Here is a 49,189-nt window from a genome sequence, read left to right as displayed (position 1 = left end):
CTAATTGTGTTTAATTAAAGTATTTGGCAATGTAATCTATCATTTCGGTGGTTATCTTAGCATTGGTGGCTAACACCTCTCTTGTATTAATAACTTCCGGCCCACCTGTGAAGTTTACGACATGGCCTCCGGCCTGTTTTACAATGACAATGCCGGCTGCTATATCCCAGGCGTTTAAATTATATTCGTAAAACCCTTCAAACCGTCCGCAAGCGGTATAAGCAAGATCAACAGCTGCAGAGCCAATCCTGCGAATGCCGTGGCAATTACGCATCAGCTCTGCAAACATTTTCAAGTAGGCTTCCTGCTTGCTAAAATCGTAATAAGGGAAGCCTGTAGCCAATAAGCTTTTATCAACCGTAGGGATGTTGCTCACACGGATAGTTTTACCATTAAGGTAAGCCGCATCATCTTTATGCGCATAAAAGCATTCATCCTGGTTAACTTCATATACTACCCCTAAAATCAATTCATCATACTCTTGCAAGCCAATACTTACCGAGAACGTAGGCAGGCCGTGAATGAAATTGGTGGTACCATCCAACGGATCAATAATCCAATTGTATCGTTCGCCAACCCTGTTGTTTGTTTTTTCTTCCGTGATGAACCCGGCTTCGGGCAGGATCAATTCAAGGCCTTTTACGATTTGCTGTTCGGCGGTTTTGTCTACATAAGATACCAGGTCGTTAAGCCCTTTGTATTCGATGTTATCCGGGTCAAAGGTTTTTCGCTCCTGGCGGATAAACTGACCTGCTTCTTTAGAAACTTCCGTTACCTGAGTGATTATCTGGTTTAATTGAATCATGGTGTTGTGTTAATGATAAGCTGAACGAAAAAACTTTGTGAATAAAGTAGCTGGCCACAAATAAGCTGAGCGCCGTAAAAATCCGGGCAGCCGGCGGGTAAACTCCTAATTGCTGGATCATAAATTTAAGTACCAGCAGATTAGTGCAAAAGCCGATAGCAGGTACCGATATAAAACCTGATGATGTGGCTTTTAGTTATTTTGTACCATAGCTTTTTAGCCATGTGCTACTGGTGCTTTTTTAAAGCGGCTTTGACCGGTCACCACCAACGCAATACCACCCAGTACCATGATAAGCGAAATTAGTTCGGCCTGGGTAAACGATATGCCAGCCACGTTATATCGGGTATTTACACGTATCAATTCGATAAAGAAACGTTCGACGCCGTTAAGAATCATATAAATACCGAAGAGCACACCCGGCGCTTTAATCTGCTTACGGATGCTCCACAAAAAAGCAAACAGCAATAAACATACAACTGATTCATAGAATGATGTAGGATATACCGGAAGCTTTAATTCGTTACAAAATTTACCAACACAATCTGCAATGCGGTTACCGGCGTCCGCTTCGTTTACGTTGTGCGGGAAACGGAATGACCACATCCAATCTGGTGCCCAACTCAACCAACCTGGTTTTGGCGCAAGATTAGGAATGCCCCAGTCACCATCGCCAGACATTTGGCAGCCAACCCGGCCAAGGGCGTAAGCAAGCATCATGCCGGTAGCGCCGATATCCAGCATATCCAACGGTTTAATACCATGCTTGTAGGCGATATATAAAACTGCCGCCCCGCCGCAGATCAGGCCTCCGTAAAAAGTTAAACCGCTAAAGCCTACCAGCATGCCAACCGGGTCGCGCATAAATTCGTCCCAATTCTCTAATCCGTTAAAAAGTTTAGCTCCTGCAAAACCCCAAACGGCAGCCCAAAGCAAAATGCTGCTCATTAATTCGTGAGGATGCGCCATTACTCTGCGGGTTTCGGGCTTGGGTAGCTCTTGTTTTTTTGCTTCGTAGTACGCCCAATAAGCAAACAACGCTGCAAATAAAATTCCACCTATCCAGTTTCCTCGCAACGATAGTAAAAATGATTGCGGGTCATTTATCAGATCTGAATAATGCATTGCGGCATCTACCACCTTATAACCCAATATGAAACCGAATATTCCATTGCCAGCCAGATCACCGGCAGATGCAGGCGCACCAACTACAATTGTTTTTTCGAATGAATGAATGTACCCTAATTGCTCTTTCCTTTTAAATTCCTGTGTAAATGCCCAGTAAGCCGCTATGAAGGCAAAAGCCACAAAAAAGCCGAACGTTTGTATAGGCAACGGTATATTTACACCGGTAAGATAATCTATCAGCGAGGAAAGAGTTGGGAACATAAGCAGATATTTGTGGCGAATATAGCAGTTAATGCACTAATATTTCTTCGCTTTCTGTTATTTCAACATCACCATCAGGTGAAATTGCGGTTAAACGCACGCTGCGCACTTCATTTACTAAAACCGGATCATACTTAGTTTTTACCTTAACATAGTTGCGGGTAAAGCCGTGCATAAATCCATCTTTAATGTCGCCTTCAAACAATACTTCATCGGTATGGCCCAATTGAGTATCATAGAAAGCGCGGCGTTTTTTTTCAGATAAAATGTGCAGCATTTTGCTCCTGTCGGCACGGGCAGATCCGGGAACAATCCCCTTCATTTCGGCAGCGGGGGTGTTCTCACGTTCGGAGTAAGTAAACACGTGGAGGTAAGATACGTCCAGCGAATTAAGGAAATTATAGGTCTCTACAAAATCTTCCCGTGTTTCACCTGGAAACCCAACAATTACATCAACACCGATGCAGCAATCAGGCATAACCTGCTTTATCCGGGCTACACGGCTGGCGTAAAGTTCGCGTTTATAACGTCGGCGCATCAGGCCTAGAATTTTATCAGACCCTGACTGCAGCGGGATGTGGAAATGCGGCACAAATCTTTTAGAGGTGGCAACAAACTCAATTATCTCGTCGCTAAGCAGGTTAGGCTCAATAGACGATATACGGATTCGGTCGATTCCTTCTACCTCGTCAAGCGCCTTAACCAGATCAAAAAAGCGATCCTCCCGTTTGCCGTCACGAATACCAAAATCGCCGAGGTTAACCCCTGTCAAAACGATTTCTTTAACGCCAGATGCCGCTATTTCCATAGCCTGTACAATAACGTTATCGATGGTGTCGCTTCTGCTGTTGCCACGTGCAAGCGGGATGGTACAAAACGTACATGAATAGTCGCAACCGTCCTGCACTTTCAGGAAAGTACGTGTCCGGTCACCAAATGAATAAGAAGGTACAAATGTATTTGCTTCAGAAACCGGCTGATTGTAAACTTCAGCCTTTGGCCTTTTTGTTAAATCTGCAATATGATCCACCAGTTGGAATTTTTCTGCAGCGCCCAAAACCATATCCACGCCGGGTATTTCGGCTATCTCTTTAGGCTTTAGCTGCGCATAGCAACCAACAATGGTGATAAACGCTTGCGGAGAAATTTTAAGCGCCTCTTTAACGATCTTTTTACACTTTTTATCGGCGTTTTCTGTTACCGAACAAGTGTTTATCACATACACATCAGGCGTATCGGTAAAGTTGACGGTGTCAAAACCGGCTTGTGTAAACATACGCCCGATAGATGACTTCTCCGAGTAATTGAGCTTACAGCCAAGCGTATAAAAAGCGACTTTCTTATTCATTTTGAAGCCGCAAAGATAGGGTTTTTAGATATTAGTTGTTGGTGATGAAAGGTTGGTTGTTAACGGAAATGTAAAAATGAGCAAGGCGATTGAAAATTCGCATTATGGATTGTAGCTTTTGCAATAGCATATTTGAATTTAATAATTGGTTATTAAACAAATATTTTAAATTCCTTCCCACCGATAACTTTCATTTTCCAATCCTATTAGGTCAATCACCCGGTTTACAACCGTCATGGCCAATTCCTCAATCGTTTGGGGTTTGCTATAGTAAGATGGTATTGCCGGGCAAATGATACCGCCGGCCTCTGTAACTGTTTTCATATTGTTGATATGGATAAGGCTGAGGGGCGTATCGCGCGCTACCAGGATCAGCCTGCGGCGTTCTTTAAGTATCACGTCTGCAGCTCGGGTAATTAAGTCGTCTGACACGCCGGACGCAATTCTGCCTAATGTACCCATTGAACATGGTACTATAACCATCGTGTCGAACCTTGCCGAACCCGATGCAAAAGGCGCCATAAAATCATTTTTTGCATAGGTGGTAAAAGGGTAGTTGCCGTGCGTCGCATCGCCGAGTTCAAACTCCCAAACCTGTTTGGCATTATCGCTCATTACAACGGCCACTTCGGTTAATTGATTTTGCAATTGCTGCAGTTTGTCTAATAAAAGCCGGGCGTAAATAGATCCGCTTGCACCGGTAACAGCTACAACAATTTTTTTCTTCATCATATGTAGCAACAAAGAAACGTAATAAAAGTTAGAGGCACAAAAAAGGGTCGAATACACGTACCCGACCCTACATCTACCTATGAAAAACATGCCCTTTGAGTGGGCAGTACAAATATAATAAGTGTTTTAAACTACTACAACAATTTGTTAAAATAAATTTAACCTGCGTTTTCGAAATTTTTCTCTATAAGTGTCTGAATGATACCATCAACCATACCAACTGTTGGCACATATATGCTTTTTATGCCTGCACATTTTAGGACGGTCAAATAAATTTCGCAAGCCGGGATAATCACGTCTGCCCTATCTTGATTTAAGCCTAAAACATTGATACGGTCTTTAAGCGAAAAAGAGTTTAGGTAGTTATAAAGTGATTTTAGTTTGATGTATGTTAACGGCTCGTCCTGGTTTTTTTCGCCAGATAAGCGGAACAATTTGTTAATATTGCCGCCAGTACCTATCCCGAAAATATTTCTGTGCGCTCGGGTGTGTTCCCGGATAAAGTTTTTCATTTCTGTCCAGGTTTCTTCCTTATCCTGATTGTCGAGGATGCGGATAGTACCCAAATTGAATGACTGTGACGCCAGCATTTTTTCGCCGCAAAATAATGATAGCTCGGTACTGCCACCACCTACATCAATATACAGGTAATTCTTACTTTTATCAATATTCACTTCGGCGTGGCTGGCGTAGATGATCTTGGCCTCATTCTGGCCATGCACAATCTCCAGGTCGATATCCGCCTCTTTTTTGATCCGCGCAGCTACCTCCTGCCCATTCGCGGCTTCGCGCATGGCAGATGTTGCGCAGGCCATATAATCTGTAACCTTAAAAACATCCATCAGATTACGAAAAGCCTGCATGGATTTCACCAGGTCGTTAGCTTTTTTATCCGAGATATGTTTATTTAAAAAGGCATCATCGCCCAGCCTTACGGGCACACGTAACAACGTGTTTTTTTTAAACGAAATGGACCCGTTATTCTCTATTATTTCTGCAATCAGCAGCCTTACAGCGTTAGATCCTACATCAATGGCGGCGTATCTCAATTTATGGTATTTTTATTTTTAAGGTAGGTGTATGTATCGATCTGGGCACGAGTTAAAACACCGGCCTTAGTTTTATGATATTTATTAGTGTGGTTGATAGTAATGTCTCGCGATTTAGTGTTATCAGCCAGTTGGATATCAATGATATCCCTAACTTCTTTACGCAGATCTTCATCAAATATCGGGAAACCAACCTCTACACGGTTATCAATATTTCGGGTCATGAAATCGGCCGAGGTGAGGTAGATCAATTCCTTGCCGCCGTTGCCGTAAATGTGCACACGGGCATGCTCCAGGTATTTGTCAACAATGCTTACCACCTCAATATTTTCGCTGAAGCCCTTCACTCCAGGTATCAGGCAGCACATCCCGCGTACGATCATTTTTATTTTTACGCCCGCTGTACTTGCCTGATATAGCTTAGCAATCAGTTGCTCATCGGCAACACTATTCATTTTAAAGATCATGTATGCTTCCTTGCCGGCTTTGGCAAATTTCATCTCATTATCTATCAACCTGTAGATAGCCGGCCGCGAATCTATTGGTGACACGATAAGGCTTTTTAATCCCTTTGGCAGCAAATTGCGGTTAAGGGCGCGGAAAATGTAAACCAGATCTGTCGTGATGGCTTTATTCGCCGTTAACAAGGTATGATCAGCATACATCGTAGCTGTTTTTTCGTTAAAATTACCGGTACTTAAACAAGCATAGTGGCAGGGCTTGCCTTTTTCCATACGGGTTACCAGGCAAATTTTAGAATGCACTTTGTAACCATCCATGCCATACAATACATTAACGCCTTCTTCTTCCAGCCGGTTACTCCAAAATATGTTATTCGATTCATCAAACCGGGCACGCAGCTCAACCAGGCAGTTTACTTTTTTACCATTTTTGGCAGCGTTGATCAAGGCATGAACGATCTTTGAATTTTCGGCCAGGCGATAAACCGTTATGCTGATCTCTTTAACTTTCGGATCGATAGCAGCTTCGCGCAAAAAGTGGATGATATAGTCGAACGATTGGTAAGGTGTGCTGATCAAAAAATCTTTTTTAGCGATCATGCTCATCAGGCTCTTGCCGAAAGACAGGCCTTTAACCGCCAGCGGTGTAGTTTTATTGTATTGCAGATCGGCCCGCCCAACGTTAGGAAAGCTAATGAAATTTTTAAAATTATGGTACCTGTTACCCGGTATCAGGCTTTCTGTGGGTACTTTCATCTTCCTGACCAGGTAACTCAGCATGTCTGCAGGCATGTCCTGGTCATAAAGCAAACGCATTGGTTTACCCTTGCGGCGTTTTAGCAGACTTTTGGCTAACGAATCGATGAATTTTTCGCTTACCTCCTTATCAAGGTCAAGCTCGGCATCGCGGGTAAGCTGTAAAGAAAAGGCTTCGATGTTATCGTGCTCAAATATAAAGAAGATGTCCTCCAAACTATAGCGGATGATATCATCAAGCAGGATGATAAACTTAAGGTTATTAGTATCCGGCAGCACCAAAAACCGTGATAAATTGTCCGGAAATTCGATGAGTGCAAAACGTGTTTTTTTGCCTTTGGTTAACCGTACAAAAAAGTAGATGGCCCGGTCGCGCAGTTCAGGTAGCGGCAGGTTGTCATCCAGCATAATAGGTACCAATGTGGACAGTAACCGCTCCCGAAAGAAATCTTTAACAAAGGTACCGCGCGTAACGTTTAGCTGTTTATCGTTCAACAAGAAAATCTTTTCTTCGGCCAGTTCCTTTACAATAATGTTCTCGTAAAGATTGTTGAATTTACGCTCCTGTTTTACAACAATGGTTTTGATTTGGCTTAGTACTTTTTTAGGGTTATAGCCTAAAATCTCTTTTGCCTTTTCGTTAAGGTTAGCTAAGCGGGTAAGTGTGGCTACGCGTACCCGGTAAAACTCATCCAGGTTAGATGAAAATATGGCTAAAAATTTTATCCTTTCGATAAGGGGGACCCCGGGGTCGGCAGCTTCCTGTAAAACGCGATCGTTAAAATACAGCCAGCTGATCTCCCTGTTAATTAAAGGAATATTTTTTAAATCCATAGTATTGCTGTTATACAGCTAAAGTGACAAAACTGCTTATTTATTTGTTAAGATAATATTAAGTAATCGTATTTAATAGGTTTTGTTTTGGTTTAATTACGGCTGATAAATTTCTTACATTAGCTTTGCAAATTCATTAATACCAACAATATGCCTTCATTCGATATAGTAAGCAAAATAGACGGACAAACCCTTGATAACGCTATAAACGTTGCCAAGAAAGAAATACTGAACCGTTATGATTTTAACGGCAGCAAAAGCACCATAGACCTTGATAAAAAAACAAACGAGATAACCGTTGTTACTGAAGACGATATGCGCCTAAAAGCCATTACCGACAGCATTATCAGCCGGATGATGAAACAAGGACTTGATGCTAAAGCGCTTGATTTTGGCAAGGAGCAATACGCATCGGGTAACATGATCCGTAAAGAGATCAAGGTTAAAGAAGGCATTGATAAAGAAGCTGCTAAAAAAGTGGTTAAAAAGATAAAAGACAGCAAACTAAAGGTAGAAGCCTCTATCATGAACGATCAGGTACGTGTTACCGCCAAAAAAATTGATGACCTGCAGGCTGTAATCAGTCTTTGCCGAAACGAAGACTTTGGCCAGCCGCTGCAATACATCAATATGCGCAGCTAATTATTTAAGCTTAAAGGTATCCGCAAGCTTATCAAACTGCGGCATGTAAGTAGCCGACTGGCTTAACAGGCATGAAGCGGTAAGCACGAAGGCGAAACCATCTTTAGGGACTACATACGTTTTAATGGAAATTTCCCTGCCTTCTATCTGGTAAGAATAGGTTAGATATTTACCGTGCACGCCGTTGATTGACATATCGCCGGCCCGCTGGTCTTTTAAATTCATGGTAGCCATTTTCTCCAGGTTGGTGCGGATATAGCCATCAAGAGATTTGCCGTTCATGTTATCACGCAATACATTCAAGTTTGGGCTATAATTGTCGGCACGCGGCGCCACCAGCATTACCAGGTTATAAGCTCCGCTTACTCGATCTTTCCTTACCCATCCTTGCGGGATAGCAATTTCATAATCTGCAGTTGTTACTATGTTGCTTGCCATAGCCGATGACGCAGGAGGCGTATTTACAACCAATGGCGTATCGGGCGGTGTGTTGCCCTGTTTGGCTTCCGGCCCTTTGCATGCTGCAGCTAATAATAACAAGATAAATACTTGTAATGAATAGGCTTGTTTCATGATGTGGCTTTTTAGCTACAACAACGTTTCGGCGGTTTGTGTTGACTTACATAAAAAATAAAGGCCGCCCCTTTTGCAGAGCGGCCTTCCTCTTAACTAAACCCAATTATGAAAACTTTACCTTAATTATTTTACAGCTATCTCTCTTGATTGAAATTTAGCTTCTTCTCTTTTTGCTACAGTTAACTTTAATACACCGTCAACATAATCTGCTTCAATCTTAGTGTGGTCCGCAGAATCAGGCAGGGTGAATGAACGGGTGAACGAGTTGTAACTGTACTCACGTTTGCTGAATTTTTTACCTTCAACATTATCTTCAGTTTTTTTCTCTGCAGATACACTCAATACATTTTTATCCAGGTTGATCTTAAAGTCTTCTTTCTTTAAGCCCGGTGTTGCCAGTTCTATCTGGAAATCATTTTCAGTTTCGGCAATGTTAACGGCCGGCGTACGGTTTGTCAATTTATCACTGATGAAACGGTCGTTCAAAATTGAATCGAATACATCATTAAAAAATGGGTTACTGTTTGTTTTTAATCCGTTGTTAAATTTTACAAGTGTCATGGTTATATATCTCCTTTAAGTTTTGAATTTTATTAACTTCGTAAGTGTATAATCAACTGTTATACCAAGCGGTTTAAAGGATAATTAGGAGGACAAAATGTCTTTTAATATTATTTGTTAACGACAAAATGTCTTATCATGGCTGAAAAACTTACAGATTATAAGTACAAAACTGATATCGCGATACGCTTTGCGGATATTGATGCGCGAGGCCATGTGAATAATGCCGTTTATCTGACCTATTTTGAAGTGGCGCGGTTTAACTACTGGCGGGATGTTGCGAACTGGGATTTAAAGGAAATTGGAATTGTGGTAGGCCGGTCAGAGATTCATTATCTGAAGCCGGTTATTATTGATGACACCCTAATGTGCTACGTAAGGGTTGTGCGGATTGGCAACAGTAGTTTCGACGTGATGCATGTGCTCACTAAACATACCGAAAAGGGCGAAGAAATTTGCACTACCTGTAAAACGGTTTGCATTAGTTACGATTATGCAGCCAATAAATCGATCCCTATTGATAAGCAGGGTCGTAAGAATATGATAGATTATGATGAGCCGAGGCTAATCTTGAATACAAATTAATAATTCAATTATTTGTTTGATAATACTTTATGCTTTACTACTTAATGCAACACAAATATGAGGTGTATTTAGCAGTTTTAATACCCATCATAAGTTTTTATTTAAAACGTTATACATCACGCTCATTCCTTAAAGTATTACTGATACTCTCAGTCATTCTGTTTATACCAATCGTTTTCGGTTACACTTATATTCTCGGATACTTAAATATCGTCATTTTCTATATTATAATATTATCCATTTGGACTTTGGCATTCAAGTCTAAAAATAATACCATTAAAGGGTTGATAATTAATACAGGAATCTCTATAGCCATTTGGTTATTCATCGTTTTTGAATTTAATATATTTGGTTCGATTCAAATCAAAAATATTTGGGTTACAGAGTTCTATAAAGTTGAACAGGTGGAAGAAAGAGGATTTTCCGGTGGCCCGTTGAAGGTGTACAATTTATACGAATTTAATCCGATTTTTGTAAGAAGTGTAGATCAAAAGGAGTACAATGACAGCACAAATAATTGTATTATTAAATTCAACTATAAAAAGTTCAAATTTGACAAATGTAAAGCGAGTGCAAGTTCAATAAACTATTTTAAAATTAATTATTAACCTATGCTGGTTAAATCGTCCGGAATTCTGCACATCTGAAATTTGCACATCTAAAATACCTTCCCCGGATTCAATATCCCGTTTGGATCAAACACCGCTTTAATCCCCTTCCATATCGCAAAGTGCATTGGCGTATATTTTAACGGCATATAATCTTTTTGCACCAGGCCTATTCCATGCTCGCCGGACAAAGTACCCCCAAGGCTTACGGTCAGTTCGAAGATCTCGGTAATGCCGGCTTTCAGGTTGTTGTTCCACTCATCATTGCTCATGCCTGCTTTAATGATATTTACGTGCAGGTTACCATCTCCAGCGTGGCCGTAGCAAACCGATTCGAAACCATACCTGCTCCCAATAGCCTTGATCCCGTTGATTAGTTTTGGTAACGCTGCGCGGGGAACTACGGTATCCTCCTCCTTATAAACCGAGTTTGACTTTACTGATACCGCCATGGTACGCCTGATGCGCCACAATTCTTCCTTTTGAGCAGATGAATCGGCAAAGAGCACGTCCTGACAATTAAATTGCTCCAGCACCTCATTGATCTTTTCACAATCACCAAATATCACATCCTGGTTATTGCCATCCGCTTCGATAAGCAGGAAAGCCTCGATGCCATTTTTCAATTCAAAATTAATTCCATCATGTTCTATCACCCATTCCATCCCCCGGCGCTCCATAAACTCCAGCGCAGATGGTACCACCCCTGCCCTGAAAATAGCGGATACCGACGCGCAAGCATCTTCATTTGAGTTGAAAGACGCCAGCATTAAGGCGTCCTGTGTCGGTTTCGGAATCAACTTTGTTACGATCTTAGTGACTATACCTAAAGTCCCCTCCGATCCTATCAGCAGCTGCGTCAAATTATAACCCGATGCATATTTGAGTGTATTAGCACCTGTCCAGATAACTTCGCCCGTAGGCAGCACCACTTCCATATTTAGTACATACTCGCGTATGGTGCCGTATTTAACCACTCTGGGGCCGCCGCTGCAATTGGCCACATTGCCACCTATAAAACAGCTGCCTTTGCTAGCCGGATCCACCGGGTACAACAATCCTTTTTCGGCCACGGCATCAATGAAAATTTCGGTGATCACCCCCGGCTCTACGGTTGCCTGCAAATTCTGTTCGTCTATTTCAATGATGTTGTTAAAGCGCTCCATCGATATCATCAGTCCGCCATTAACGGCTAATGCCCCTCCCGCAAGGCCTGTACCGGCTCCGCGGGGAGTTACCGGTATAAGCAAGTCATTACAAAGCTTCATAAGGGCCGCAACTTCATAAATCGTCTTAGGTTTTGCCACCACTTCAGGATAATAAACAAGATCTTCTGTTTCGTCGTGACTGTAAGCTGCAATAGCGGGTTGAGTGCTAAGAATAGCATCTGCGCCTGCAATAGCAATCAACTTATTGAGGATATCTTGAGTAATTTTAGTAAAGGTCATGATGTTAAGCTTTATTATAGCTAATGGTTACGGCCGAGTTTTTTACCGGGCCGCTTAATGCCGGGTTCATCTTTTTTAAAGTGACATCTGCATTGGTAATAAAGGGGAACTTTGCAACAATTTTATCCAGAATGGCTTTCACAACTGTTTCTATCAGTTTACGTGGATTTGCCATCTCTTCTTTTATGATCTGGTAAAGCACCTCATAGTCAACGGTGTTGCCAATCTGGTCATGTTTTAAATCGCCTTGATTAGGAAACTGTACCGTCACATCGGTAAAAAAACGGGTACCAAGTATCTGCTCCTCCGGGTAAAAACCATGATATGCAAAAAATTCAACGCCCTCTAAAACCACTTTAATCATATTCAAAAGTAAAGGAATATTTGATATTTTTTATTTGGATGAACCAGTGGACCTGCAGTTTATTATCACATTCAGCCACGTATACTATTCTAAACCGACTCGGGAAAATAAATTCAATAAACGATGTTCAAATGGTTTAAACGTCCATTTTGCCCAAAATGGGCGTGTGCTATACCAAAACAAAGTCTAGTATCCTGCAACTAGGTGCCGAAATGGATATATTTGACCAACCAATTACTTACTTCCATGGCTATAACCGACTTGTACGAAGCACCCGATTATTACCTTTTAGATGAACTTTTATCTGAAGAGCATAAGCTGATCCGCCAGAGCGTGCGTGATTGGGTGAAGAAAGAAGTAAGCCCGATTATCGAAGATTATGCACAGCGGGCTGAATTCCCCTCGCAGCTTATCAAAGGCCTGGCAGATGTAGGCGCCTTTGGGCCAACTATCCCTGCGCAGTACGGTGGTGCCGGCCTGGATTACATGGCTTATGGTATTATTATGCAGGAATTGGAGCGCGGTGACTCGGGCATCCGGTCTACTGCTTCTGTACAGGGGTCGCTGGTAATGTATCCAATCAATGCTTATGGCAGCGAAGCGCAAAAAGTAAAATACCTGCCTAAGCTGGCATCGGGCGAGATGATGGGATGCTTCGGTCTTACCGAACCCGATCACGGCTCCAACCCCAGTGGTATGACAACCACTATCAAAGATCAGGGCGACCATTATCTGTTGAATGGTGCAAAGATGTGGATCTCTAACGCTCCTTTTGCGGATATTGCAATTGTTTGGGCGCGTGACGATGAGGGTAAAATTAGAGGATTAATTGCCGAGCGTGGAATGGACGGTTTCAGCACCTCTACTACGCACAACAAATGGTCGCTGCGGGCATCTGCCACCGGCGAGTTGGTTTTTGATAATGTTAAAATTCCGAAAGAAAATATACTACCCAATATATCAGGGTTAAAAGGCCCGTTGGGTTGCCTTAATCAGGCACGCTACGGCATTGCCTGGGGCGCGCTTGGCGCAGCGATGGATTGTTATGATACTGCCCTGCGCTATTCAAAAGAACGGGTGCAGTTTGGCAAACCTATCGCCGGTTTCCAACTGCAGCAAAAAAAACTCGCAGAAATGATCACCGAGATCACTAAGGGGCAGTTGCTCGTTTGGCGACTCGCTACATTAAAAAACGAAGGACGGGCAACTGCAGCCCAAATATCCATGGCTAAACGCAACAGTGTAGAGGTAGCTATAAACATTGCCCGCGAAGCAAGGCAAATGCTGGGCGGCATGGGAATTACCGGCGAATATCCAATAATGCGACATATGATGAACCTTGAGTCGGTAATTACGTATGAAGGTACACACGATATCCACTTGCTGATCACCGGCATGGATATTACGGGCGAAGATGCTTTTAAATAGTTAAATAAGCGTTTCAAAATTTATAGCTACAGGTAGTAAGTATCGCCCACGAATATTATATTTGTTGTTTACCCGCTAACTATTGTACCATTGATTTGTGACGTAGCCCATTTTGCCAAATTTGTTGCCCGATACCTTTGGCTTTATGCTTTTTTGTTGATGCTTGCTTCATGTGGCGACAAAAGCAAGCCGGCGACAACGGTGGGGTACACCCCGGGGTTTGAAAATGCTGTTAAAACGGTTGATAAGTATTGGGCTAAAGGCCAGATCAAAGAAGGGTTGCTTTATCTCGATTCGGCATTTAAAAAACTGAACTCTCCATCGGTAAATGACAAATTCCGGTTTTATTCACTCCATTACGTTTACTATCAAAAAACTGTAAGCCACTTTGATACCGCTTCCGTTTATGCCGATAGCATGCTGATAGAAGCTGCTAAAAGTAAAAACACTAAACTATATGCAATGAATGTTGCAGAAGCCAGCTTCTGCAAAGGCGATGCGTTGTTTGAGATGCGGCAATTTACCGACGCTTATCAATCGTACTACCAGGGATATCTCATTGGTAAAAATTATGTCAACATAGCCGCCTTGGGCGATTATACCTATCGCATGGGTATGATCATGTATAAAAAGGCCCATTATCAGCTTGCAGCTAAGTACTTTAAGGTTAGCTATATCCAAAACCTGGAAGACGCCAAGGAAGTAGAACGGGGCTTTGTTGGGTTCTATCGCAGGCAAGAACTGTTGGATAATATCGGTTTGAGTTATCGTCACAATAATCAAAATGATAGTGCCATCGTTTATTTTGATAAGGCCCTATTTGAAATAGAAAAGAATTTGCCGGTATATAAAAGCCGAAGGCAGCATCTTGATATGGCGCGTGGCGTGGTTTACGGCAACAAGGCCGAGGTTTATATTCAAACAGGCGAATACGACAAAGCGGCCGAATTGCTCAAGAAAAGCATCGCCATTAATTTAAGTAATGGTTACGATAACCGGGATGCCGAACTTTCTGAGATAAAGCTTGGCCGGGTTTACGAACGCCAGCACAAAAGTGATTCATTAATAAACCTACTTACCAATCTGCGCCGCCAGCTGGATACTGTTAAGAATGAAGAGGCTGAAGCCGACTATAACCGGCTATTAAGCGGTTACTATGCGCAGCAAGGCAAATTGAAGGAAGCACTCAACTACCTGCAAATTTACACTACGCAAAAAGATTCGCTTAATAAAATGGCAACGTCGCTAATGGAAACTAACGTTGACCAGCAAACGGGCAATTACGAAAAGCAGCACGAGATAGATAAACTCAGTACGGATAATAAGCTACAGGTGATCTATCTGTACGTAACCGTTTTCTTCGGAGTTATGGCTTTGTTTATTATTTTCCTTATCTTCCGTAATTACAAACGTTCTAAAAAAGATGTCAAAACGGTTAATCTGCTTAATAAACAGATTAACGAGCAGAACGTAATACTGGAGAATGCCCTTAACGAGCTTAACAATAGCAGCCAGGAAAAAGACCGGATATTACGCACGGTAGCACATGATTTGCGAAACCCGATTGGAGGCATTGCATCGCTTACGGCAATGATGGCCGATGATGAGTATACCGAAGAGCAAAAAGAGTTGATCAACCTGGTGAAAGAAACTTCATTCAACTCGCTAGAACTGATCAATGAAATTCTGGAAGCAACGAACATATCATCGATAAGGCTTAACCTAGAGCAGGTGGAAATTAATTCATTGGTGAGCAACAGTGTAGAACTGCTACGCTTTAAGGCCGCTGAAAAAGGTCAGCAAATTATGCTGCAAACTTTAGGCAAACAGCAGGAACTCTACATTAGCAGGGAAAAGATTTGGCGCGTGATCAGTAACTTAGTGAGTAATGCCATAAAATTCAGCCCAACCGGCGCTGCTATCCAGGTATCGGTAATAGAAGAGAAAGAACAAGTGTTAATAGCGGTTGAAGATAACGGCATCGGTATCCCCGATAAGTTAAAAGACCAGGTGTTTAATATGTTCACGAGCGCCCAAAGGCCCGGTACCGCCGGCGAAAAATCGTTCGGCCTTGGGTTGTCCATTTGCAGGCAGATCATCGAAAAGCACAACGGAAAGATCTGGTTTGAGGGCAAGGCCACACCTGGCACAATCTTTTACATTAGCCTGCCGCTGTCCGGCAATGGTATAGATGTAGGCCTACCGCAAAAAGTTAGCGTACCAGTGTCCTGATCCTTTGATAATACGCTGCTGGGTTTCAAAATCGATATAGATCAATCCAAACCTTGGGTGGTATCCCTCAGCCCATTCAAAATTATCGGTAAGTGTCCATACAAAGTAGCCGCTTACTTTTAACCCTTCTTGTTTTGCCTTCAAAATTTGCTGCAGGTTTGCCTGGATATAGTCGCTACGTTTTTTATCATGCACAGCATCGCCGGTTACTTCATCAGGAAAAGACGCGCCATTCTCGGTAATGATGATCTTCCTGATCTGCGGGTAAGCATTATACTTTTTAAGGATCTCATAGATCGACTGTGGGTAAACCTCCCACTTCATGGTGGTTATTTCTACACCTCTGTTTTCAGCCTTTACCAGGCTGGCGCCCAGGTAGGGCGTAAAGAATGAGTATTTTATAATTTCGCGGGTGTAATTTTGTAGTCCTATGAAATCAAAGTCAAAGCTTAAATTATCCTCATCGCCCGGCTCAAAATATTTGTAAATACCTTTTAATGCTTTTAACTCATCTGTTGGGTAACCCAAACCTAATACTGGCTCAATAAATAAACGGTTTATCAGTGCATCGGCACGTTTTGCAGCCGCAATATGGCGCGGCTTATCGGCATACGGCTCAATGTGGGAGCATGAAAAGGTTGTACCGATATGCGCATCAGGCAATAGCTGGCGAAGCACCTTTGCCCCCGCCACAATGCTGAGCACGGCATGGTGTACCGCAGGTAAAAAATTGCGTAAGCCTTTGCGGCCGGGCGCATGGATGCCTAAAAAATAGCCTGCGCCGGTAAATACGGCGGGCTCATTCATCACCATCCAGTTAGTTACCCTATCGCCAAAGCTATTTGCGCAAATAGTGGCAAACTCTTTGAAGTGGCCAACAACATCGCGGTTTGTCCAGCCGCCTTTGTCTTCCAGCGCCTGTGGCAAATCCCAGTGATAAATGGTTAGCCAAGGTTCTATCCCCTGCTGAAAACAATAATCAATAACCCTGTTGTAATGATCTATCCCGGCCTGATTAACCTGCCCTTCGCCCTTAGGCAAGATGCGGCTCCACGAAATAGAAAAACGGAAATTTGGGATGTTAAGCTGTTTTACCAGGTCAATATCGCGTTGGTAATTGTCGTAAAACTGGCAGGCGATATCGGGTTTATGACCGTTTAGTACCTTGCCTGTTCGTTGGGTAAAGGTATCCCATATAGATGCGCCCTTACCGTCAGCATCGCATGAACCTTCAGTTTGCAAGGCGGCTGTAGATACCCCCCAGGCAAAGTCGTCGCCAAAAAGATCTTTAGAAAGTTGCGGATGGTTAGTAGTGTCGGAAGCCATGTAATTGAGCTGATGCAAAGCCCAAAATGTACATTATTATTGTATAAAGAAAGTTTTGTAATAAAAAAACTTAGTGCTTAAACGACGAACGGATATTTTTTAAAAACAGCCATTCTCTGAAATCGTTGATCAGGCTTGCAAAAACATTGATGATCTTCATATCGGTATGTTTTAAATATTAGTCTAATTTATAGTTGTAATGTGTAGTTACCGTAGTATTTATGTTATGTAATTATTACGATATTTTATTTAAGCAGGCTGAGTTTTTACTTTCGCTATGCTTACTTTTACGGCAATGAAACAGTACTTTATCCGCATGTTTAATTACAGCCTTTTTGCGACCGGGCGGATGCATGCGTTGCTTTTATCAAGGCCAAATGCCAATGCTGTTAAATTAATGAGCCACCAGTTAAGCGCCGAACAGATTTGGCTGAAGCGTTGTAACCAACAAACCACAGTTGGGATTACCGTTTGGCCCGACTGGCCATTAGACAGCCTTGCGGCGATCATAGAAACCAACCACAACGAATGGATTGCCTATTTGGATCAGGTAACTGAAGATGAATTAACGCAAACGCTGCACTATCAAAACTCAACAGGGGCGCATTTTGATTCGGTTGTGAGCGATATGATAACGCAGGTTATCAACCACGGTACACATACCCGTGCGCAGATCGGCATGCTGCTTAAGCAGAACGAAGCAGATAAATTACCGTTAACCGACTATATTTTTTATGCCAGGGAAACCCCAGCACTAAATCAGTGATCAGATGAAAAAAACTATTACAGCAGTTTTAATATGCTTCGCAATGCTAAGCTGTACCGATACCAAAAAGCAAGAAAAGGACCTGCTTGACCAGGTAATAAAGACACATGATAAAGTAATGAGTAAGGACGAGCTGATCATGATCAATAAAATGCAGCTGGATACCCTGGTTAAAACCATTAAAGACCCGGCTATAAAAACTGAAGCTACGGTACTGCAATCGCAGTTAGAGGCGGCGGATGTAAAGATGGAGAACTGGATGCACAATTTTGACGCGGAGAATAAAAACAAATCACATGATCAGATCATGGCTTACCTGGCCGACCAGAAGAAACAGATTGAAGGCATTGACAAACAACTGAGCACTGCTGTTGAATCGTCGGGTAAATTCATCAAGCAAAACAAAACCAAATGAAGTACTGCAAAATAATACTCTTCATAAGCCTTGCGGCCTTTACCGCCTGCAAGTTTAACGCTTCTGAAACGGCTAAACTACCTATATACGGCAACCGCGATACAGTTAGTAAAATGGTAAACGGTAAATTAGTTGTTGATTCGGTTTACACCACCATTCCCGATTTTAAATTTGTGAACCAGTACGGGGATAGCGTCACCGGTAAAAGCCTTGACGGGTATGTTTACGTGGCCGATTTCTTTTTCACCACCTGCCCGTCTATCTGCCCTATCATGCATCGCAATATGCTAAAGGTTTATAACGACTTTAAGAGCGTAAGCGACTTTAAGATCATTTCGCACACGATCGATCCAAAGCATGACAGCGTTGCGGTACTTAAAAAATATGCTGATAAAATGGGCATTAGCGGCGGTAGCTGGTGGCTGCTGCAAGGTAAAAAGGAAGATACCTACCAATTGGGCGAAAAAAGTTATCTGGTTGCTGTTAAAGAAGACAGCGGCACCCCCGGCGGTTACGTACACCAGGGTTGGTTTGTGCTGATTGATAAGCAAAAACGCATTCGGGGTTATTACGACGGCACTGACGAAAAGCAAGTGGATAAGCTGCGTGCCGACATCAAAACGCTATTGGCCGAAACGAATACAACCATTGCCCAATGAAGTTGAAGGTGATTGGTGGCATTGGGGTTATCCTGGCGGCGATGGTTGCCTCCTGCCAGAGTGATGACCAGTTGGAATTTCAGCGCTATTACAACGGCGGCAAGATCCTCTACGAGCAAAAATGCCAGAACTGCCACAGCGCTAAAGGCGAAGGTTTGTCTAACCTGATCCCACCTTTAACCGACGGCGCATACCTGCAAAAGAACAAATCTAAGCTGGCCTGTATTGTAAAGTACGGCATTAATGAAACCATTATAACAGTTAACGGGAAAAGTTATGAAGGCAATATGTCGGCAGCCGACCTTGCCCCTGTGGATGTGGCCAAAGTGCTTACCTATGTTACTAATTCATTTGGTAATAAAATGGGTATTATAAGGTCTGATCAGATAGATGCTGATCTGTTAAAGTGTAAATAAACCGACCTCAAAAAATGTAACAACTGTTAACAAAGGTTTACACTTTTTTTAAATATTTATGGTATTGTATTGATTATCAATTATTTGCAAAAAAGATGGGTTAACATGGTTTTCATGTTTTTGGCGCCCTTATCACATCGTATTTATAGCCCGGTTACTTCATAGCTAAACCCTATCTTTGTAACTGCAAAACGTTCTATCGCTTCGCAGCAATGCGGGGAGGAAAGTCCGGGCAACATAGAGCATCCTGCTTCCTAACGGGAAGGCGCCCGCAGCGGGCGACAGCAAGTGCCACAGAGAATATACCGCCCCGATTAATCGGGGTAAGGGTGAAAACGTGAGGTAAGAGCTCACGGCTTTTCCGGGCGACCGGGATCGCGGTAAACCTCAGGAGTTGAAAAACCAAATAGGTTCTGAAAGCGGGGCTGCTCGCTCCCGTGTCACGATTTATCGGGGCCGTCAGAATGGGTAGGTTGATAAAGCCTGTTAGCAATAACAGGACAAGATTAATGATAGAAACCCTGCAAAGGGTACAGAACCCGGCTTACAGATTTGCTGCTGTTTACAACCCCCTCTTTCGAGGGGGTTTGTTATTTACCGATGGATGATGTATGGGTGCTTTTCCGACACTATTGATCTAACCACCCGCCCTATTACATTCATACCCGGCTTAAAAAAACTGTTTAATATTCTATACAATTTATATATTAGCCGCTCAAACATTCTACCTGCATTTCAGTTTAAAGCAAATGGCGAAAATTTTAATTATTGATGACGAACGGTCAATCCGAAGCACCCTCCGTGAAATTTTGGAATATGAAGATTACACGGTTGAAGATATAGACAATGGTGTTGATGGATTAGAACTTATCCGCAAGAACGACTACGACCTGGTACTGTGCGATATCAAAATGAACCGAATGGACGGTATGGAAGTCCTGACGGAAGGGTTATCCATAAAGCCTGATCTTCCTTTCATCATGATCTCGGGCCACGGTACGGTTGAAACGGCGGTTGAGGCCAGCAAAAAAGGCGCGTTCGATTTTATCTCTAAACCACCTGATCTTAACCGTTTACTGATCACCGTACGTAATGCCCTTGACAGGGGGAGCCTGGTTGTCGAGGCAAAGGTTTTAAAGCGTAAAGTATCCAAAGTTCGCCCTATCCTTGGCGAGTCGCAGGCAATTGTAAAGATAAAAGAAACCATTGAGCGTGTTGGCCCTACCGATGCCCGTGTATTAGTTACCGGTGCTAACGGTAGCGGTAAAGAACTGGTTGCACGTTGGTTGCATGAAAAATCTAACCGTAGCAACGGCCCTATCATTGAGGTTAACTGTGCAGCTATTCCATCAGAATTAATAGAGAGTGAACTTTTCGGTCATGAAAAGGGTTCATTTACCTCGGCCATTAAACAACGCATTGGTAAGTTCGAATCGGCTAATGGCGGTACCCTTTTTTTAGATGAGATTGGCGATATGAGCCAGTCGGCACAAGCAAAAGTATTACGTGCTTTGCAGGAAAGTAAAATAACCCGCGTAGGCGGCGAAAAAGAAATAGATGTTGATGTGAGGGTGGTAGCGGCTACTAACAAAGACCTTTTAAAGGAAATTGAAGCCGGTAATTTCCGTATGGACTTATACCACCGCCTGAGTGTGATCCTGATCCATGTACCGCCGCTTACCGAGCGACGTGATGATATTGGCTTGCTCACCCAGGCTTTTTTAGAGGAGATATGCAATGAGTATGGTATGCCAACTAAAAAGATCTCTGAAGCAGCATTAGATGCCCTTAAGGCCTTACCGTGGACTGGTAACATTCGCGAGCTGCGTAACATGGTAGAGCGTTTGATCATCCTGAGCGACAAGATCATTACCGATACCGATGTAAAAGCCTTTGCCAATCCATCGGCGCCCGTGGCAGCAGCAACCGCCGCAGCCGCTGCACCGCAAACAGATTTTGATCAGTTTACCAATTTTCAGGAGTATAAAGATTTTGCCGAGCGCGAATACATTAAATTCAAACTGGAAAAAAACAATTGGAACGTGTCAAAAACTGCTGATGATATTGATATTCAGCGCAGCCACCTTTACAGTAAGATCGAGAAATTCGGTCTTAAACGGGGTGAATAAAGCTGTTACTACCAATAGTTAACACACTCAAATAACGCCCGGCCTAAACAATCGGGCGTTATTTATTTTGGCTGGTTAGTTTAATATTATTGTGCTATGATACCTTATGAAGAACAAGCCTTAACAGAGATGAATGCCTGGCAGCAAAAGATGCTGAAAGCGCCGTCGTTAGCTAACCGGTTGGCTAAATCGCTGCAGGGAAAGATCAATAATTTGATACCTGAAAAAGTACATCAGGTAATAACACTAACCATCGAAAAAATGGTTAAGGCAACGCTCTTCGGCATTAAATATACTACATCAGTTAAGTTACCGCCGGATGCTTTCCTCCTGCTGCGCGAAAGCTATGCTAAACGCGAAATTGATATCTATAAAAAAACAGCTTCGGTTGAGGGTGCCATAACTGGCGCGGGAGGCATTTTAATAGGCTTTGCTGAGTTTCCCGTTCTTATCGGCATAAAAATGAAATTGCTTTTCAACATGGCATCATTATACGGTTATGATTTTAAAGATTACCGGGAGCGGCTTTTCTTGCTCTACATTTTTCAGCTTACCTATTCCAGCCAGCAGCGCCGTAACGAGATCTTTATGCTGTTGCAAAACTGGGATAATTACTTGCTCACTTTGCCGGCAAACGCCGATGAATTTGACTGGCGCATCTTTCAGCAGGAATACCGTGATTACATCGACCTTGCTAAAATGGCCCAGCTCATTCCATTGATCGGTGCCCCGGTTGGCGCTATTGCCAACTACCAGTTAATAGCCCAACTGGGTAACACGGCTATTAATTGTTTCCGGATGCGGTTTTTTAGTCAAAAGCAACTGGCCGGCTAACCCGACTTTTTTACTCCCCGCTAAATTTGATTACCTTCCCGCATGTTATCTGCACCCCGTAAAATAGGCGGCAACAGCGTACAAGTAAGCATCTATGCAGCTGTAGTCGTTTTCCTGGCTTATACCATGATCTTCGGTTTCCGAAAATCATTTACTGTGGCCACATTTGACGGGCTTACCGTGGGCGGCTATAGCTACAAAACGTTACTGGTAGTCAGTCAGGTGTTGGGCTATATGCTGGCCAAATTCTATGGCGTTAAATACATTGCCGAATTAAAACGCACCGGCCGCGCATCGGTGATATTTTTGTTAACGGGTGTAGCGTGGTTTAGCTGGCTGGGCTTCGCATTGGTTCCCGTGCCTTACAACATTATTTTTCTATTTATAAATGGCTTTCCGTTAGGGATGTTGTGGGGCGTTGTATTTTCATATATCGAAGGCCGCAGGGGAACGGATTTTATTGGTGCCACGCTGGCGGTAAGCTTTATTTTTGCCTCCGGGTTTGTGCGGTCGGCCGGCGGGTGGTTAATGCTTCGTTTTGGAGTTACTGAATTTTGGGTGCCGTTTTTTACCGGACTGCTATTTGCAGGTCCGCTGCTGCTGTTCGTGTACCTGATGGAAAAGATCCCTGCGCCAGACGTAGCTGATATAAAAGACCGGATGGAACGTACCCCGATGGCTAAAGACCAGCGGCGCACATTTGTACGCGCTTTTTTACCGGGTTTGGCAACTTGTGTACTCATCTATACTTTTGCGACAATCTTTAGGGACATCCGCGATAATTTCGGAGCCGAGATGTGGAAGGAAATGGGCTTTTTTAATCAGCCTGCTATTTTTTCAAAAACCGAAACCCCTATTACGCTGATCATTCTCGTTTTCATTGGCAGTATGGTCATGATCCGCAATAGTTATAGGGCGTTGATGACAGCGCATGCTTTTATATTCATTGGCTTTTTGCTTGCCGGCACATCCACTTTATTATTTAGTGCAGGGAATTTAGCGCCGGTTTGGTGGATGACCATCGTTGGCCTCGGCTTATACATGGTTTATATCCCTTTTAACGCCGTGTTTTTTGAACGCCTGATAGCAACTTTTAAATATGCCGGTAACGTTGGCTTTTTGATCTACCTGGCAGATTCTTTCGGGTATGTGGGCAGCGTAAGCGTCTTGTTCGCTAAAGAAGTATTTAAAGTACAGCTTAACTGGGTCGAATTCTTTTCAAAAAGCGTTATCGGCCTGTCTGCTATCGGCGTTGTGCTTACCGTTTTTTCAGCTGTTTACTTCGCCCGCAAGTATTCGGCGCTTGCAAACGCTGAGCGTTAGTATCACTTTAACGATCAAATCATCATTTAAACGTCACGACTGGATTGCCAGAAAACATATTTACAGGTTTGGAGTTAAGATTTGTTAATTAGATCACAAACTTAAAACGCCCACCACTGAAAAATCATCTAACATACCGTTCAACGATCAGTTTTGTCAAGGCCGGATTGACCATCTCCTTTCTAGCGTTAGTTACTGTTGCAAACGCCCAGGTGCAAGTACCTTCCGATACATTAAAAGCAGATAACCCGCAGATTGAAGCCAAAAAGGCACCAAGATCTGTAAACAGGCAGTATGATGTTGCCGACTTGTTTCGTGACATTTTCCATCCGGGCAAACAGCCTGATACGCTTAAAAAGCCATCAGGTATAACTATCATCCCAAACATTGCGTCGAACCCCAGCATCGGGTCGCAAATTGGTATTAAGGCGGTTGCAGGCCGTAAGTTAGGTAACGATCCAAACACGCTGTTATCTGTAGCGGCAACGTCGGTCTCTATCACTACTAAAAATATCATTTATTTTTATGTTAACCACAATATTTACACGCCCGGTAACAGGTGGAATTTTCAGGGTAACATCGTAGCCGCTAAAACGGTTACTCCTGATTTCGGTCTTGGTATAGGCCAGCCGTCCGGCGGTAATGCAGACGATCAGGTTTTGGCTAATGCCGAACGGAAAGGCCGGGCATTGCATTCCCTATTTTTTAACGTGCGTGAAAAAGCCTATAAGGAAATTGCTAAGGGGCTTTTTGTTGGTGCCGGTGTGTCGTTTGATATTCGCAGTAAAATTGAGGATAAGAATTCCAAAACCGCCACACCTTATAGCATTTACAACGACAGGTATGGTTTTGACCAGGACCATTACCAGGCAAACGGGTTGCTGTTTAATGTGCAGTATACTACGCGAGATAACCAGAACCGGGCTTACAAAGGTATCTACGTTGATGCAGGTTTCCGTACCAACCAAACCTGGATGGGCAGCTCAAAAAGCTCACTGCAATTTGTTACCGATTTTCGTAAATACTTTAGCTTATCGTCTACCAATCCGGAGCATGTTGTCGCGTTTTGGAATTGGGGCTCATACCTGTTAAGCGGTGCCGTACCTTACTTAGAACTACCGGGTACAGCTAAGGACGGATCTTTCAGAAGCGGCCGAGGCTACACTACCGGCTATTTCAAAGGCACTAATTATAACTACTCTGAAGTGGAATACCGCTTCCCTATCCTTAAAAACAAGTTCATTAGCGGTGTTACCTTTTTTAATTTACAAACCGCTGATGATCTGCAAGGCACCAAACTGTTCGAAAAATGGCAGCCCGGCTACGGAGGTGGCTTGCGGGTATTGTTTAACAAAGCAACGCGCACCAATCTCTGCCTGGATTATGCATGGGGTAAATATGGTGCCCGCGGCTTTTTCTTGGGGCTGAACGAAGCGTTTTAACCTGCTAATAATAATCGGTTATCTTTGCAGCATTCCTAATCAACAGTAAATAATGCAGCAGGCACTTCAAAATCTTAAAATTGCAAAACTTAACACCATGCAGGAGGCAGCCATTAAAGCTGCCGACAAAGGTGACGTGATCTTACTATCACCCACCGGCTCGGGTAAAACGCTCGCTTTTTTACTGCCTTTGCTTGGCTCGCTTAATACGGATATTAAAACCGTTCAGGCGCTTATTATGGTGCCTTCGCGGGAGTTGGCGCTACAAATAGAACAGGTGTTCAAGGCGATGGGTACGGGCTTCAAAGTGAATTGCTGTTATGGCGGCCACCCGTTAAAGATCGAACTGAATAACCTGTCGCACCCTCCGGCAGTTTTGGTAGGTACACCCGGCCGTTTAGGCCATCATCTCCGCCGCGATACATTCGACACATCTGAGATACATACCCTGATACTGGATGAATTTGACAAAGCGCTTGAATTTGGCTTTCAGGAAGATATGTCATACATTATCAAACAGTTGCCTTCGGTAAGGAAACGTATGCTTACATCGGCTACCCAAATGAACGACATACCTGGCTTTACCGGCATCCGCAACCCTGTCAAGCTGAATTTTCTGGATAATGTAGCATCGGCACCTGATTTGAAACAAAAAGCGGTAGTATCGGCGCCTGCCGACCGTCTTGAAGCGCTTTTTGCGCTGTTATGCAAAATCAGTGACAAACCCACGCTTGTATTTTGTAATCACCGCGATGCTGTTGAACGCATCAGCGATCTGTTGTATGACATGGGCTTACCTCACGATATCTTTCATGGCGGCATGGAGCAGGACGACCGCGAGCGCGCATTGCTTAAATTCCGCAACGGGAGCCACCGCATCCTCATCACTACCGATCTGGCATCACGCGGGCTGGACATACCAGAAATTGAGCACGTGGTGCATTATCAGTTGCCGCATAACGAAGAAGCCTTTACCCACCGTAATGGCCGTACAGCGCGGATGCATGCCAAAGGCACCTCCTACCTTATGCTGTCGCCTGATGAGTTACCGGGTTACCTTACCACCATGCCCGAAGCTGAGGAACTGCCTGCAAAAACAATAGTGTCCGCCCCTTCTCCCTGGGCTACTTTATATATCGCTGCGGGTAAAAAAGACAAGATTAACAAAGTTGATATTGTTGGGTTGTTACTTAAAAAGGGCGAATTGGCCAAAGATGATCTCGGGTTGATCGAAGTTTTAGACCACTCATCATACGCCGCCGTTAACCGCAGCCAGATTGAACGCGTGGTTGCTTTGGTAAAAAACGAAAAGATAAAAGGCCGCAAGATCAAAATAGAGATATCGCGGTAGATTATTTAGAAGTTGTGTTTGTCGCAAATAATTTAAATGAAGTATCTTCGTCAAAACACTAAAATCCTAAAATCATGAAAAAAATTTCCTTAGTTACTTTAATGGTGATGCTGTTTGCAGGCGTTTCGGCATTTGCGCAAATTACCAAAGATCAGGCTGTTGCAGAGTGGACCCGTGCCAAAGCTTACACCAAGGCTTATTTAGACGCTATGCCGGCAGATGGCTATTCGTTCAAAGCCACTCCGGAAGTGCGCACCTTTGCAGGTCAGATGCTGCACCTTGCTGATGCTAACTACTTTTTCGTTGGTACCGCCAGCGGGAAGGAAAGCCCCCTTGGTAAAAACGTTTCTTTAGAAAAAACTGTAGCGCAAACCAAGGATGCGACCACCAAAGCTGTTTTAGACAGCTATGACTTTGCTATCGCTGCTATACAGGGAATGAAAGATGCACAATTGGGTGAAATGGTAGCCGTAGGCGATAAAATTAAAGCTACCAAAGGCCAGATGCTGGCTAAAGGCTTCGAACATCAAACCCACCACCGCGGCCAAACTACTATTTACATTCGTTTAAAAGGTGCTATTCCTCCAAACGAAATGTTATTTTAACTGATAGACAATTTTACAAAACCGCGCTTTAACAGTGCGGTTTTTTGCTTTAAAGCAATTTGGCTGGTAATTTAATGCCGATACTAGTTACGTGTAGTCGTTTATGTTCAAAAAGCATTTGATCCTTTTCATTTTCTTGCTTCTAGCGCTGTCGCAATGCAATATACCGCCTGCTGGCCGGGGGCAGCATGATCAGCTTTCTTATGCATCAAATACGGTGCCGCTCAAAAATATGTTTGGTGTAAATGGCTATGAATGGAATTTCCTGGAAGATCCGGCAGCGCCGAACAACCGCGATGTCATCTTTGAAAAGAACATGGCACTGATCAGGAATTTTAGTGCCGTGCGTCACTACATGAACTGGACCAAACTGGAGAACACACCTGGTAATTACACCTACAACCCTACTTATAACGGCAGTTGGAATTACGATCTCATCTACACCCGCTGCAAGCAGGATAGTATTTTGGTATTGGCTGACTTGAAAAACCTGCCAGTATGGATGATGGAAACTTATCCATCCGGTGAGCAGGATGACGAAAATGTGCCGGCTCCGTACAGTTCTGACAGAAGCAAGCCATCATCTTACCTGGTGCAGGCGAAAATGGCCTTTCAATTTGCCGCCCGTTATGGTTATAATAAAAATGTAAACCAGGCGCTTGTAAAGGCAGATCAAAGGCCAAGATGGAAGAATGACCGAATCAATGAAGTAAAGATCGGTATGGGCCTGATCAGCTACATAGAGTGCAATAACGAGCTGGACCGCTGGTGGAAGAGCGACAAAGCAACCCAAACAGCCGAAGAATACGCAGCCAATCTCTCCGCTTTTTACGATGGCCATAAAGGTACAATGGGCGCAAACGCAGGCGTTAAAACAGCCGACCCTAAAATGCTTGTTGTGATGGGTGGTTTAGCAACTGCCGATGCGGGTTATGTGCAGCGGATGATAGATTGGTGCAAAGTACACCGGGGGTACAAGCCCGATGGCAAGGTAAATCTATGCTTTGATGTGATCAACTACCACCTTTATGCTAATGACGGAAATATCTTAAAACATACTAAGGCAACAAGAGGCACCGCGCCCGAGCTTTCACAGGCAGGCGAAATTGCAGATTCGTTTATAAAAGTGGCTAATGGCATCCCGGTTTGGGTTACTGAAACGGGTTATGATATTAACCCCGGCAGTTACCAGCATGCTCCATCAATCGGCAACAAAACGGCTTTAGTTACGCAAGCCGACTGGACATTGCGTTCTGCCTTGTTTTACATTCGACACGGCATTCAAAGACTTTTCTTTTACCAGTTGTTTGATGCCTTTCCCGGTAAAGCGGAGCAATACGCCACTTCGGGATTGGCAGAAGGTACCAAACGTCGCCCCGCCGCTGATTATATAATGCAGGCCGATAAACTGATGGGCAATTATTTATACAAAGGCACCATCAACGCCGACCCGCTTATAGATAAGTTTCAATTAGGGAATAAAAGGATGTACGTACTCACCGTACCTGATGAAACCGGCAGAACGGCCAAATATCTGCTTGACCTGGGTAAGGCAAAGCATGCCGTAGTGCACACCTTAAAAACTGGTGCGGATGCTATGGATAAAAAAGTGGTTGCCACAGTTGGTGGTAAGCTAAAAATCACAGTAACAGAAACCCCGGTTTTCGTAGAGGCAGCCGATTAATTTTACATGCCGATTTATCCGCCTAAAAAGTTATTTTTGCGGCTGAATGAAGCACATCCGTAATTTTTGTATCATAGCACATATTGACCACGGCAAAAGTACCCTTGCCGATAGGTTATTAGAGTATACCAATACCATTACCCAACGCGAAAGCCAGGCACAATTGCTTGACGATATGGACCTGGAGCGTGAACGTGGTATCACTATAAAAAGCCATGCCATCCAGATGGATTATGAGCTTGATGGGCAAAAATATATCCTTAACCTGATCGATACACCCGGCCACGTAGATTTTTCTTACGAAGTGTCGCGTTCTATCGCCGCCTGCGAAGGTGCTTTGCTCATTGTGGATGCTGCACAGGGCATCCAGGCACAAACTATATCTAACCTTTACCTGGCTTTAGAGAACGACCTGGAGATCATCCCTGTACTAAACAAGATGGACCTGCCCGGCGCAATGCCTGAAGAGGTAAAAGATCAGATAGTAGAACTTATTGGCTGCAAGCGCGAAGAAATTTTAGCTGCATCCGGTAAAACCGGTATGGGGGTCCATGATATCCTGCGAGCCATTGTTGAGCGTGTCCCCGCCCCTGTTGGCGACCCGGAAGCGCCTTTACAGGCCCTGATCTTTGACTCGGTATATAACTCGTTCCGGGGTATTGTGGCTTATTTTAAAGTTGTGAACGGCGAGATCCGTAAAGGCGATAAAGTAAAATTTTTTGCTACCGAAAAACAATACATAGCGGAGGAAGTTGGTACGCTTAAACTAAAACAACAGCCTAAAGATGTAATTAAAACCGGTGATGTGGGTTACATCATTTCGGGTATAAAAGAATCGCGCGAAGTGAAGGTTGGTGATACCATTACCACTATAGCCCGCCCATGCGAAGGCGGGATCCAGGGTTTTGAAGAAGTAAAACCAATGGTGTTTGCGGGCATTTACCCGGTTGATACCGAGGATTACGAAGAGTTGCGCGAATCGATGGCAAAACTGCAATTGAACGATGCTTCACTGGTATTTGAGCCGGAGTCATCAGCGGCACTGGGTTTTGGTTTCCGTTGCGGTTTCCTGGGCATGCTGCACATGGAGATCATCCAGGAACGCCTGGAGCGCGAGTTTGATATGACGGTGATCACGACCGTACCAAACGTATCCTACATTGCACATACTACGCGTGGCGAACCTTTTATAGTAAATAACCCATCAGATCTGCCTGACCCAAGTAAGATAGATTTTGTTGAGGAACCTTATATTAAAGCAACCATCATTACCAAAGCCGAATTCGTCGGCCCGGTAATGTCGCTTTGTATTCAAAAACGCGGTTTTATCAAGAACCAGTCTTACCTCACCTCAGACCGTGTTGAACTGGTGTTTGAGATGCCGATGGGCGAGATCGTGTTCGATTTTTACGATAAGCTAAAAACCATATCAAAAGGTTATGCATCTTTTGATTACCACCAGATAGGTTACCGCCAGTCGGATCTTGTCCGCTTGGATATTAAATTAAATGCCGAGCCTGTTGATGCTTTGTCGTCGCTGATCTTCCGCGGTAACTCTTACGATTTTGGTAAAAAGATCTGCGAGAAGTTGAAAGAGCTTTTGCCCCGCCAGCAATTCGAGATCATTATCCAGGCTTCAATTGGTGCCAAGATTATCGCCCGCGAAACGGTTAAAGCTTTACGTAAAGACGTTACCGCTAAATGTTATGGTGGCGATATCTCGCGTAAACGTAAGCTGTTGGAAAAACAGAAAAAAGGTAAAAAACGCATGCGCCAGGTGGGTAACGTAGAGATACCACAAAGCGCTTTTATGGCGGTGTTAAAGTTAGATTAAAGCAATAGACTAAGATGAAGGATTAAGTCTTTTTATCTTTTATCCATATTCCTTGAACATGCAATTACTCGACGGAAAATACGTATCAGAAAAATTAAAGGTTGAAATAGCTAAAGAGGCTGCTACAATACTGGCTGCTACAGGCCGTAAACCCCATTTGGTAGCCGTATTAGTTGGCCATGATGGCGGCAGCGAAACCTATGTGGCCAGCAAGATGAAAAACTGCGAAAAAGTAGGCTTTAAATCATCGCTGGTTCGTTATGAAGATACGGTAACCGAAGAGGAATTACTTGCTAAAGTTGCCGAATTAAATGCTGACGGGGATATTGATGGCATAATTGTGCAACTTCCTTTGCCAAAACATATTGACCCGGAGAAAGTAACAGAACGCATAGATCCTAAAAAAGATGTAGACGGTTTCCACCCTGTTAACCTGGGCCGCATGCAGCGTAATTTGCCATCTTTCATCCCGGCTACCCCTTATGGTATTACGCTGATGTTGAAAGAATACGGCATCGATACAGCTGGCAAACACTGTGTGGTTGTGGGCCGCAGCAACATCGTAGGCTCCCCTATGAGCATTTTAATGGCGCGTAACACTACTCCCGGTAACTGTACGGTAACTATTTGCCATAGCCGCACACCTGATATTAAAAAATTCACGCTGGATGCTGATATCCTGATCGTAGCCATCGGTAAAAAGAACTTCATTACCGCAGATATGGTGAAGGACGGTGTCGTGGTTATTGATGTGGGCATGAACCGCGAAATATCTACCTTAACCAAATCCGGCTACAAACTTTATGGCGACGTTGATTTTGAAGGCGTATCGCAAAAGGCTTCATGGATAACCCCTGTACCGGGCGGTGTAGGCCTTATGACGATCATCGGATTGTTAAAAAACACTCTGGCATCGGCTAATAAAGAAGTTTACAAATAGGAAGTGGTTTATTGGTAATTGGTCACTAACCATTCACCTAATCAACTTTATAATATTTATCGCCCCTTAAAAATCGATCTTTAAATTCATCAGCGCCGGATCCTTTATCACTTCATCCATACTGGTTGTCAGTGTCACCTTGCGCCTATCGGCAGAAAGTACAGCTCGGGCGTTGCTCACCTTTTTTACCGGCCTGGCAAAATTCAAAACCACTTTGTACGGCATATCTATCAGCATAGCTTTAGCAATAGCCAGTTTTGATCCGGTGCTTTTTAAAAAAGCATTGAACTTGTCCTTATCAACTATCCGGTAGAATTTGTTAGGCGTAATATCGTAATTATAATAACTTTGGCCGGTTATAAGTGGCTGTGCATCAAAGTTTTTAACCGCGTTGTTTTTAGCAACACTGTTTAACTGGTTGTTCATGGACATGCTGCTCAGGTGTCGGAGGTAGTATTGCAGATCGTTGCTGTCTTTTGCCTCGTGTTTAATGCTCACCTTCATAATGTTCTTATTCAGGTTCATCTTGATAGTCAGGTCGCTGCCTTGCGCCATTTTCATATCATTAATGGTCATTTTATTGGCAATGCTATCAGGTAATGCGCTGTAAAAGTTCAGGGTGGTATCTTTTATCAGCCCGAATTGTGGTGTATCCCTTACAGAATCAGTCATAAGGTTAGTCAGCACCGAAACGGCCTTGCCCATATCAAAACCGTAGGTGACATTGCAGGAGCCGTCGGGCCTGAATACATAGCGCTCTTCGATATCAACGCATGAGCTTAAGCCCAGCAAAACGAAAAATAGAACCGCGAAGTAAAGTTTTTTCATATTGCTTTAATTTAAAGGTAATTATAGTGAATTATATTGAGAGAAACACACAGGTGCATTGTTCAATTTTTTCTTGTTGAAATGTCAATTTTGACATACTTACCATCCATTTGTAGTTTAGGCTTTTAGCTTTACGCCTTAAAGGCTTACCTTTGCGCCCTATTATGGCACATCAGGTTCCGGACGACGGCACATTGCTTCCTTTAATGGAAGAGTTTTATACGATACAGGGCGAGGGATATAACACCGGCAAGGCTGCTTATTTTATCCGTTTGGGTGGTTGTGATGTTGGCTGCCATTGGTGCGATGTTAAAGAGAGTTGGGATGCCGAAATGCACCCGCTTACCCATTCTGATACCATCGTGCAAAATGCCTTGCGTTTTCCGTCTAAAGCGGTAGTTATAACCGGTGGCGAACCACTAATATACAATCTTGATTACTTAACACAAAACCTTCAGGCACAGGGCATAAAAACTTTTATTGAAACATCCGGTGCCTACCCGCTTTCAGGTAACTGGGATTGGATCTGCCTTTCGCCTAAAAAGTTTAAAGCGTCCATTCAGCAGGTTGCCGATGCCGCAAATGAATTGAAGGTGATTATCTTCAATAAATCTGATTTTGCCTTTGCCGAGCATCATGCTAAATTAGTAGGACCTAATTGTAAATTATACCTGCAGCCCGAGTGGTCGAAAAATAAAGAAATGACACCGCTTATCGTTGACTACGTAATGGCTAACCCGCAGTGGGAAATATCTTTGCAAACGCATAAATATTTAAATATCCCGTAAAATTGTAACTTAGTGTGTTGAACTACTTGACAGTTTACAATGCGCAAACCTCTACTCCTGCTATTCATAGTATTTTTAAGTCCGCTGTTAGTGTGGGCGCAAAGGCAATACAGCACTACAAACCAGGAAGCCATAAAATATTACGCTCAGGCCAGCCAAAGCATAGATGACCACCTTTATGATGAAGCCATTGTGCAACTGCAAAAAGCGGTTGATATTGACGGCAAATTTGTTGAGGCCCACGCGCAACTGGCTGATGTGCTGCGTTTGCGGCGGCAGAATAAACCAGCAATAGATCATTACCTTAAAGTGATAGCTCTTGACCCGGAGTTCAACCGGTCTGTATATCTCAAAGTAGGTGATACCGAAATTGCCGAAGCGCAATATGCAAGCGCACAAAAACACCTCGAAAAGTATCTCAGCTACCCGGCGGTTACCGCAGCCAACGTAGCTTTTGCCACTAAACTGATAAACGATTGCAAATTTAGTATCCAGGCATTGCAGCATCCTGTGGCTTTCAAACCGTTGAACATGGGGCCTGATATCAATACCACTAATGATGAGTATTTGCCTACAGCTACTGCCGATGAAAGCACATTGATCTTTACCCGGAAGATCAACAATAACGAAGATTTCTACCAAAGTATCAAATTAAATAATAAGTGGCAAAAGGCTGATTATTTGAGTAATATCATCAATACGCCACAGTTTAACGAGGGCGCCCAATCTATATCGCAGGATGGAAGATATCTTTTCTTCACCGGCTGTAACCGGCCTGACGGTTTAGGCAGGTGCGACATTTATATTTCACAAAAAAAAGGCAACGACTGGGGCAAACCCTTTAGTTTAAGCGCGCCGTTAAATACATCCGGATGGGAAGCGCAGCCATCTATCAGCGCCGACGGGAGGACTCTGTACTTTGTAAGTAATCGTAAAGGCGGTTATGGCGGTTACGACATCTGGAAATCGCGCCTGACGGAAAAAGGCTGGGGCGCACCGGAAAACATGGGGCCGGAAATTAACACCCCATTTGATGAACAATCACCATTTATCCATCCGGACGACAGCACTTTTTATTTTTGCAGCAACGGCTGGCCGGGTTTGGGTAACAAAGATCTTTTTATTAGCAGGCTTGGTGCCGATGGTAAATGGAAAAAGCCAGAGAACCTGGGCTACCCTATCAATTCCAGCGGGGACGAGAACGGTCTTACCATTACCGCTAACGGCGAGTACGCCTTTTTTGCCTCTAACAACTTAAAAGGTTATGGCGGCTATGATATCTACACTTTTCAACTTCCTGCCGCTGTGCGGCCTATTATGGTTACCTACGTTAAAGGGAAAGTGTTTGATGGTAAAACTAATCAGCCGTTAGAGTCGGCTATTGAAATTATCGACCTGCAAAAGAATGTACCGGTTTACCAGGATTACAGTTCTGAAGATAGCGGGGAGTTTTTAGCCACCATTGCCGGCGGCAGGAATTATGGCCTCAATATATCCAAAGAAGGGTACCTTTTTTACTCAGACAATTTTTCACTGATAGGCCACGATGTCAAAAACGCGTTTAACATAAACGTATCGCTATCGCCAATTGAAGTTGGCGGGAAAGTGGTGCTGAAGAACATTTTTTTTGATACCAATAAATTTGATCTGAAACCTGAGTCGATTGCCGAGTTAGGGAAGCTGGTCGAGTTTTTACAGTTGAATAAGGCAGTACGGATTGAGATTTCGGGCTATACGGATGATGTAGGTAATGACCAGAGCAACCAGCTGCTTTCAGAAAACCGGGCAAAAGCGGTATATAGTTATTTAACTAGCCACGCTATCAACGCCGGTAGATTAATTTACAAAGGCTATGGCAAATCGGAACCCATTGCCCCTAATACCACCGATGAAAACCGCAGCAAAAACCGCCGTACAGAGTTTAAGATCGTCTCGAAATAAAAGCTAAAAGAAAAAGCCCAAAGCTGAAAGTATACAACTTCCTACTTTGGACTTTGCCTTCTTATTCTGACTATCTTTAATTTCCTACTTCTGATAGGAATTTTATACGCATTAATTGCACTTCTTCGCGGGTGTAGTCGTCAGATCCTAATTCAACAAGTGCGTCGTCGATAGAATCCACCTCGGCCGATTTAAAGTAGTCGTAAACCTCCTCCTGTTTGTCTTCATCAATCATCTCGTCGATATAGTAATTCAAGTTAAGTTTGGTGCCCGAGTTTACAATAGTTTCCACCTCTTTCAGGATCTCCTCGTAAGTTAATCCCTTAGATGCAGCGATGTCATCAAGATTAAGGTGACGATCAATATTCTGGATGATGAAAACCTTGAGCGCCGATTTATTCGCTGCGCTTTTGATAACCATGTCTATCGGGCGATCGATATCATTATCCTCAACATATTTAGCGATCAAATCAACGAACGGCGCACCGAATTTCATGGCTTTACCGGCACCTACACCCGATATGTGCTTTAACTCTTCCGAATTAATTGGATAGTGCGTGCACATTTCTTCTAAAGACGGATCCTGGAAGATAACAAACGGCGGTAAACCCTTTTGTTTAGCCAGCTTTTTGCGCAGGTCCTTAAGCATTTGCAGCAGTTGCGTATCTAACGCACCGCCGACTTGCTTAGGGCCGTCCTCGGCTTCATCTTCGTCAGTTGGGCCCATATCCCTGTTCAGTATAAAGCGGATGCTGTATGGGTTATCTATAAAGGCATTGCCTGATTTTGTTAAATGCAGCAAACCATACTGATCGATATCTTTTGACAGGAAGTTGTTCAGCAGCGCCTGGCGCATCAGCGAGTTCCAAAGGTTTTCGCCCTGCTCAATGCCCGATCCAAAATAATCCAGTTTATCGTGCTCGTAATTTTTTACCTGCGCATCATCTTTACCCATCAGGATATTGATGATGTGACAATCATCAAACTTCTCGCCTATCAGTTTGATCAGGCTTAAAGCCCTATGGAGGTGTTCTTCGCCATCAAAAAACGTTTTAGGGGCGCTGCAGTTATCGCACATGCAATTACAACCTGCCTCGTTAAAGTTCTCGCCAAAGTAATGTAACAGCTGTTTACGGCGGCACACCGACGATTCGGCATAGTCAATCACCTCTTTCAGGATCTGGGTACCTATTTCACGCTCGGCAACAGGTTTATCTTTCATAAACTTTTGCAGTTTATCGATATCCTTACCGCTGTAAAAGGCAACACAAACACCCTCGCCACCATCACGGCCTGCACGGCCTGTTTCCTGATAGTACCCTTCCATGCTCTTAGGCATATCATGGTGTATCACATACCGCACGTCGGGTTTATCAATCCCCATACCGAATGCTATTGTGGCAACAATTACATCAACATCTTCCATCAGGAATTTGTCTTGCGTATCGGCGCGCACTTTTGGGTCTAATCCGGCATGGTATGGTAAGGCTTTAACACCGTTAAGATTTAATGCTTCGGCCACTTCTTCTACCTTTTTACGGCTCAGGCAATAGATAATGCCCGATTTGCCCTGGTTTTGCTTTACAAATTTTACGATCTCTTTAATAGCGGTACGCTTAGCCCTTACTTCGTAAAATAAGTTGGCACGGTTAAAGGATGATTTGTAAACCGTGGCGTTGTTCATCTGCAGGTTCTTTTGAATATCCTGCTGTACTTTAGGGGTAGCGGTAGCGGTTAAGGCGATAATTGGGATATCATCACTAATATTGCTTATCACCTGCCTGATCTTACGGTATTCGGGCCGGAAATCGTGGCCCCACTCAGAAATACAATGTGCCTCGTCTACCGCCACGAATGACACCTGGTTAAGTCTTAAAAAATCAACATTCTCTTGCTTGGTCAGTGACTCCGGGGCTACGTATAGCAGTTTTGTTTTACCGCTTAATACATCATCCTTAACCCTTAAAATATCTGCTTTTGTCAACGAGGAATTTAAAAAATGCGCTATACTGTCCGAGCCGCCGAAGGCCCTTAATTGATCAACCTGATTTTTCATTAAAGCGATGAGCGGGGAGATCACTATCGCAGTGCCTTCGCTCATAAGTGCGGGTAGCTGATAACACATGGATTTGCCGCCCCCTGTGGGCATAATAACAAATGTATCGTTACCTGCTAAAATATTAGTTATAATCGCTTCTTGTTCTCCTTTAAAGTTATCAAACCCGAAAAAATTTTGGAGGTTATCAAAAAGCGACTTTTTAGTCTCTATCATTATATGCTCGTGCGTTTGGAATTATGGTTCAAAATAACAAAAATTTATAAATAAACGCAGTGGTTAGTTAAAAATTTTATATTAAAATGATTATTTGATTAAAAACAATTTGTTTATTTATCGCTTTAAAAAAAGGTAAAAATCCGGTCGAAAGATTTAGTTTTACTTAACACTAACTTTACAAACTAAAGCACATCTTTAACGTTGTAATTGCCAAATTAAAATTCTTTACTTTACACAATGAATAAAAATTACTATGCCATTATTATGGCCGGCGGAATTGGTAGCCGTTTTTGGCCTATAAGCCGTACATCACACCCCAAACAGTTTATTGATATATTAGGTACCGGGAAAACACTTATTCAAAATACTTACGATCGCTTCCTGAAAGTTTGCCCCAAAGAGAATATCTACGTAGTTACCAACGAAAACTATACCGCGCTTGTTAAAGAGCAATTGCCGGATATGGCCGATCAGCAAATACTGACCGAGCCGGTTATGCGTAACACCGCACCTTGCGTAGCTTACGGTTGCTTTAAAATTGAAACCATGAACCCTGATGCTGCTATAGTTGTTGCACCATCAGACCACCTGATACTGGATGAGGCCGCGTTTATAACCGCTATAGAAAAATCACTGCAAACCGCTTCAGAAAAAAACTGCCTGATCACTTTGGGTATCAAGCCATCGCGCCCGGATACCGGTTACGGCTACATCCAATATACCGATCAAACCCTGAACGAGGAATTCCATAAGGTGAAAACCTTTACCGAAAAGCCAACCGTTGATATTGCCAAAACATTTATCCAGAGCGGCGACTTTTTGTGGAATGCGGGTATCTTCGTATGGTCGGCCAAAGCAATTGTAGAAGCGTTCGACAGCCATCTGCCCGAAATGCATGAGATCTTTGCAGAGGCACGTTCTGTTTACAACACCGATGAAGAAAAAACATTTGTACACAAAATTTACCAGCGCTGCGTAAACATCTCTATAGATTACGGCATCATGGAAAAAGCATCAAATGTGTACGTACTGCCATCAGAATTTGGCTGGAGCGACCTGGGTACCTGGGCATCCATTTACCAGCTTGCCGATAAAGATTATGTGGGCAACGCGGTGATCCCTTCAGAAAAGGTGATCATGTACGATAGCAGCAATTGTATGGTAAACGTACCCGGCGAAAAGCTAGTGATATTGCAGGGCCTGCACGACTACATCGTGGTAGAATCTAACAACTCGCTGCTGATTTGCCCGCGCGACCAGGAGCAAAACATTAAACAGGTTGTTGCCGATGTAAAAAGCAAATTCGGAACGAAATACATATAATGTTGCAAATTAAATTTGCAGATTAAAAAAGCGCCCGGTTGGGAATCAAACGGGCGCTTTTGCATTTTATCCTGGATCATTAATTCATGTGCACAGTTTAAATTTTTAGATCTTGCCGTTGTCTTATCGCCTCGTACAAGATTACTGCCGTAGATACAGATACATTTAATGATTCTATTTCGCCAAACATAGGGATCTTTGCCAGGTGGTCGGATATACGGATGATTTCGTTGCGGATACCGTCCTCTTCCGATCCCATGATGATAGCTGTCGGTGCGGTATAATCCGGTTTGTAGATATACTCATTCGTTTTTTCGGTACAGCAAACCAATTGCAATCCCGATTCCTGTAAAAACTTCACCGTTTGCATAAAGTTATCATGCCTGCATACCGGTATCTTATAAAGTGCCCCGGCCGATGTCTTAATGGCATCCGGATTAATTTGCGCAGAACCTTTCGCAGGGATCACGATGGCATGCACACCGGCACACTCAGCCGTACGGGCAATGGCGCCCATGTTGCGTACATCGGTAATGCTATCCAAAACCAATATTAGAGGCACTTCTCCCCTTTCAAAAACTTCCGGGATAATGTTTTCTATTTTCTGGTAAATGATCGGCGATATAAAAGCAATAGCACCCTGGTGATTCTTCATGGTGATGCGGTTCAGTTTTTCAACCGGAACCTGCTGGGCGGTGATATTGTACTCGCCCATCACATCTTTAAGTTCGGTAAGCAGGCCGCCGCCTAATCCGCGCTGTATGTATAATGCCTCAATTTCTTTACCTGCCAGTATCGCTTCAATCACAGCCCTTATACCAAAAACCATCTGATTGCCTTCGCGTGGCGGAGGTTTAGAATTATATGCCATTTCAATAAAATTATTTTCGCCAAAAGTAGGTAATATTAGCTGGTTTACATACATCAAGCCATTAATGGTTCTAAAACCAGCCGGATTAATTAACATCGGGTTGGGTTATCAACATATGATGATAATCAGATACTTAAGTAGTTGTTAACACGTTTTAAACACATGATGTTAATTACCTACCGCAAAATTTATAGTACTGATTGCGTTTAAGTTATCAACACGATACACTATGTTAACTTAAAAGCGGCCAGCCGGAACATATTTTATATATTTTTGTTCGTTATGATTTTCGAGAACGACGCCCCTAATTACAAGCCCAACACGAACGACCGCAGAAGCCGTTTAACCAACCCCATCCCAACCGCAGGTTTGGGTAAATTACCCCCGCAAGCCATTGACCTGGAGGAGGCCGTTTTAGGTGCGCTGATGCTGGAAAAAGACGCCCTTTCATCTGTAATAGATGTATTGAAGCCCGAGGTTTTTTACAAAGACAATCACCAGAAAATTTTTAACGCTATCCGCGTCTTGTTCGAGAAAACATCGCCGGTGGATATTCTTACCGTAACCGCGCAGTTACGCCAGCAGGGCGAGCTGGAAATGATTGGCGGCGCGTATTACATTACAGAGCTTACCAATCGTGTGGCCTCTGCGGCCAATATTGAGTATCACTCGCGTATCATCATTCAAAAATTCATTCAGCGGGAATTGATCCGTATCTCTACCGATGTGATCAACACCGCTTATGAAGATACCAGCGATGTGCTGGAGTTATTAGATAAGGCCGAAAAAAACCTTTTTGAGATAGCACAGAACAACCTTCGCCGCGATTCCCGTAAAATGGACGACCTGGTGCACCAGGCGTTAAAAGACATTGAGGCCCTGAAAGATAAAAAAGATGGCTTAACCGGTGTGGCTTCGGGCTTTACAGAGCTGGACAGGATGACCTCAGGCTGGCAACCGTCAGATCTGGTGATCATTGCAGCACGCCCGGCAATGGGTAAAACAGCCTTTGTATTAAGTTGTGCACGTAATGCCGCTGTTGATTTCGATAAGCCGGTAGTCGTGTTCTCGCTCGAGATGTCGTCGGTACAGTTGGTTAATCGTTTGATTTCCGGCGAAACTGAAATAGAGCAGGAAAAGATTCGTAAAGGGACCCTTGAGGAATGGGAATGGCAGCAGATCCACTCCAAAATTGGCCGTTTGGAGCAGGCACCATTGATCATTGACGATACGCCGTCTTTAAATATATTTGAGTTCCGCGCAAAATGCCGCCGTTTAAAGGCTCAGCACGATATCCAGCTAATCATCATCGATTACCTGCAGTTGATGCAGGGCAAGGCCGATGGTAAGGGCGGTGGTAACCGTGAGCAGGAAATTGGTAGCATATCCCGCGCGCTCAAAACCGTCGCGAAAGAACTGAACGTACCGGTGATTGCGCTGTCGCAGTTAAGCCGTGCGGTTGAGAACAGGCCGGGTGGCTCTAAACGCCCCATGTTGTCGGATTTACGTGAGTCAGGTTCGATTGAGCAGGATGCCGATATGGTACTATTCCTGTATCGCCCCGAGTATTACGGACTTGACGTGGATGAGGACAACAACCCTACCCAGGGTGTTGGTGAAATTATTATTGCAAAACACCGTAACGGTGAAACAGGAAAGGTAAGGCTGCGCTTTGTAGGTAAATATGTTAAGTTTCAGGATCTGGAGCCAAGCATGGGCGATTTCCCTGCACCTGGGGCAGCCTTTGCCGGCATCAACCCTTCAACAGATTTTGACAGCAAACCGAGCAACTTCATTATCCGTCCGTCACGAATGGATGATATGGATGACGAAGCACCGTTTTAGAGATAATACATACTATAACAAAAGCCCGGCTGAAAAGCCGGGTTTTTTGTTTAGAGACTATTTGCAAAGGAAGTTAAAAAGGCAGCTAAACATTCCTTTACGCAACAGAAAGAAAGCTCATGAGTTCACTAGCCCATTGCTAAAGTGTTTTAGTAATTATAACAATCCCAATACCACCCCTATCACAATAATAAGCGGGGCCTTTATCTTTGTAAAGTTCAGCAGTAAAAAAGTAGCGATCAGCAGCCCGTAAGCCATCCAATCGGGCCCAAAGGGTTTGGTAAGTTGTATCAATGCTGTAGCCATAAAACCGACTGCAACTGCGTTGATGCCGCTTAGGGAGTTTTTAATTAGCGTGATCCTTTTCAGGTCGTTCCAGAATGGCACGATAAAAAGGATGAGTATTAATCCAGGCAGGTTAATGCCGATAATGGCAACCAAGCTGCCTGCTATTTGCCCTGCTAACCCGTAACCCCTGTTACCCATGCTGATGCCGCCCACAAATGAGGTAAAGGCGAACGTAGGCCCGGGTAACGCCTGCTGCAAAGCATAGCCCGAAAGGAATTCGGAATTGGTAAGATAATGTTTCAGGTCAACAAACTCGGTGTACATTAACGGTACCAGCACCTGCCCGCCGCCAAAAATCAGGATGCCGTTACGATAAAAATTCTCAAACAAACGTATGGGTAAGCTAAACGGCGATGTACGGTTGATGATGGCACCAAGCGCTGCGAAAAGCAGCAAGATCCCAATGAAATAAGCAACCTTGTTAGGGTTAACGTTGGCAAAAAGCTTTACCCGCAACTCATTTTCCGGCTGCTGGGTTTCTAAGGCCGATGAGACGATGCCCCCCAGCAAAATCAGTATCGGGAAAGCATATGGGTTTTGCAGGATAAGCGTAGCTATTAAAGATCCTGCGGCCAGCATTGTAGTTACTTTACTTTGTAGGAATTTACGGGCGAAGGTGTAAGTTGCATACGCCACAATACCTACCGCCATAGGCTGGATAAAACGTAAAATAGCGGTAAATTTATCCTTATCAGCAAAGATCTTATAGCTGATAGCCGCAGCACACATAATGGCGGCAGATGGCAGTATCCAGATCAGGAATGTAATTAGCGCCAGGCGTAAGCCGCCCACTTTCCAGGCAATACCTACCAGTGTTTGGGTAGATGACGGGCCGGGCATGATCTGCGACAGGGCATTCAGCTCCATCAGCTCTTCTTCGGTAACATAGCGCCGCTTCTCTACAAATTCGCGCAGCAAAACAGCAATGTGCGCCTGCGGCCCTCCAAATGCTGTAAAAGTGTATAAAAACACATCCCGAAGGAATAAAAGCTGCCTGCCTTTCAAAAGTTAACGGTTAGTAGTCGTCATCATCATCGTCAAACCCTTTAAGGTTCATATATACGCCCTGCAATTCAGATAGCGAGTGCATATCCCGCTTGCTTTTGGTTATCTCTATCCCCTTTTCGTAAGTGCTTAGGGCATCGTCCTTGCGGCCAAGTGCTTCGTATAATTTGCCCAGATGATAGTATGTACCGGTATAGTTAGGGTGGTTATTTACCAAGTCCTCATAATAGTTCAAAGCCTTTTCTGAATCATTAAGTCGCAGATACTCTGTAGCCAGCGCATATTTCAAAAATTCATCCTCAGGCTCGTTCTGTAAAAACGCCAGTAGCTTATCTAATCTGCTTATCTCCATTTTTTACTCTCTCTTTTTTAACTAAATTTGCACCAGTACCTAATTACAAACACCTGTAAAATATAAACCAATTGTAATGATGAAAATACTGGTATGTATCAGCAACGTTCCGGATACCACTACAAAAATAACCTTTACTGATAACAACACCCAATTTAATACAAATGGCGTTCAGTTTATATTAAACCCGTGGGACGAGATTGCCCTTGCACGCGCTATTGAATTGACCGACGGCGGCAACGGAACCGTTACGGTTGTCAACGTTGGCGAAGCAAATACCGATGCCACCATCCGCAAGGCACTGGCTATTGGCGCCACTGATGCAGTACGCATTAATGCCAAACCGCATGATGCCTGGTTTGTAGCTTACCAGATAGCTCAATATGTTAAAGCAAACCCTTTTGACCTTATCCTGACCGGAAAGGAATCGATAGATTACAACGGATCTAAAGTAGCCGGTATGTTAGGCGAACTGCTGGATATTCCATCGGTATCCATTATTAAAAAATTAGACGCTACTGATAGCGAAGCCACTGTTGAGCGCGAGATTGAAGGCGGAAAAGAAGTTTTAACCATTCCCTTTCCTTTTGTAGCCGGTACTGCCGAAAGTGTTGCCGAGCCAAAGATCCCAAATATGCGTGGCATCATGAGCGCACGAACCAAGCCGCTTACCGTAGTTGAGGCAGTTGAGGTGCAAACTAATTCAGAGATCATCAGTTATGAAACACCTGACCCACGCGGCCAGGTTAACCTGGTACCTGCAGACGATCCGGCTAAGCTGGTTGATTTGCTGCACTCGCAGGCAAGGGTTATTTAAGATTGAGGAAATTACCATTAAAATCAAACAGATAAGACACAGAGTCAGCAATTCGGGTAACAGTTCGAGGGTACACAAATTATAACCCCGCACATAAACCGAAACGCCTGATCATTTAAAATATCAAATATGTCAGTTTTAATATATGCAGAGAACGCGGCCGGTAAATTCAAAAAATCAACTTTTGAAGCCGTATCATATGCAAAAGCCATAGCCAATCAAAGTAGCACCAACCTGATTGCGATATCTATTGGTGATGTTGCTGCCGAAGACCTGGCTGCTTTAGGTAAGTATGGTGCCGAAAAGGTGCTGAACGTATCTAACGAAAAGCTAAAGAACTTTGTGAACCAGGCCTATGCATCGGTAATTGCCGAAGCTGCCAAAGCCAACAATTCAGCTATAGTTGTACTATCCAACTCATTTAGCGGCCGTGGCCTTGCCCCACGCTTAGGTGTTAAGCTGGAAGCCGGTGTGGTTGATGGCGCGGTTGCATTGCCTGAAGTTAGCAACGGAAAATTTACCGTAAAAAAAACGGCCTTTTCCGGTAAGGCATTTGCTACTGTAGAAATCACGTCGGCAAATAAAGTGATAGCGCTAACGCCCAATACTTATAAAGTTGTAGAATCGGCACTAAACGCTTCGGTTGAAGATTTTAATGTAGAAACCAAGGCATCAGACTTTGCTGCTCTGGTAAAAGATATTGTACGTTCTACCGATAAGGTGTCATTACCTGATGCCGAGATCGTGGTATCTGCAGGCCGTGGTTTGAAAGGGCCTGAGAATTGGGGTATGGTAGAAGAACTGGCCGGATTGTTAGGAGCCGCGACAGCCTGCTCTAAACCGGTTTCAGACGCCGGATGGCGCCCGCATAGCGAACACGTTGGACAAACAGGTATAGCCGTTAGTCCCAATTTATACGTTGCCATAGGTATATCCGGCGCCATACAGCACCTTGCGGGTATAAGCGCATCAAAAGTTATCGTGGTGATCAACAAAGATGCCGAAGCGCCGTTCTTTAAGGTAGCTGATTACGGCATTGTTGGTGATGCTTTTGAAGTATTGCCAAAATTAATTGCCGCAGTAAAAGAATATAAAGCATCAGCTTAAAACAGGGTTTGTGATGGGTAACGATATGAAAAAAATTAAGCTGGATATTGTAGGGTTATCTTACAGCCAAACGCAATCCGGCGCATACGCTTTGGTTTTAGGCGAAGTTAGCGGGCGCCGCAGGTTGCCGATAATCATAGGTAGTTTTGAGGCGCAGGCCATAGCTATCGAAATTGAAAAGATGACGCCAAGCCGTCCCTTAACCCATGATCTTTTTAAAAGCATGGGCCAGGCTTTTAATATCACCGTGCAGGAGGTAGTGATCTATAACCTGGTCGACGGGATCTTTTACGCCAAATTAATTTGTTTTGACGGAAAGAAATCAGTTGAGATAGATGCCCGTACATCTGACGCTATTGCGGTATCTGTACGATTCGACTGCCCTATTTACACTTACGAGTTTATCTTATCAACCGCCGGGATCGTTATAGAGGGAAACGATTTTGTATATCTCGAAAATATCAACGAAACATCTGAAGAGAAAACGCAAACGGCCGCTGCTGCAGGTACCTTTAACTCCTTAAGTGAAGACGAACTTAAAACCCGCTTACAACAGGCGCTGGCCGAAGAAGCTTACGAAAAAGCAGCAAAAATTCGCGATGAGTTAAATAAGCGTAAATCATCATAAATAAATCTGACCGGTTCTAATAAGTGTAATGTCATTTTGAACGAGCGACAGCGAGGAGAAATCTTCTTGATGCGGTCCGTTTGTAGTTAGCACCAAGCTGTTATTTTTATAACCTATTCCCCGCACATTGCGATAATGCATCAATAAACTATACTACATTAAGCAGTTGTAGTAAACGTACAGCTTTCGCATATCGCTTTATTTCACTATTTTCAGCCTTTGTTTTTTTAACTATTAATTGTTTAAACCAGTGCTGTATGAATATTAAGTTTCGCTTAATACTGATGAATTTTATGCAATTTTTTATATGGGGGGCTTGGCTGCTTACCATTGGTGCATACTGGTTTCAAAATAAACAATGGTCGGGTGCGCAGTTTGGGGCCATTTTTTCAACTATGGGCATCGCATCTATATTTATGCCTACCATCACCGGAATAATAGCCGACAGGTTTATCAATGCCGAAAAGCTTTACGGTATTATGCATATCCTCGGTGCTATGACCCTCTTTTCGTTACCTATGGTGACCAATCCAAACACCTTTTTTTGGGTAATATTACTTAACATGATGTTTTACATGCCTACCTTGTCATTATCTATCACGGTAGCGTACTCGGCACTTAAAGGGCAGGGAATAGATGTAGTTAAGGAATACCCTCCTATCCGTACCTGGGGAACTGTGGGGTTTATTGTAGCCTTGTGGACGGTAAGCTTAACCCACAATGAAACGTCGGCCAATCAGTTTTACATTGCATCGGCCATTTCTCTTGCTTTGGGTATTTATTCGTTCAGCCTGCCTAAATGCCCTCCGCTATTAAGCCAGGCCGACAGCAAATCATTCAGCAGCAAATTGGGCTTAAATGCATTTGCATTATTTAAAACACCGCGTTTTGCAATTTTCTTTGCTTTCTCACTTTTGCTGGGCGCGGCCTTACAATTAACTAACGCTTACGGCGATACTTATATTCACGATTTTAAAAGCGTCCCTGCTTACCAGGATACCATTGCGGTGAAATATCCGGCAATTATCATGTCCATCTCGCAGATATCAGAGACGTTGTTCATCCTGGCTATACCTTTCTTTTTACGCAGGTTCGGAATCAAGTACGTCATGTTGTTCAGTATGCTGGCATGGGTTTTAAGATTCGGCTTGTTTGCCTTTGGCGATCCCACCGGCGGCCTGTGGATGATCATCCTGTCGTGTATTGTTTACGGCATGGCATTCGACTTTTTCAATATCTCTGGGTCGCTGTTTGTGGAGACACAGGCCGCCCCGGAAATACGTGGGAGTGCCCAGGGCTTATTTATGATGATGGTGAACGGCTTTGGTGCATTTTTCGGGAGCATCATCAGCGGTGCCGTTATTCAAAAGTATTTTACGCTGCCAAATCAGGAAAAAAACTGGCACGGCATCTGGCTTTGTTTCGCGGCTTATGCGCTGGTTATTGCCGTCATTTTTCCGTTTGTGTTTAGGTATAAACACAACACAGCGTTAAAACATGCCATACAACACGCGTGATCTTAATCTGCTCTGATATTTCAGGGTGTTTTAAATGATCTCAACTGGTATTCTAATGAACCAGAATGTTGAAGAGCATTTAAATGCTTAACTACATATTGCTGAAAAATACTTGTAGCTTAGTACAAAATACCTAAACCAGCTTACACAGGCAATGAAAAAGCACTACCGGCACGAAAAAGACTGCCTTAACTGCGGAACGATATTAGAAGGTAAATTTTGCCACAACTGCGGGCAGGAAAACCTGCAGATGAAAGAGAGCTTCGGCCACATGATCACCCATGCGGTAAGCGATTACTTCCACTTCGACGATCAATTTTTTCACACGCTTAAGCCGCTGTTTTTGCAGCCAGGCAAACTTACCAATGAATATGTGGCCGGCCGGCGCGCGCAATACCTGCACCCGGTGAAGATGTATATATTCATCAGCTTACTATTTTTTATCATCTTTTTTCAGGACAAACGGAACGAGCCGTTGCAAATACGAGATGACAGCCAAACCGAGCACGTTAAAATTGACAAAGCAAAAAAGGCAATTGTAAAGGGTGTCAACAGCGACACCAGCTTAAACGCAGCCCAAAAACGCAAGGTTGCCAATCGCATTATAGCCTTTATGCCAGATTCATTACAAACAGAGATACAGGAAAACATTAAAAAAGATTCCATCAAAGAACATAATAAAAAGGTGTTTAAAGATGGCGACGATTTTGCCATGTTTAGCGATGCATCCGGCGCTAAAACTTATGCTGAGTATGAAGCCGCCCAGAACAAACTACCGGAAAATAAACGCGATGGTTTGTTAACGCATTACTTCTATAAAAAGAATTTCGACTGGCGAAGTCATGGTAAGGATGCTAAAGAAATGCTGGTAGAAGGCTTAAAACATAATGCACCCAAAATGATGTTTTTGCTATTGCCCTTGTTTGCGTTTATTTTAAAGCTGGCATTCTGGAAAAACAGGAAATTTTACGTAGAACACATTATTTACGCCATACACGTTCATTGCTATTTGTTCCTGTTCCTGACATTTACTACGCTTATAAAGTTATTTATTCCGCATAGTTGGCAAGCCCCCATTGCGGTTATAAACCTCCTGACCTTCGCGATAGTTGTTTGGTACATTTATCGTTCGCTAAGGGTAGTTTACCAGCGGAGCCGTTGGCGCACAATTAGTAAAATGATAGGCGTTGGCTTTATGTACAGCATCCTGTTCGGATTTTGCTTTATGGTGATCCTGTTTATCACGGCCCTTACTACCGTTTAATTGCACTTTTACCCAGCTCCGTTTGCAAGGATTCTAAGGCATTAGCAAGATAGGCCATTGGCGCATTCCAGTTGATAGCAATCTCATTAGTGGCATATGACCGGTCATCATCTATAAACGCTTCATCCGGCGATTTAGATGGAGTTGGCACACCGTCCTGCATCCCCGGGTTAGGTCCGCCGGAAAGTAAACCGGGTACCGGTTCGGCTATTCCATCTGCTACAGATGGCCGGTGATGCGGATGCATAATGGGCTGACTGCCAAAACCGCTCAGGTAACAATATCCGGTTCCATTTCGTCCTAACAAGTAATCAAGATTGCCTAACGCGGCATTCAAGTATTTTTTATTATGTGATAGCTGGTATGCCTTAATTAGCAGCATCCCCTCGTTAGCGGCGTTACTATTACTTCCCCAATTGAAATTAGCTTTAGTTTTGGTCATCACCGTTTGGTAAGCATTTTTATCGACGTTTGCTATCAACGTATCGGCATAAGCAAGAAATGCTGATTTAAGCTTCGTAACATACTTTGCGTTCTTTAACAAAGTATAATTTCCCATCATACTCACCGATCCCCATGCGGGCACATTCATTTTGTTCGCCGTGACCGAAGCTTCTGTCTTTGTTAAATATTCCGGTTTGCCGGTGGTAGCGTACAATTCGGCAGCTGCCCAAAAAAACTCATCATTTACCCCCCTGTCGCCATAAGCACCGGTAACCACTTCGGGCTTAAACCGTT

43 protein-coding genes and 1 other RNA gene are annotated in these 49,189 nt (G+C 43.6%); 27 read left to right on the top strand and 17 right to left on the bottom strand.

All coding sequences use genetic code 11. From position 1 onward, the window contains the following. Positions 1–10: 10 nt before the first annotated feature. The 6 genes from ACE5CV_RS00560 to ppk1 form a co-directional block, all read right to left on the bottom strand. Positions 11–805, bottom strand: a complete 795-nt coding sequence (locus tag ACE5CV_RS00560) for an inositol monophosphatase family protein (protein WP_374948198.1) — start codon at positions 803–805, stop codon at positions 11–13. A gap of 216 nt (positions 806–1,021) precedes the next feature. Further along, the gene (locus ACE5CV_RS00555; protein ID WP_374948197.1) at positions 1,022–2,194 is read right to left on the bottom strand and encodes a prolipoprotein diacylglyceryl transferase; all 1,173 of its coding nucleotides are present in this window, start codon (positions 2,192–2,194) and stop codon (positions 1,022–1,024) included. Positions 2,195–2,222: 28 nt separating this feature from the next. Next, complete coding sequence (gene mtaB / locus ACE5CV_RS00550) at positions 2,223–3,542, bottom strand: tRNA (N(6)-L-threonylcarbamoyladenosine(37)-C(2))-methylthiotransferase MtaB (RefSeq protein ID WP_374948196.1); 1,320 nt, start codon at positions 3,540–3,542, stop codon at positions 2,223–2,225. A 165-nt stretch (positions 3,543–3,707) separates the two neighbouring features. After that, positions 3,708–4,274: a UbiX family flavin prenyltransferase gene (locus tag ACE5CV_RS00545; protein ID WP_374948195.1), complete on the bottom strand. Its 567-nt coding sequence runs from the start codon at positions 4,272–4,274 to the stop codon at positions 3,708–3,710. Between the two features lie 158 nt (positions 4,275–4,432). Next, complete coding sequence (locus ACE5CV_RS00540) at positions 4,433–5,323, bottom strand: exopolyphosphatase (RefSeq protein WP_374948194.1); 891 nt, start codon at positions 5,321–5,323, stop codon at positions 4,433–4,435. Continuing rightward, complete coding sequence (gene ppk1, locus ACE5CV_RS00535) at positions 5,320–7,374, bottom strand: polyphosphate kinase 1 (protein ID WP_374948193.1); 2,055 nt, start codon at positions 7,372–7,374, stop codon at positions 5,320–5,322. The genes ACE5CV_RS00540 and ppk1 overlap by 4 nt, the downstream gene beginning before the upstream one ends. 150 nt (positions 7,375–7,524) lie before the next feature. On the opposite strand from ppk1, the gene ACE5CV_RS00530 reads away from it, so the two are divergent. Further along, entirely contained in the window at positions 7,525–8,016 is a 492-nt protein-coding gene (locus tag ACE5CV_RS00530) for a YajQ family cyclic di-GMP-binding protein (RefSeq protein ID WP_374948192.1), read from the top strand. On the opposite strand, the gene ACE5CV_RS00525 is transcribed toward ACE5CV_RS00530, so the two are convergent. Both ACE5CV_RS00525 and ACE5CV_RS00520 read right to left on the bottom strand, forming a co-directional pair. Further along, positions 8,017–8,589 carry a hypothetical protein gene (locus ACE5CV_RS00525; protein WP_374948191.1) on the bottom strand — a complete coding sequence of 191 codons (573 nt, stop codon included), beginning with the start codon at positions 8,587–8,589 and terminating at the stop codon, positions 8,017–8,019. Positions 8,590–8,715: 126 nt separating this feature from the next. Next, entirely contained in the window at positions 8,716–9,153 is a 438-nt protein-coding gene (locus ACE5CV_RS00520) for an Hsp20/alpha crystallin family protein (protein ID WP_374948190.1), read from the bottom strand. A 138-nt stretch (positions 9,154–9,291) separates the two neighbouring features. On the opposite strand from ACE5CV_RS00520, the gene ACE5CV_RS00515 reads away from it, so the two are divergent. Further along, positions 9,292–9,738, top strand: a complete 447-nt coding sequence (locus ACE5CV_RS00515; RefSeq protein WP_374948189.1) for an acyl-CoA thioesterase — start codon at positions 9,292–9,294, stop codon at positions 9,736–9,738. A 658-nt stretch (positions 9,739–10,396) separates the two neighbouring features. Here ACE5CV_RS00515 and ACE5CV_RS00510 read toward each other — a convergent pair. Both ACE5CV_RS00510 and folB read right to left on the bottom strand, forming a co-directional pair. Then, complete coding sequence (locus ACE5CV_RS00510; RefSeq protein WP_374948188.1) at positions 10,397–11,794, bottom strand: FAD-binding oxidoreductase; 1,398 nt, start codon at positions 11,792–11,794, stop codon at positions 10,397–10,399. Positions 11,795–11,798: 4 nt separating this feature from the next. After that, positions 11,799–12,158, bottom strand: coding sequence for a dihydroneopterin aldolase (gene folB / locus ACE5CV_RS00505; protein ID WP_374948187.1), 360 nt, complete (start codon positions 12,156–12,158; stop codon positions 11,799–11,801). Between the two features lie 246 nt (positions 12,159–12,404). Between folB and ACE5CV_RS00500 the strand changes: the two genes are divergently transcribed. Next, on the top strand, positions 12,405–13,586 hold the full coding sequence (locus tag ACE5CV_RS00500; protein ID WP_374948186.1) for an acyl-CoA dehydrogenase family protein: 1,182 nt from the start codon (positions 12,405–12,407) through the stop codon (positions 13,584–13,586). A gap of 159 nt (positions 13,587–13,745) precedes the next feature. After that, complete coding sequence (locus ACE5CV_RS00495; protein ID WP_374948185.1) at positions 13,746–15,818, top strand: ATP-binding protein; 2,073 nt, start codon at positions 13,746–13,748, stop codon at positions 15,816–15,818. Here ACE5CV_RS00495 and ACE5CV_RS00490 read toward each other — a convergent pair. Beyond that, positions 15,786–17,144, bottom strand: coding sequence for a GH1 family beta-glucosidase (locus tag ACE5CV_RS00490; protein WP_374948184.1), 1,359 nt, complete (start codon positions 17,142–17,144; stop codon positions 15,786–15,788). The two genes, ACE5CV_RS00495 and ACE5CV_RS00490, sit on opposite strands and share 33 nt — an antisense overlap. 295 nt (positions 17,145–17,439) lie before the next feature. Between ACE5CV_RS00490 and ACE5CV_RS00485 the strand changes: the two genes are divergently transcribed. The 14 genes from ACE5CV_RS00485 (at position 17,440) to ACE5CV_RS00420 (ending at position 31,542) form a co-directional block, all read left to right on the top strand. After that, positions 17,440–17,910: a DinB family protein gene (locus ACE5CV_RS00485; protein WP_374948183.1), complete on the top strand. Its 471-nt coding sequence runs from the start codon at positions 17,440–17,442 to the stop codon at positions 17,908–17,910. A 4-nt stretch (positions 17,911–17,914) separates the two neighbouring features. Then, positions 17,915–18,325, top strand: a complete 411-nt coding sequence (locus ACE5CV_RS00480; protein WP_374948182.1) for a hypothetical protein — start codon at positions 17,915–17,917, stop codon at positions 18,323–18,325. Beyond that, positions 18,322–18,984 (top strand): SCO family protein, encoded by a 663-nt coding sequence (locus ACE5CV_RS00475; RefSeq protein WP_374948181.1) that lies wholly within the window; start codon positions 18,322–18,324, stop codon positions 18,982–18,984. The genes ACE5CV_RS00480 and ACE5CV_RS00475 overlap by 4 nt, the downstream gene beginning before the upstream one ends. After that, positions 18,981–19,400 (top strand): c-type cytochrome, encoded by a 420-nt coding sequence (locus ACE5CV_RS00470; RefSeq protein WP_374948180.1) that lies wholly within the window; start codon positions 18,981–18,983, stop codon positions 19,398–19,400. Before ACE5CV_RS00475 ends, ACE5CV_RS00470 begins: the two co-directional genes overlap by 4 nt. A gap of 183 nt (positions 19,401–19,583) precedes the next feature. Beyond that, positions 19,584–19,963, top strand: an RNA gene (gene rnpB, locus ACE5CV_RS00465) — RNase P RNA component class A. Positions 19,964–20,149: 186 nt separating this feature from the next. After that, a complete protein-coding gene (locus ACE5CV_RS00460) occupies positions 20,150–21,529 on the top strand; it encodes a sigma-54-dependent transcriptional regulator (RefSeq protein WP_374948179.1) in 1,380 nt (459 codons plus the stop codon). 96 nt (positions 21,530–21,625) lie between these two features. Next, positions 21,626–22,363 carry an EcsC family protein gene (locus ACE5CV_RS00455; protein ID WP_374948178.1) on the top strand — a complete coding sequence of 246 codons (738 nt, stop codon included), beginning with the start codon at positions 21,626–21,628 and terminating at the stop codon, positions 22,361–22,363. Between the two features lie 42 nt (positions 22,364–22,405). Beyond that, the gene (locus ACE5CV_RS00450) at positions 22,406–23,686 is read left to right on the top strand and encodes a DUF5690 family protein (protein ID WP_374948177.1); all 1,281 of its coding nucleotides are present in this window, start codon (positions 22,406–22,408) and stop codon (positions 23,684–23,686) included. A 212-nt stretch (positions 23,687–23,898) separates the two neighbouring features. Then, positions 23,899–25,128: a BamA/TamA family outer membrane protein gene (locus ACE5CV_RS00445; RefSeq protein ID WP_374948176.1), complete on the top strand. Its 1,230-nt coding sequence runs from the start codon at positions 23,899–23,901 to the stop codon at positions 25,126–25,128. Positions 25,129–25,180: 52 nt separating this feature from the next. After that, positions 25,181–26,479 (top strand): DEAD/DEAH box helicase, encoded by a 1,299-nt coding sequence (locus tag ACE5CV_RS00440; protein WP_374948175.1) that lies wholly within the window; start codon positions 25,181–25,183, stop codon positions 26,477–26,479. Between the two features lie 74 nt (positions 26,480–26,553). Beyond that, positions 26,554–27,084 carry a DinB family protein gene (locus tag ACE5CV_RS00435; RefSeq protein ID WP_374948174.1) on the top strand — a complete coding sequence of 177 codons (531 nt, stop codon included), beginning with the start codon at positions 26,554–26,556 and terminating at the stop codon, positions 27,082–27,084. 217 nt (positions 27,085–27,301) lie between these two features. After that, positions 27,302–28,768, top strand: a complete 1,467-nt coding sequence (locus ACE5CV_RS00430; protein ID WP_374948173.1) for a hypothetical protein — start codon at positions 27,302–27,304, stop codon at positions 28,766–28,768. A 46-nt stretch (positions 28,769–28,814) separates the two neighbouring features. Next, positions 28,815–30,602 (top strand): translation elongation factor 4, encoded by a 1,788-nt coding sequence (lepA, locus tag ACE5CV_RS00425; protein WP_374948172.1) that lies wholly within the window; start codon positions 28,815–28,817, stop codon positions 30,600–30,602. A gap of 58 nt (positions 30,603–30,660) precedes the next feature. Continuing rightward, entirely contained in the window at positions 30,661–31,542 is an 882-nt protein-coding gene (locus ACE5CV_RS00420) for a bifunctional 5,10-methylenetetrahydrofolate dehydrogenase/5,10-methenyltetrahydrofolate cyclohydrolase (protein ID WP_374948171.1), read from the top strand. A 66-nt stretch (positions 31,543–31,608) separates the two neighbouring features. Here ACE5CV_RS00420 and ACE5CV_RS00415 read toward each other — a convergent pair whose 3' ends face one another. Continuing rightward, positions 31,609–32,370: a hypothetical protein gene (locus tag ACE5CV_RS00415; RefSeq protein ID WP_374948170.1), complete on the bottom strand. Its 762-nt coding sequence runs from the start codon at positions 32,368–32,370 to the stop codon at positions 31,609–31,611. A gap of 164 nt (positions 32,371–32,534) precedes the next feature. On the opposite strand from ACE5CV_RS00415, the gene ACE5CV_RS00410 reads away from it, so the two are divergent. Next, positions 32,535–33,158 (top strand): 7-carboxy-7-deazaguanine synthase QueE, encoded by a 624-nt coding sequence (locus ACE5CV_RS00410; protein ID WP_374948169.1) that lies wholly within the window; start codon positions 32,535–32,537, stop codon positions 33,156–33,158. 39 nt (positions 33,159–33,197) lie between these two features. Further along, complete coding sequence (locus tag ACE5CV_RS00405; protein ID WP_374948168.1) at positions 33,198–35,099, top strand: OmpA family protein; 1,902 nt, start codon at positions 33,198–33,200, stop codon at positions 35,097–35,099. A 76-nt stretch (positions 35,100–35,175) separates the two neighbouring features. Here the strand turns inward: ACE5CV_RS00405 and recQ are convergent, their stop codons facing one another. Beyond that, positions 35,176–37,368 (bottom strand): DNA helicase RecQ, encoded by a 2,193-nt coding sequence (recQ, locus tag ACE5CV_RS00400; RefSeq protein ID WP_374948201.1) that lies wholly within the window; start codon positions 37,366–37,368, stop codon positions 35,176–35,178. Between the two features lie 243 nt (positions 37,369–37,611). Between recQ and ACE5CV_RS00395 the strand changes: the two genes are divergently transcribed. Next, on the top strand, positions 37,612–38,697 hold the full coding sequence (locus tag ACE5CV_RS00395; RefSeq protein WP_374948167.1) for a mannose-1-phosphate guanylyltransferase: 1,086 nt from the start codon (positions 37,612–37,614) through the stop codon (positions 38,695–38,697). Positions 38,698–38,794: 97 nt separating this feature from the next. On the opposite strand, the gene rlmB is transcribed toward ACE5CV_RS00395, so the two are convergent. Then, on the bottom strand, positions 38,795–39,568 hold the full coding sequence (gene rlmB / locus ACE5CV_RS00390) for a 23S rRNA (guanosine(2251)-2'-O)-methyltransferase RlmB (protein ID WP_374948200.1): 774 nt from the start codon (positions 39,566–39,568) through the stop codon (positions 38,795–38,797). Between the two features lie 282 nt (positions 39,569–39,850). On the opposite strand from rlmB, the gene dnaB reads away from it, so the two are divergent. Then, positions 39,851–41,413 carry a replicative DNA helicase gene (gene dnaB / locus ACE5CV_RS00385; protein WP_374948166.1) on the top strand — a complete coding sequence of 521 codons (1,563 nt, stop codon included), beginning with the start codon at positions 39,851–39,853 and terminating at the stop codon, positions 41,411–41,413. Between the two features lie 156 nt (positions 41,414–41,569). Here dnaB and chrA read toward each other — a convergent pair whose 3' ends face one another. Next, positions 41,570–42,766: a chromate efflux transporter gene (chrA, locus tag ACE5CV_RS00380; protein WP_374948165.1), complete on the bottom strand. Its 1,197-nt coding sequence runs from the start codon at positions 42,764–42,766 to the stop codon at positions 41,570–41,572. A 10-nt stretch (positions 42,767–42,776) separates the two neighbouring features. After that, positions 42,777–43,118, bottom strand: coding sequence for a tetratricopeptide repeat protein (locus ACE5CV_RS00375; protein ID WP_374948164.1), 342 nt, complete (start codon positions 43,116–43,118; stop codon positions 42,777–42,779). 79 nt (positions 43,119–43,197) lie between these two features. Between ACE5CV_RS00375 and ACE5CV_RS00370 the strand changes: the two genes are divergently transcribed. The 5 genes from ACE5CV_RS00370 (at position 43,198) to ACE5CV_RS00350 (ending at position 48,451) form a co-directional block, all read left to right on the top strand. After that, positions 43,198–43,935, top strand: coding sequence for an electron transfer flavoprotein subunit beta/FixA family protein (locus tag ACE5CV_RS00370; RefSeq protein ID WP_374948199.1), 738 nt, complete (start codon positions 43,198–43,200; stop codon positions 43,933–43,935). 129 nt (positions 43,936–44,064) lie between these two features. Then, positions 44,065–45,042, top strand: a complete 978-nt coding sequence (locus tag ACE5CV_RS00365; protein WP_374948163.1) for an electron transfer flavoprotein subunit alpha/FixB family protein — start codon at positions 44,065–44,067, stop codon at positions 45,040–45,042. A 25-nt stretch (positions 45,043–45,067) separates the two neighbouring features. Further along, the gene (locus ACE5CV_RS00360) at positions 45,068–45,670 is read left to right on the top strand and encodes a bifunctional nuclease domain-containing protein (protein ID WP_374948162.1); all 603 of its coding nucleotides are present in this window, start codon (positions 45,068–45,070) and stop codon (positions 45,668–45,670) included. A 257-nt stretch (positions 45,671–45,927) separates the two neighbouring features. Then, positions 45,928–47,187, top strand: coding sequence for a nucleoside permease (locus tag ACE5CV_RS00355; RefSeq protein ID WP_374948161.1), 1,260 nt, complete (start codon positions 45,928–45,930; stop codon positions 47,185–47,187). A 154-nt stretch (positions 47,188–47,341) separates the two neighbouring features. Next, positions 47,342–48,451, top strand: coding sequence for a DUF3667 domain-containing protein (locus ACE5CV_RS00350; RefSeq protein ID WP_374948160.1), 1,110 nt, complete (start codon positions 47,342–47,344; stop codon positions 48,449–48,451). On the opposite strand, the gene ACE5CV_RS00345 is transcribed toward ACE5CV_RS00350, so the two are convergent. Further along, the coding region (locus ACE5CV_RS00345) for a glycoside hydrolase family 9 protein (protein ID WP_374948159.1) at positions 48,441–49,189 on the bottom strand (749 nt) is incomplete at its 5' end. The genes ACE5CV_RS00350 and ACE5CV_RS00345 overlap by 11 nt on opposite strands.

Origin of the sequence: Mucilaginibacter sp. (genome assembly GCF_964263795.1) — a bacterium.
Classification (GTDB): domain Bacteria; phylum Bacteroidota; class Bacteroidia; order Sphingobacteriales; family Sphingobacteriaceae; genus Mucilaginibacter.
Note: the sequence above shows the minus strand (reverse complement) of the source record. Positions and strands in the feature narration are given on the sequence as shown.

Coding starts and splice junctions, on each gene's coding strand:
- ACE5CV_RS00560 (WP_374948198.1), bottom strand. CDS start 805: ATGATTCAATTAAACCAGATAATCACTCAGGTAACGGAAGTTTCTAAA.
- ACE5CV_RS00555 (WP_374948197.1), bottom strand. CDS start 2,194: ATGTTCCCAACTCTTTCCTCGCTGATAGATTATCTTACCGGTGTAAAT.
- mtaB (WP_374948196.1), bottom strand. CDS start 3,542: ATGAATAAGAAAGTCGCTTTTTATACGCTTGGCTGTAAGCTCAATTAC.
- ACE5CV_RS00545 (WP_374948195.1), bottom strand. CDS start 4,274: ATGATGAAGAAAAAAATTGTTGTAGCTGTTACCGGTGCAAGCGGATCT.
- ppk1 (WP_374948193.1), bottom strand. CDS start 7,374: ATGGATTTAAAAAATATTCCTTTAATTAACAGGGAGATCAGCTGGCTG.
- ACE5CV_RS00530 (WP_374948192.1), top strand. CDS start 7,525: ATGCCTTCATTCGATATAGTAAGCAAAATAGACGGACAAACCCTTGAT.
- ACE5CV_RS00525 (WP_374948191.1), bottom strand. CDS start 8,589: ATGAAACAAGCCTATTCATTACAAGTATTTATCTTGTTATTATTAGCT.
- ACE5CV_RS00520 (WP_374948190.1), bottom strand. CDS start 9,153: ATGACACTTGTAAAATTTAACAACGGATTAAAAACAAACAGTAACCCA.
- ACE5CV_RS00515 (WP_374948189.1), top strand. CDS start 9,292: ATGGCTGAAAAACTTACAGATTATAAGTACAAAACTGATATCGCGATA.
- ACE5CV_RS00510 (WP_374948188.1), bottom strand. CDS start 11,794: ATGACCTTTACTAAAATTACTCAAGATATCCTCAATAAGTTGATTGCT.
- folB (WP_374948187.1), bottom strand. CDS start 12,158: ATGATTAAAGTGGTTTTAGAGGGCGTTGAATTTTTTGCATATCATGGT.
- ACE5CV_RS00500 (WP_374948186.1), top strand. CDS start 12,405: ATGGCTATAACCGACTTGTACGAAGCACCCGATTATTACCTTTTAGAT.
- ACE5CV_RS00495 (WP_374948185.1), top strand. CDS start 13,746: ATGCTTGCTTCATGTGGCGACAAAAGCAAGCCGGCGACAACGGTGGGG.
- ACE5CV_RS00490 (WP_374948184.1), bottom strand. CDS start 17,144: ATGGCTTCCGACACTACTAACCATCCGCAACTTTCTAAAGATCTTTTT.
- ACE5CV_RS00485 (WP_374948183.1), top strand. CDS start 17,440: ATGAAACAGTACTTTATCCGCATGTTTAATTACAGCCTTTTTGCGACC.
- ACE5CV_RS00480 (WP_374948182.1), top strand. CDS start 17,915: ATGAAAAAAACTATTACAGCAGTTTTAATATGCTTCGCAATGCTAAGC.
- ACE5CV_RS00475 (WP_374948181.1), top strand. CDS start 18,322: ATGAAGTACTGCAAAATAATACTCTTCATAAGCCTTGCGGCCTTTACC.
- ACE5CV_RS00470 (WP_374948180.1), top strand. CDS start 18,981: ATGAAGTTGAAGGTGATTGGTGGCATTGGGGTTATCCTGGCGGCGATG.
- ACE5CV_RS00460 (WP_374948179.1), top strand. CDS start 20,150: ATGGCGAAAATTTTAATTATTGATGACGAACGGTCAATCCGAAGCACC.
- ACE5CV_RS00455 (WP_374948178.1), top strand. CDS start 21,626: ATGATACCTTATGAAGAACAAGCCTTAACAGAGATGAATGCCTGGCAG.
- ACE5CV_RS00450 (WP_374948177.1), top strand. CDS start 22,406: ATGTTATCTGCACCCCGTAAAATAGGCGGCAACAGCGTACAAGTAAGC.
- ACE5CV_RS00440 (WP_374948175.1), top strand. CDS start 25,181: ATGCAGCAGGCACTTCAAAATCTTAAAATTGCAAAACTTAACACCATG.
- ACE5CV_RS00435 (WP_374948174.1), top strand. CDS start 26,554: ATGAAAAAAATTTCCTTAGTTACTTTAATGGTGATGCTGTTTGCAGGC.
- lepA (WP_374948172.1), top strand. CDS start 28,815: ATGAAGCACATCCGTAATTTTTGTATCATAGCACATATTGACCACGGC.
- ACE5CV_RS00420 (WP_374948171.1), top strand. CDS start 30,661: ATGCAATTACTCGACGGAAAATACGTATCAGAAAAATTAAAGGTTGAA.
- ACE5CV_RS00415 (WP_374948170.1), bottom strand. CDS start 32,370: ATGAAAAAACTTTACTTCGCGGTTCTATTTTTCGTTTTGCTGGGCTTA.
- ACE5CV_RS00410 (WP_374948169.1), top strand. CDS start 32,535: ATGGCACATCAGGTTCCGGACGACGGCACATTGCTTCCTTTAATGGAA.
- ACE5CV_RS00405 (WP_374948168.1), top strand. CDS start 33,198: ATGCGCAAACCTCTACTCCTGCTATTCATAGTATTTTTAAGTCCGCTG.
- ACE5CV_RS00395 (WP_374948167.1), top strand. CDS start 37,612: ATGAATAAAAATTACTATGCCATTATTATGGCCGGCGGAATTGGTAGC.
- rlmB (WP_374948200.1), bottom strand. CDS start 39,568: ATGGCATATAATTCTAAACCTCCGCCACGCGAAGGCAATCAGATGGTT.
- dnaB (WP_374948166.1), top strand. CDS start 39,851: ATGATTTTCGAGAACGACGCCCCTAATTACAAGCCCAACACGAACGAC.
- ACE5CV_RS00375 (WP_374948164.1), bottom strand. CDS start 43,118: ATGGAGATAAGCAGATTAGATAAGCTACTGGCGTTTTTACAGAACGAG.
- ACE5CV_RS00370 (WP_374948199.1), top strand. CDS start 43,198: ATGAAAATACTGGTATGTATCAGCAACGTTCCGGATACCACTACAAAA.
- ACE5CV_RS00365 (WP_374948163.1), top strand. CDS start 44,065: ATGTCAGTTTTAATATATGCAGAGAACGCGGCCGGTAAATTCAAAAAA.
- ACE5CV_RS00360 (WP_374948162.1), top strand. CDS start 45,068: ATGAAAAAAATTAAGCTGGATATTGTAGGGTTATCTTACAGCCAAACG.
- ACE5CV_RS00355 (WP_374948161.1), top strand. CDS start 45,928: ATGAATATTAAGTTTCGCTTAATACTGATGAATTTTATGCAATTTTTT.
- ACE5CV_RS00350 (WP_374948160.1), top strand. CDS start 47,342: ATGAAAAAGCACTACCGGCACGAAAAAGACTGCCTTAACTGCGGAACG.